Annotated in this window: 46 protein-coding genes (1 of these 46 running past the window's edge); 20 read left to right on the forward strand and 26 right to left on the reverse strand. The window is 65.1% G+C overall.

Translation table 11 applies throughout. From position 1 onward, the window contains the following. Window positions 1–141: 141 nt before the first annotated feature. From aroC to A6A05_RS13145, 4 genes are all read right to left on the reverse strand, one after another. Window positions 142–1,224, reverse strand: coding sequence for a chorismate synthase (aroC, locus tag A6A05_RS13130; RefSeq protein WP_068501861.1), 1,083 nt, complete (start codon window positions 1,222–1,224; stop codon window positions 142–144). 7 nt (window positions 1,225–1,231) lie between these two features. Then, a complete protein-coding gene (gene fabI / locus A6A05_RS13135) occupies window positions 1,232–2,050 on the reverse strand; it encodes an enoyl-ACP reductase FabI (RefSeq protein WP_068501864.1) in 819 nt (272 codons plus the stop codon). Window positions 2,051–2,140: 90 nt separating this feature from the next. Continuing rightward, on the reverse strand, window positions 2,141–3,481 hold the full coding sequence (locus A6A05_RS13140) for a hypothetical protein (protein WP_156521052.1): 1,341 nt from the start codon (window positions 3,479–3,481) through the stop codon (window positions 2,141–2,143). A gap of 191 nt (window positions 3,482–3,672) precedes the next feature. After that, complete coding sequence (locus A6A05_RS13145; protein ID WP_068501870.1) at window positions 3,673–4,707, reverse strand: HD domain-containing phosphohydrolase; 1,035 nt, start codon at window positions 4,705–4,707, stop codon at window positions 3,673–3,675. Window positions 4,708–4,850: 143 nt separating this feature from the next. On the opposite strand from A6A05_RS13145, the gene A6A05_RS13150 reads away from it, so the two are divergent. Continuing rightward, the gene (locus A6A05_RS13150; RefSeq protein WP_068501873.1) at window positions 4,851–6,002 is read left to right on the forward strand and encodes a YbfB/YjiJ family MFS transporter; all 1,152 of its coding nucleotides are present in this window, start codon (window positions 4,851–4,853) and stop codon (window positions 6,000–6,002) included. Here A6A05_RS13150 and plsY read toward each other — a convergent pair. From plsY to A6A05_RS13165, 3 genes are read right to left on the reverse strand one after another with little or no spacing between them, the layout of a single operon-like run. Further along, on the reverse strand, window positions 5,977–6,591 hold the full coding sequence (plsY, locus tag A6A05_RS13155) for a glycerol-3-phosphate 1-O-acyltransferase PlsY (RefSeq protein ID WP_068501875.1): 615 nt from the start codon (window positions 6,589–6,591) through the stop codon (window positions 5,977–5,979). The genes A6A05_RS13150 and plsY overlap by 26 nt on opposite strands. After that, a complete protein-coding gene (locus tag A6A05_RS13160) occupies window positions 6,560–7,870 on the reverse strand; it encodes a dihydroorotase (RefSeq protein ID WP_068501878.1) in 1,311 nt (436 codons plus the stop codon). Before A6A05_RS13160 ends, plsY begins: the two co-directional genes overlap by 32 nt. Continuing rightward, the gene (locus A6A05_RS13165) at window positions 7,870–8,820 is read right to left on the reverse strand and encodes an aspartate carbamoyltransferase catalytic subunit (RefSeq protein ID WP_068501882.1); all 951 of its coding nucleotides are present in this window, start codon (window positions 8,818–8,820) and stop codon (window positions 7,870–7,872) included. Before A6A05_RS13165 ends, A6A05_RS13160 begins: the two co-directional genes overlap by 1 nt. 133 nt (window positions 8,821–8,953) lie before the next feature. On the opposite strand from A6A05_RS13165, the gene A6A05_RS13170 reads away from it, so the two are divergent. Further along, the gene (locus A6A05_RS13170; protein ID WP_068501885.1) at window positions 8,954–9,832 is read left to right on the forward strand and encodes an ANTAR domain-containing protein; all 879 of its coding nucleotides are present in this window, start codon (window positions 8,954–8,956) and stop codon (window positions 9,830–9,832) included. Here A6A05_RS13170 and A6A05_RS13175 read toward each other — a convergent pair. The 3 genes from A6A05_RS13175 to dprA form a co-directional block, all read right to left on the reverse strand. Next, window positions 9,807–12,761: a PAS domain-containing protein gene (locus A6A05_RS13175; protein WP_216635799.1), complete on the reverse strand. Its 2,955-nt coding sequence runs from the start codon at window positions 12,759–12,761 to the stop codon at window positions 9,807–9,809. The genes A6A05_RS13170 and A6A05_RS13175 overlap by 26 nt on opposite strands. A gap of 107 nt (window positions 12,762–12,868) precedes the next feature. Beyond that, window positions 12,869–15,508, reverse strand: coding sequence for a type I DNA topoisomerase (gene topA / locus A6A05_RS13180; RefSeq protein ID WP_068501893.1), 2,640 nt, complete (start codon window positions 15,506–15,508; stop codon window positions 12,869–12,871). A 29-nt stretch (window positions 15,509–15,537) separates the two neighbouring features. Beyond that, window positions 15,538–16,692: a DNA-processing protein DprA gene (gene dprA / locus A6A05_RS13185; protein ID WP_245644296.1), complete on the reverse strand. Its 1,155-nt coding sequence runs from the start codon at window positions 16,690–16,692 to the stop codon at window positions 15,538–15,540. 85 nt (window positions 16,693–16,777) lie between these two features. Here dprA and A6A05_RS13190 point away from each other — a divergent pair, with 85 nt between their 5' ends. Continuing rightward, on the forward strand, window positions 16,778–17,407 hold the full coding sequence (locus tag A6A05_RS13190; RefSeq protein WP_068501899.1) for an FMN-binding negative transcriptional regulator: 630 nt from the start codon (window positions 16,778–16,780) through the stop codon (window positions 17,405–17,407). 3 nt (window positions 17,408–17,410) lie between these two features. On the opposite strand, the gene A6A05_RS13195 is transcribed toward A6A05_RS13190, so the two are convergent. The 6 genes from A6A05_RS13195 to glgB form a co-directional block, all read right to left on the reverse strand. Beyond that, window positions 17,411–19,870 carry a glycogen/starch/alpha-glucan phosphorylase gene (locus A6A05_RS13195; RefSeq protein ID WP_068501904.1) on the reverse strand — a complete coding sequence of 820 codons (2,460 nt, stop codon included), beginning with the start codon at window positions 19,868–19,870 and terminating at the stop codon, window positions 17,411–17,413. A gap of 62 nt (window positions 19,871–19,932) precedes the next feature. Further along, window positions 19,933–22,119, reverse strand: coding sequence for a 4-alpha-glucanotransferase (gene malQ / locus A6A05_RS13200; RefSeq protein ID WP_068501907.1), 2,187 nt, complete (start codon window positions 22,117–22,119; stop codon window positions 19,933–19,935). Beyond that, the gene (gene glgX, locus A6A05_RS13205) at window positions 22,116–24,239 is read right to left on the reverse strand and encodes a glycogen debranching protein GlgX (protein WP_068501910.1); all 2,124 of its coding nucleotides are present in this window, start codon (window positions 24,237–24,239) and stop codon (window positions 22,116–22,118) included. Before glgX ends, malQ begins: the two co-directional genes overlap by 4 nt. Further along, window positions 24,239–24,619, reverse strand: a complete 381-nt coding sequence (locus A6A05_RS13210; protein WP_068501912.1) for a DUF5615 family PIN-like protein — start codon at window positions 24,617–24,619, stop codon at window positions 24,239–24,241. Before A6A05_RS13210 ends, glgX begins: the two co-directional genes overlap by 1 nt. A 6-nt stretch (window positions 24,620–24,625) precedes the next feature. Next, window positions 24,626–24,871, reverse strand: coding sequence for a DUF433 domain-containing protein (locus A6A05_RS13215; protein WP_216635800.1), 246 nt, complete (start codon window positions 24,869–24,871; stop codon window positions 24,626–24,628). Between the two features lie 11 nt (window positions 24,872–24,882). Then, the gene (gene glgB / locus A6A05_RS13220; RefSeq protein ID WP_068501915.1) at window positions 24,883–27,084 is read right to left on the reverse strand and encodes a 1,4-alpha-glucan branching protein GlgB; all 2,202 of its coding nucleotides are present in this window, start codon (window positions 27,082–27,084) and stop codon (window positions 24,883–24,885) included. Between the two features lie 166 nt (window positions 27,085–27,250). On the opposite strand from glgB, the gene A6A05_RS13225 reads away from it, so the two are divergent. Beyond that, on the forward strand, window positions 27,251–27,451 hold the full coding sequence (locus A6A05_RS13225; protein ID WP_068501918.1) for a hypothetical protein: 201 nt from the start codon (window positions 27,251–27,253) through the stop codon (window positions 27,449–27,451). Between the two features lie 77 nt (window positions 27,452–27,528). On the opposite strand, the gene A6A05_RS13230 is transcribed toward A6A05_RS13225, so the two are convergent. Continuing rightward, window positions 27,529–27,981, reverse strand: coding sequence for a cytochrome c (locus tag A6A05_RS13230; protein ID WP_068501921.1), 453 nt, complete (start codon window positions 27,979–27,981; stop codon window positions 27,529–27,531). Window positions 27,982–28,283: 302 nt separating this feature from the next. On the opposite strand from A6A05_RS13230, the gene A6A05_RS13235 reads away from it, so the two are divergent. The 6 genes from A6A05_RS13235 (at window position 28,284) to A6A05_RS13255 (ending at window position 34,567) form a co-directional block, all read left to right on the forward strand. Beyond that, a complete protein-coding gene (locus A6A05_RS13235) occupies window positions 28,284–30,509 on the forward strand; it encodes an NADP-dependent isocitrate dehydrogenase (protein ID WP_068501924.1) in 2,226 nt (741 codons plus the stop codon). A 59-nt stretch (window positions 30,510–30,568) separates the two neighbouring features. Then, complete coding sequence (locus A6A05_RS13240; RefSeq protein WP_068501925.1) at window positions 30,569–31,789, forward strand: NADP-dependent isocitrate dehydrogenase; 1,221 nt, start codon at window positions 30,569–30,571, stop codon at window positions 31,787–31,789. Window positions 31,790–31,908: 119 nt separating this feature from the next. Then, the gene (locus A6A05_RS13245) at window positions 31,909–32,463 is read left to right on the forward strand and encodes a hypothetical protein (protein ID WP_156521053.1); all 555 of its coding nucleotides are present in this window, start codon (window positions 31,909–31,911) and stop codon (window positions 32,461–32,463) included. A gap of 101 nt (window positions 32,464–32,564) precedes the next feature. Then, window positions 32,565–32,726: a hypothetical protein gene (locus A6A05_RS20925; protein ID WP_156521054.1), complete on the forward strand. Its 162-nt coding sequence runs from the start codon at window positions 32,565–32,567 to the stop codon at window positions 32,724–32,726. Window positions 32,727–32,819: 93 nt separating this feature from the next. Continuing rightward, window positions 32,820–33,218: a hypothetical protein gene (locus A6A05_RS13250; RefSeq protein WP_068501932.1), complete on the forward strand. Its 399-nt coding sequence runs from the start codon at window positions 32,820–32,822 to the stop codon at window positions 33,216–33,218. A gap of 11 nt (window positions 33,219–33,229) precedes the next feature. After that, window positions 33,230–34,567, forward strand: a complete 1,338-nt coding sequence (locus A6A05_RS13255; RefSeq protein WP_068501935.1) for a dihydroorotase — start codon at window positions 33,230–33,232, stop codon at window positions 34,565–34,567. Window position 34,568: 1 nt separating this feature from the next. Here A6A05_RS13255 and A6A05_RS13260 read toward each other — a convergent pair whose 3' ends face one another. Further along, window positions 34,569–35,474, reverse strand: coding sequence for an ROK family protein (locus A6A05_RS13260; RefSeq protein ID WP_082910950.1), 906 nt, complete (start codon window positions 35,472–35,474; stop codon window positions 34,569–34,571). An 88-nt stretch (window positions 35,475–35,562) separates the two neighbouring features. On the opposite strand from A6A05_RS13260, the gene A6A05_RS13265 reads away from it, so the two are divergent. Continuing rightward, window positions 35,563–36,594 (forward strand): MBL fold metallo-hydrolase, encoded by a 1,032-nt coding sequence (locus A6A05_RS13265; RefSeq protein ID WP_068501937.1) that lies wholly within the window; start codon window positions 35,563–35,565, stop codon window positions 36,592–36,594. Here the strand turns inward: A6A05_RS13265 and A6A05_RS13270 are convergent, their stop codons facing one another. The 4 genes from A6A05_RS13270 to A6A05_RS13285 form a co-directional block, all read right to left on the reverse strand. Then, the gene (locus A6A05_RS13270; RefSeq protein ID WP_068501940.1) at window positions 36,595–36,918 is read right to left on the reverse strand and encodes an ArsR/SmtB family transcription factor; all 324 of its coding nucleotides are present in this window, start codon (window positions 36,916–36,918) and stop codon (window positions 36,595–36,597) included. It abuts the gene before it with no gap. A 196-nt stretch (window positions 36,919–37,114) separates the two neighbouring features. After that, entirely contained in the window at window positions 37,115–39,031 is a 1,917-nt protein-coding gene (gene dxs, locus A6A05_RS13275) for a 1-deoxy-D-xylulose-5-phosphate synthase (protein ID WP_068501943.1), read from the reverse strand. 11 nt (window positions 39,032–39,042) lie between these two features. Further along, window positions 39,043–39,951 carry a polyprenyl synthetase family protein gene (locus tag A6A05_RS13280; RefSeq protein WP_068501946.1) on the reverse strand — a complete coding sequence of 303 codons (909 nt, stop codon included), beginning with the start codon at window positions 39,949–39,951 and terminating at the stop codon, window positions 39,043–39,045. 8 nt (window positions 39,952–39,959) lie between these two features. Next, complete coding sequence (locus A6A05_RS13285; protein ID WP_068501950.1) at window positions 39,960–40,205, reverse strand: exodeoxyribonuclease VII small subunit; 246 nt, start codon at window positions 40,203–40,205, stop codon at window positions 39,960–39,962. Window positions 40,206–40,501: 296 nt separating this feature from the next. Here A6A05_RS13285 and A6A05_RS13290 point away from each other — a divergent pair, with 296 nt between their 5' ends. The 3 genes from A6A05_RS13290 (at window position 40,502) to A6A05_RS13300 (ending at window position 44,829) form a co-directional block, all read left to right on the forward strand. Then, on the forward strand, window positions 40,502–41,887 hold the full coding sequence (locus tag A6A05_RS13290) for a ribulose-bisphosphate carboxylase (protein WP_068501953.1): 1,386 nt from the start codon (window positions 40,502–40,504) through the stop codon (window positions 41,885–41,887). Window positions 41,888–41,934: 47 nt separating this feature from the next. Then, window positions 41,935–42,828: a phosphoribulokinase gene (locus A6A05_RS13295; protein WP_068501956.1), complete on the forward strand. Its 894-nt coding sequence runs from the start codon at window positions 41,935–41,937 to the stop codon at window positions 42,826–42,828. Window positions 42,829–43,134: 306 nt separating this feature from the next. Continuing rightward, window positions 43,135–44,829 (forward strand): methyl-accepting chemotaxis protein, encoded by a 1,695-nt coding sequence (locus A6A05_RS13300; protein ID WP_216635801.1) that lies wholly within the window; start codon window positions 43,135–43,137, stop codon window positions 44,827–44,829. Window positions 44,830–45,132: 303 nt separating this feature from the next. On the opposite strand, the gene A6A05_RS13305 is transcribed toward A6A05_RS13300, so the two are convergent. Next, window positions 45,133–46,875, reverse strand: coding sequence for a sensor histidine kinase (locus A6A05_RS13305; protein WP_068501959.1), 1,743 nt, complete (start codon window positions 46,873–46,875; stop codon window positions 45,133–45,135). Between the two features lie 263 nt (window positions 46,876–47,138). Here A6A05_RS13305 and A6A05_RS13310 point away from each other — a divergent pair, with 263 nt between their 5' ends. Beyond that, window positions 47,139–47,849, forward strand: coding sequence for a response regulator (locus A6A05_RS13310; RefSeq protein WP_245644297.1), 711 nt, complete (start codon window positions 47,139–47,141; stop codon window positions 47,847–47,849). Here A6A05_RS13310 and A6A05_RS13315 read toward each other — a convergent pair. The 3 genes from A6A05_RS13315 to A6A05_RS13325 are packed head-to-tail and all read right to left on the reverse strand — an operon-like array spanning window position 47,839 to window position 52,274. Further along, the gene (locus A6A05_RS13315) at window positions 47,839–49,749 is read right to left on the reverse strand and encodes a response regulator (protein WP_068501964.1); all 1,911 of its coding nucleotides are present in this window, start codon (window positions 49,747–49,749) and stop codon (window positions 47,839–47,841) included. The genes A6A05_RS13310 and A6A05_RS13315 overlap by 11 nt on opposite strands. Continuing rightward, entirely contained in the window at window positions 49,746–50,192 is a 447-nt protein-coding gene (locus A6A05_RS13320; protein WP_068501966.1) for a response regulator, read from the reverse strand. The genes A6A05_RS13315 and A6A05_RS13320 overlap by 4 nt, the downstream gene beginning before the upstream one ends. A gap of 39 nt (window positions 50,193–50,231) precedes the next feature. After that, window positions 50,232–52,274, reverse strand: coding sequence for a sensor histidine kinase (locus tag A6A05_RS13325; RefSeq protein WP_068501969.1), 2,043 nt, complete (start codon window positions 52,272–52,274; stop codon window positions 50,232–50,234). Between the two features lie 99 nt (window positions 52,275–52,373). Here A6A05_RS13325 and A6A05_RS13330 point away from each other — a divergent pair, with 99 nt between their 5' ends. The 5 genes from A6A05_RS13330 to A6A05_RS13350 all read left to right on the forward strand — a co-directional run. Further along, complete coding sequence (locus tag A6A05_RS13330; protein ID WP_068501972.1) at window positions 52,374–52,814, forward strand: NUDIX hydrolase; 441 nt, start codon at window positions 52,374–52,376, stop codon at window positions 52,812–52,814. 77 nt (window positions 52,815–52,891) lie between these two features. Continuing rightward, window positions 52,892–54,442, forward strand: coding sequence for a PAS domain-containing sensor histidine kinase (locus tag A6A05_RS13335; RefSeq protein WP_082910954.1), 1,551 nt, complete (start codon window positions 52,892–52,894; stop codon window positions 54,440–54,442). Between the two features lie 133 nt (window positions 54,443–54,575). Beyond that, on the forward strand, window positions 54,576–56,102 hold the full coding sequence (locus tag A6A05_RS13340; RefSeq protein WP_068501978.1) for a bifunctional aminoglycoside phosphotransferase/ATP-binding protein: 1,527 nt from the start codon (window positions 54,576–54,578) through the stop codon (window positions 56,100–56,102). A gap of 60 nt (window positions 56,103–56,162) precedes the next feature. After that, entirely contained in the window at window positions 56,163–57,416 is a 1,254-nt protein-coding gene (locus A6A05_RS13345; RefSeq protein ID WP_172822280.1) for a diguanylate cyclase, read from the forward strand. A 24-nt stretch (window positions 57,417–57,440) separates the two neighbouring features. Beyond that, window positions 57,441–57,671, forward strand: partial view of a universal stress protein gene (locus tag A6A05_RS13350; protein ID WP_068501983.1) — the 5' end (the start) only. 630 nt of this gene lie beyond the right edge of the window; 231 of the gene's 861 nt are visible here — the first part of the coding sequence; it begins with the start codon at window positions 57,441–57,443; its stop codon lies off the right edge, out of view.

The following is a 57,671-nucleotide window of genomic DNA, read 5'->3' on the forward strand; positions in this document are numbered from 1 at the left end:
AATGCTTCAACATTGAGCGCCGGCTTGGCCATGCCCAACAGAATCATGAACCCGTCAGGGATTCAATCAAATGTGAGCCGTGCGCCAAGGGGCGCCCGGACTTTTGCCCCAGTTACTTAACCGCACTGCGCCAGATTCTTTTCAGCCGCACTGCGCGCGGTGGCGCAGCAGGTGATCGGCCAGGGTGACGGCCATCATCGCCTCGGCCACCGGCACGGCGCGGATGGCGACGCAGGGGTCGTGGCGGCCCTTGGTGATCACCTCGATCTCGTTGCCGTGGCGATCGACGCTTTTGGTCGGGATCAGGATCGAACTGGTCGGCTTGACGGCGATCCGCACCACCACATCCTGCCCGGTCGAGATGCCGCCCAGGATACCGCCGGCATTGTTGGACAGGAAACGCACCCGCCCATCGGCGCCCATGCGCATCTCGTCGGCATTGTCCTGGCCCGACAGGGACGCCGCCAGGAAGCCGGCACCGATCTCGACGCCCTTGACGGCGTTGATGCTCATCATCGCCTTGGCCAGATCGGCATCCAGCTTGTCATAGACCGGAGCCCCCAACCCGGCCGGCACGCCCGAGGCCACCACCTCGACCACCCCGCCTGTGGACGAGCCCGACTTGCGCACACCGTCCAGGAAGGCCTCCCACCCCTTGGCCGCTTCGCTGTCCGGGCACCAGAACGGGTTCTCGGTCCGCTGATCCCAATCCCACTTGTCGGGGTCGATGGCGTGCGGCCCCATCTGCACCATGGCGCCGCGAATCATGATGCCCGGCGCCAGATGATCCAGGATGACCCGGGCCACCGCGCCGGCCGCCACCCGCATGGCGGTTTCGCGGGCACTGGATCGCCCGCCGCCGCGATAATCGCGCAGTCCGTATTTCTGCTCATAGACCCAGTCGGCATGGCCGGGCCGGAAGGTGTCCTTGATGTCGCCGTAATCCTTCGAGCGCTGGTCGGTATTCTCGATCAGCAGCCCGATCGAGGTGCCGGTGGTGACTCCCTCGAACACGCCGGACAGGATGCGGACCTGATCCGCTTCCTGGCGCTGGGTGGTGAAACGGTTCTGGCCGGGCTTACGGGCATCCAGCCACGGCTGGATGTCGGCTTCCGCCAAGGGCAGCCGCGGCGGCACGCCATCGATCACGCATCCGATGGCGGGGCCGTGGCTTTCCCCGAAGGTGGTAAAGCGGAAGGTGTGGCCGAAGCCGTTGCCCGACACCTTGGCCTCAATCCTTGGCGACGGTGATGTCGGGGGCGTCGACCGCCTTCATGCCGACGACGTGATAGCCGCAATCGACATGGTGGCACTCGCCCGACACGCCCGACGACAGGTCCGACAGCAGGTAAAGGCCCGAGCCGCCGATATCTTCCAGGGTGACGTTGCGCTTCAGGGGGCTGTTATACTCGTTCCACTTCAGGATGTAGCGGAAATCGCCGATGCCTGAGGCGGCCAAGGTCTTGATGGGGCCGGCCGACAGCGAGTTGACGCGAATGTTCTGCTTGCCCAGATCGACCGACAGATAGCGCACGGAAGCTTCCAGCGCCGCCTTGGCGACACCCATGACGTTGTAATGCGGCATCACCCGCTCGGCGCCGTAATAGGTCAGCGTCAGCAGCGAGCCACCATCGGGCATCATCGCCGAGGCGCGCCGCGCGACGGACGTGAACGAGAACACCGAGATATGCATGGTCTTGGTGAAGTTTTCCAAGGTGGTGTCGGCATAGCGGCCACGCAGCTGGTCCTTGTCGGAATAGCCGATGGCGTGGACGACGAAGTCCAGCTTGCCCCACTTGGCCTGCAAGGCGTCGAACACGGCGTCGATCGAGGCTTCGTCCGAGACGTCGCAGGGCAACACGATGTCGGAGCCGACCTGCTCGGCCAGCGGACGGACGCGCTTTTCCAGGGCGTCGCCCTGATAGGTGAAGGCCAGCTCGGCGCCCTGGGCCCGGGCCGCCTGGGCGATGCCCCACGCGATCGAGCGGTCGTTGGCGACGCCCATGATCAGACCCTTCTTACCTTGCATCAGGGGAGCCGGAACCGACATTCAAACCTCTCTGGAAACTGTGGATATTTCTGCGGCGGGCATCCTACACGAAGAAGTGCGAGAGGCAAAAGGGATGAGGACCCGAGGCGACTATTCCTTCTTGATCAGACCGGTGATGCCGGCGACGAACAAGGCCGACAAGGCCCAGCCGAAGGCGATGTGCAGCCAGCGCCACAGCATCATGCCCCGCCCGAACACTCGGGCTTGCCCCCGTTGGTCGGTCGGCATCCAGTAATCTTCCTGCTGCAGATCGACGAAGGGCAGGAAAACGTCCAGCGAATAGACGACCGGCTGCAGATGGGGGTATTCCGCCGGCAGCACACGATCGGCGACATAGGCCTTGTCCATATAGACCCGCTCCTTGGCCGGCACCATGTGGCCCAGATGGTCCGCTTGGGCGACCGCCAACGCCCCACCGGCAATGAAGACCGCCATCCACACCGCCGCCAGCCACGGCCGGTAGCCGTATCCGACCAATACGTCGAACAAAACGCTGAGGACCCGTTTGTGCCACTGCAGGAAGGGCCGGCGGTCGCGTTCCTTGGCGATCAGCACGGCACGGGCGTCGGCATTGTGCCCCTGCGCCTTCATCACCTTGGCCAGTTGTTCGTAAGGCTGGGGGTCGAAATAGTTAAGCTTTGGCTGCAAATGCAGCCAGCGCAGCCTGGAATCGGAGTCCAACCCACAATGGGCGGCGAGCGCGCCATAGGTGAAACCGTTGAGTTCAAGCCCGCCCTTCTGGGTCGGCCAACAATCCGGGGAATCGTTCAGTGCGCCGACATGTGCGCGATCCAGGACCAAAGCCCCATTGGCTCGAAAGCCATTCCGTAGAAAGATTGCGCCAGCAACCTTCAGCATATCTGCTCGCAGAGCTGGCTCGTCACCGCCGTCGAGGTAAGAGCCGGAGCATTCCAGGCTGCCGCCAATATCGGCGCCAATCAGGTACACCCGTCCCTTGACCGTCGAGCGGCGCAGCAACAGCGAGCGATCGACACGCAACTCTCCTGCCTCGATACCGCCAATTTTTGGGCAATCCTGGAACCCCAACACCTTGGCGCGGGCGCCGCGTAGGTTGATGCCGTCGGCGATGGTGCATTCGCTCAGCCACAACGGACGGGTCAGGGTGCGATCCTCGAAATCGAGTTCACCGATGATGGTGGCGCCGCGAATCTGCACCCCCTTGGGGTGGACAGATTCATCGCCCTCCGGCTTGCAGGCCAGTTCGACCACCAGGGCAGCCGGGATGGTCTCGCCCACATCCAACGTTACCACTTTGCCTTGGCTGGCAGCCCAGAGAACTCTCTCTTCTGGTGATTCTGCCATCACATTCTCCCGCGTTCGGCTGCCGATGATGGCAGCGGCGGCGGCAGGACGGCAAAGGGGAATGGGCGGGAATGCCGCTGGTCGATAGACAAAACGAGGCGAGACCAAGCGCCCCGCCCGGTCATTGCCAGGCCTGACCCGGCCATGACGAAGGAAAATGGAAAAGATTTAACCACAGAGGCACAGAGGCACAGAGGCACAGAGGCACAGAGGCACAGAGAAGGAAAAAATAGAAAATCTAATTTATTTTTTCTTTTTCCTCTGTGCCTCTGTGCCTCTGTGGTTACACTTTTTTACTTCTACAGCCCCGGCGGCATCGGCGGATCATCGTCGCAGAAGACCTGATTGCCGTTGGCGGCGATCACCGCGACGCAGGCCGCCACCACTTCCGGATCGTATTTAGACCCGGCGAAGCGGGTGATTTCCGCCAGCGCCGCGTCGATCCCTAAGGACGGGCGATAGGGTCGGTGGCTGCTGATGGCCTCGACCACGTCGGCGACGGCCAGGATGCGAGCCTCGGGGATGATGGCATCGCCCTTCAGCCCGGCGGGATAGCCGGTGCCGTCGATGCGTTCGTGGTGCTGGCGGATCATCTGCGCCACCGGCCAGGGGAAATCGATGCCGTCGACGATCTCGGCACCCACCTCGGCATGCGAGCGCACCACGTCGAAGGCCGCCGCCGACAAGGCACCCGGCCGGGTCAGGAAGTCCGACGGCACGTTGATCTTGCCCAGATCGTGGATCAGGGCGCCGGTGTGCAGCCCCTCGATGACATGCTCGGCCAGGCCCAGCTTCTGCCCGATCGCTACCGCCAATTGCGCCACCCGGCGCTGGTGGCCGGCGGTATAGGGATCGCGGATTTCCAGCGTCAGCGACACCGCCCGCACCGTCTGCAGCAGCACTTTCTTCATCTGCGCCGTCGCCTGCAGGCGCTCGCGCTCGATGGCCTTGCGCTCGATGGCGTAAAGGATGGTCCGCCCGATCAGTTGGGCGTCGCACGACCCCTTGATCAGGTAATCCTGGCAGCCATGCTTGACCGCCTTCATGCCGACCTCTTCGTCGTTCAGGCCGGTATTGACGATCAGCGGAACGTCGGGGGCGGCGGCGCGCATCGCATCGACGGTCGCCATGCCGGTACCGTCGGGCAAGGACAGGTCCAGCAGCACGACATCGACGCCGTTTTCCGCCAACCATGCCTTTGCCGACGCCAAGGAATTGCGCCAAGTGATCTCGAAGCCGCCATATTCGGCCAGCAGCGTTTCAATCAATCGGGCGTCGCCGGGATTGTCTTCCACCAGCAACAGCCTGATCGGAGGCGCGTGGGGGTCGCGCATGGAGGTCGCCTGCACTTAATAGGCTAATACTAAAGTGTAACACTTCAGTCGGCCGGAAGGCAAATCTGATGCGGAAGGGCAGCCATGCGGTCGGCGCAAGGGGTGTGCTATGCTGTCGGCGCAACTTTAAGGCCCGTTCGCCCGTGACCCCAAAGACACGCCTGCTGATCGGCGGATTGAGCGCCTGCGCCGTGGCCCTGGGACTGGGGCGCTTCGCCTTCACCCCGATCCTGCCCTTGATGCAGGCCGCCCACGGGCTGGACACCCAGTCGGCCGGCTGGCTGGCGGCGTCCAACAATCTGGGCTATCTGGCCGGGGCGGTGTGGGCCGGGCTGATCGCCACCGATCGCGGCCGCCATCTGGCCTTCACCGCCAGCCTGGTGGTGGTGGCGGCATCGCTGGCGGCCATGTCACTGACCTCGGCCGAATGGGTGTGGAACCTGATCCGACTGGTGGCCGGCATCGCCTCGGCGCTGGTGTTCGTGCTGGGCGCCGCCCTGGTGGTGCCGGCCCTGGCCGGCCTGGGGGCGGCACGGCTGACCGGCGTGCATTTCTCGGGCGTCGGGCTGGGCATCATCCTGTCCGGTTCGGTGATCGCCTGGGCCGGCGGATGGGGCGGCGACAATGCCGCCTGGCTGACCGCAGGCGCCTTGTGCGGCGTGCTGTCGGCGGCCTCGGCCTGGGGATTGCGCCACGTCCACGGCAGCGGCGCCGCCGGGACCAGCCATCCGGCACCGGCCCCCTTCTCGCTGGGCTGGCTGTCGGCGGCCTATTTTTGCGCCGGGCTGGCCTATATCGTCACCGGCACCTTCCTGGTGGTGGTGGTCCGCGCCACCCCGGGACTGGAATCCATCGCCAATCTGTCGTGGGTGGTGGTCGGACTGGCGGCGATGCCGTCTTCCGCCGCCTGGGCGCTGTTCGCCGCCCGTTTCGGCTTCCGCCTGGCCCTGATCTTCGCCCATCTGCTGATGGCGGCCGGGGCCGGCCTGCTGGCGGTCACCGACAGCGCCATCGGCGCCATGGTCTCGGCCTTGCTGTATGGCGGCACGTTCTTAGGCATCGCCGGCATGGCCATGGCCTTCGGCCGGGCCATCGCGCCCGCGCACCCGGCCCGGGCGATGGGAATGCTGACGGCGGCCTTTTCGGTCGGACAGATGATCGGGCCGGTCGCCGCCGCCTTCCTGGCCGATTGGGGCGGCTGGATGCCGGCGCTGCTGATGGCCGCCCTGGTCACCCTGGCCGGCGTGCCGATGCTGATGTTTGGCCGCGTCAGCCCTTCTTCTGGCCGATCCTAGGTTCGTCGCCCTTCAGCAGGCGGCGGATATTGGCGTGGTGGCGGATGAAGCCCAGCACCGCCAGACCGGCGGCCATGGCCGCATGTTCCGGCCCCGACAGGAAATAGGCCATCACCGGCGCGGCGGCCAAGGCCACCAGGGCCGACAGCGACGAAATCTTGAAGATGCGCGCGACCACCAGCCATACCAGGCAGGCGCCCAGGCCTGCGAACGGCGAGGCGGCGATCAAGGTGCCCAACGTGGTCGCCACCCCCTTGCCGCCCTTGAAGCCCAGCCAAATCGGGAAATTGTGGCCCAGCACGGCCGCGAAACCGGCCACCAGCAGGGCCTGCTCGCCGGCCAGATACAGGGCGGTCAGGGCGGCGATGGCGCCCTTGCCGCCGTCCAGCAGCAAGGTGGCCAGGGCCAGGCCCTTGCGGCCGGTGCGCAAGACGTTGGTGGCGCCGATATTGCCCGAGCCGATGGCGCGGATGTCGCCCAGCCCGGCGGCCATGGTCAGCACCAGCCCGAACGGGATCGAGCCCAGCAGATAGCCGCCCAGCGCGGCGAGGGCCAGATCAAACGTCACGGCGAAACACCGTGCGGCCATCGACGATGGTGCGGAGCACCAATCCCTGCACCGGACGGGCGTCGAACGGCGAGTTTTTCGATTTCGAGCGGAAGCGGTCGGGTTCGATCTTCCAGCCGCGCGCGGGGTCGAACAGCACCAGATCGGCGGCGGCGCCGACCTTCAGGCGGCCGCCGGCCAGGCCCAGGATGTCGGCCGGCCCCGAGGTCACCCGACGCAAGGCGTCCAGCAGGCCCAGATGGCCGTCATGCACCAGTTCCAGGGTGATCGGCAGCAGGGTTTCCAGCCCGACGCCGCCGAACTCGGCCTGGGCGAAGGGCTGGCGCTTGGAATCGGCGTCCTGCGGCGCGTGGTCCGAGGCGATGGCGTCGATGGTGCCGTCCTTCAGGCCCTCGACCACGGCGCGGCGATCGTCTTCCGAGCGCAGGGGCGGCGAAAGCTTGGCGAAGGTGCGGTAATCCTTCACCGCCAGCTCGTTCAGGGCGAAATAAGGCGGCGCGGTGTCGCAGGTGACCGGCAGGCCGGCGGCCTTGGCCTTCCTGATGATGGCGACGCCGTCGGCGGTCGAGACGTGGGCGGCGTGATAACGCCCACCGGTCATCGCCACCAGGCGCATGTCGCGTTCCAGCATGATCGCCTCGGCCGCCGCCGGGATGCCCGACAGGCCCATGCGGGTGGCCAGTTCGCCGGCATTCATCGCGCCGCCCGAGGCCAGCGACGGATCTTCCGGGTGCTGGACGATCAGGGCGCCGAAGGTGGCGGCATAGGAAAGCGCCCGGCGCATGGTCTGGGAATCGCCGATGGCCTTGACCCCGTCGGTGAAGGCCAGGGCGCCGGCTTCCATCAGGAAGCCCATCTCGGCCAGTTCCTTGCCTTCCAGCCCCTTGGTGGCGGCGGCATAGGGATAGACCTTGGCCAGGCCGATCTTGCGGGCGCGGCGGGCGACGAATTCCACCGTCGCCACCTCGTCGATGACCGGGTCGGTGTTGGGCAGGCACACCATGGCGGTCACCCCGCCGGCCACCGCCGCCTCGCCGGCCGAACGCAGGGTTTCCTTGTGTTCCTCGCCGGGCTCGCGCAATTGCACCCGCATGTCGATCAGGCCGGGCGCCAGGCAATGGCCGCCGCAATCGACCACCTCGATGCCCGCCGGCACGCCGCCCTGGAACAGGCCGGGGCCGACATCGGCGATGGTCTCGCCATTGGTCAGAAGGGCGCCGGGCCGGTCCAGGCCGGACGCGGGATCGAGCAGGCGGGCGTTGACATAGGCCACCAGGCCGGCAGGCGCAGGCTTCGACATCACACGGCCACCTGATTGGGAATGTTGCGGGTCAACAGGTCGAGGCAGGCCATGCGCACCGCCACGCCCATTTCGACCTGCTCGCGGATCAGCGAGCGCTCGACATCGTCGGCGACGTCGGAATCGATCTCGACACCGCGATTCATCGGGCCGGGATGCATGATCACCGCGTCGGGCTTGGCCATGGCCAGCTTCTCGCGGTCCAGGCCGAAGAAGTGGAAATATTCGCGGATCGACGGGATGAAGTTGCCCTTCATCCGCTCGTTCTGGATGCGCAGCATCATCACCACATCGACGCCGTCCAGCCCCTTGCGCATGTCGTGATAGACATCGACCCCCATGCGATCGACCGCCGCCGGCATCAGGGTCTTCGGCCCGATCAGACGGACCTGGGCGCCCATGGTGTTCAACAGATAGATGTTCGAACGCGCCACCCGGGAATGCACCACGTCGCCGCAGATGGCCACCGTCAGCCCGGCCAGCCGGCCCTTGTGGCGGCGGATGGTCAGCGCGTCCAGCAGCGCCTGGGTCGGGTGCTCGTGGCTGCCGTCACCGCCATTGATCACCGCGCAATTGACCTTTTCCGACAACAGCTTGACCGCGCCGGAATCAGGGTGACGGACCACCAGCGCGTCCAGATGCATGGCGTTCAGGGTCATCGCCGTGTCGATCAAGGTCTCGCCCTTGGCGACCGAGCTGGCCTGGGTCTGCATGTTGATGACGTCGGCGCCCAGGCGCTTGCCGGCCAGCTCGAAGCTGGTCCGCGTCCGGGTCGAGTTCTCGAAGAACAGATTGACCAGGGTGCGGCCGCGCAACAGGTTCTTGCGCTTGTCGACGGACCGGTTCTGATCGACATAGCCGTCGGCCAGATCCAGGATGGCGGTGATCTCCTGCGGCCCCAGGCCCTGGATGCCGAGGAGATGGCGATGCGGAAAGCGTTGGTCGGTCATGAGGCCGAACTATAGGGCGGCTCGCGTGGGGCTGCAAGCGGCCGACGTATGCCTGCCATGGCTTTTGGTCAAGTGACGTGATGTCCCCGCTTCAGGTATGTTTTGACGGAAATGAAGACTGGGCGCCCAAAGCTTGTCCCAATCCTTCGAGAATGTCCGACTGGTCCTGGCGGAGCCCAATCCCAACATCCGCATCGGCCTGCGCGCGGCGCTGACGGCGGCGGGGTTTCGTGCCATCACCGAAACCGCAAGCTACATCAGGGTCCATGATCTGCTGGCCCATGACAGCGTCGATCTTCTGATCTCGGCGGCCGAATTGGAAGGCAACGACGTCGGATTCCTGATCTCGGAAAACCGCAATCAGCGCCTGGGTCCCAATCCGTTCCCGCTGGCCATCACGCTGCTGGGCAACCGGGCCCCGGCCCGCGTGCGCCAGGTCATCGTTTCCGGCACCGACGACCAGTTGCTGGCGCGCATTCGCAGACTGTATCACCGCCGCAAGCCGTTCGTGGTCACCCACGATTATACCGGCCCCGACCGCCGCAACCAGGCGCGCGCCTTCGGGACCCACCAGGCCCCGATGATCGAGGTCCCCAACCCGTTGCGCCTGCGCGCCGAGAACGGAATCGACGGCACGCGGATGGAATTGCTGATCCGCGAGCAGGCGGCCTTGTTGAACCGCATCAAGATCGAGCGCCATGCGGTGCAGATCAACTGGCTGGCCGACCACGTCCACGCCACCATTCGCGACGGCATCTCCAGTAACGCGGTCAACCTGATGCCGTTCACCAACAAGTTGCTGTCGGTGGCCGAGGATCTGATCCGGCGCATGAAGAACAGTCCGGCCGAGGCCCATGTCGCCCCGGTGGCCGAGCTGCGCGAGTTGGCCCACCGCCTGGACGGCGCGCCCGATTCCATCCCCTATAGCGAGCTCGAGCGGCTGAACGGCCTGGCCAAGGCGATCGGCCGCACCCTGCTGTCGGTGGTCAGCCCGCCTGCTCAGGTGGCCTGACCGTCGCGGCGGGCAGCGTGAACAGGAAGGTGCTGCCCTGGCCGGGCGTCGATTCGATCCAGATCCTGCCGCCATGGTGCTGGACGATCTTGCGGCAGACCGCCAGCCCAATGCCGGTTCCCTCGACGGTGTCGTTTTGCACCAGACGCTGGAAGATCCAAAACGCCCGCTCGCGGTCTTCGGCGGCAATGCCCATGCCGTTATCGGCGACACTGACCTGCCAGAAGCCGTCGCCGACCTCTTCCCACGCCACATCGATGACCGGCGCCCGATCGGGTGAGCGATACTTGATGGCGTTGCCGATCAGGTTCTGGAACAGCCGCGTCAGCTCGATATGGTCGCCAGCCACTTCGGCAGGCCGATCGGGGAGCGCGATCCGCGCCTGGCCTTCGTTGATGGCCGGCGCCAGATTTTCCATGGCGTCGGCCAAGGGCGCGGCCAGACTGATCGGCTGGAGCTTGCCGTCGCCACGCCCGACGCGGGAATATTCCAACAGGGCCAGGATCAGCGCATCCATTCGCTTGGCGCCGCCGACGGCGAAATTCAGGAAATCCCTGATGTCGGCCGGCAGGTCGGGGCCCAACTTGCGTTCGACCAGGGCCAGATAGCTGCTGATCATCCGCAAGGGCTGGCGCAAATCGTGGCTGGCGACATAGGCGAATTGTTCAAGCTCGGCATTGGACCGGGCTAGATCGTCCATGGCCTTCTCGATGGCGCGGGCGGCCGAGCGTTGTTCGGTGATATCGCGGGAAAACACGGCGACCTGACGCACCTTGCCACGATCGTCGGCGACCGGATGGATCCGATTGTCGAAGATTCTTCCCTGCCGCTCGTCAATGACGTGCTGCGGCTGGCCGCTGGTCCACACCTGGTCCAGAAGCTGCCGACGCGAATCCGCCAGGGATTGCGGCAACAGCGCGAAGAAGTTGGTTCCGATCAGGTCCTTTGGGGCCTTGCCGAATCTGGCGGCCAGGGATTCGTTGACCGCCAGCAGGTTGCCGTCGCGGTCGAACAGCATGGCTGCGTCGATGGTGGCGTTCATCAATGCCTTGGCCAGGGCCTCGCTTTCCTGCAAGGTCTGCTCGGCCCGCTTGCGCATGATAATACCGGCCAGGGTGTCGGCGAACATCTCGAGGAAGCGCTGTTCCTTGGCGTCTTGGCGATGTCCAGGGGCGACATAGGTGTTCAACACCCCCAGCACCCTGCCTTCGGCTTGAATCGGCACGCAATAATGGCCGTGATCGTCCATGCCGTCGAAACCGAAGGTGTGCCGATGGTCGACGTGATCGGCGAACACCACAGATCCGGTCGCCGCCGTGCCGCACAGGCATTGGCCGATGGCGACGCGTTGGCAACCTTGGCAGATTTGATCGGGCAGATTGCGTTGGGCGACCATCGTCAACCATCCGCCGTCACGGACGAACACCGCGCCGCGCGCCTCGAGCGACAGCCAGGGCAAATCCAGCAACTCGGCCAACGCCGCATCCAGCACCTCGGCCAAGGACCGCCCGCCCAGGGAATGGCGCAAGCAATTGGCCAGCGCTTCGGTGGTGGCAAGGTTCCATTCCATCATCGCCTGGGCGGCGCGGCGTTCGCTGATGTCGCGGAAAATGTTGACCGCGCCGACGATTCGGCCCCGCTCGATCAACGGCGCGGTGGAATATTCGACGGGAAAATTACTGCCGTCGGCGCGCCAATAGACCTCGTCCTCGACGCGCAGCACCAGACTGCCGCTCTTGTGGTCCATCACCTGTCGGATGGGACAATCCTCGATCAGGTAAGGGGTGCCGTCGGCGTGGTGATGGTGGGTCTGCTCGTGCAGGACTTGGCCGATCCCGAAATCGTCGGCCCAGCCCAGCATCCGCCGGGCGCCGGCGTTGATGAAGGTGACCTTGCCGTCCAGGTCGATGCCGCAAATGCCGTCGCCCACCGAGGCCAGTACCAGGTCGCTGCGACGCCGGGCTTCATCGGCGTCGATCCGCGAACGCACCAGCTCCATCATGGTGCGCTGGATGACCAGGCTGGCCCCCACCGACGCCACCAGGAAGACGATCGCCAGACCGACCAGATAGTTGGCCTCGCGGCGCCAGCCGGCCAGATAGTCCTTGGACGAAACGCCGACGACCAGGTGAAGCGGCCAATGGGCCACTTTGCGGTAGAAGAAGATGCGCGTCAGGCCATCGACCCCCGACACCGTCTCGTAATATTGCGGCGGGGCGTTGGTCGCGACCAGATCACGCAGGGCCTGAGACGGCGTGTTGATCCCGCTGGTCGGCCCGCTCAGCGGCGAGTGTCGCGCCACCAACGTCAAGCGATCGTTCCACAGCCCGACACTGCCATTCTCGCCGATGTCGATCGACGCGAACATCCGCGCAAGCGATTCGACGGTCAAAGCGACGTGGACGGTGCCGGCGAACTTGCCGTTCACCGGCAGTCGTGGGCGGGCCAGGATGATCATCGGCGCCGAGACCAGCCGCCCGACGATGGGCGACGAAATGTAAAGGCCTTGTTCCGGATGGTCGCGGGGGGTGATGAAATGCTCGCGGTCGGCGATGCTGATGCGGGGGTTGGGGCCGGCATTGGTCACCGCATGGACGACGATGCCGTTGGAATCGATGACCCTAAGGCCCAAAGCCTCGGGCAGGCGGGCATCGTGACGGGCGAGAAAGTGGTCGAGCGCGGCGCGGTCGATGCCACCGGCCACTTCCTGGCGGTGAATCTCGTCGATCACCGCCAGCAAGGTCAGATCGACCTTTTCGATGAACCGGGCCATGTTCTCTTCGAGAACCCGGCCGTAATTGTCGGCGATCAGAATCGCCTTGGTGCGTTCATGCTGGTGGTTCCAGCTCAGAACCATGCCGACCAGGCCGAACACCAGCAGATTGAGCAGCACGACGACGCCAAGAAGCCGGGCAAACCCTGGCAACACGCCATTCCTGTCCATTGACACGACCATTCGCGCCCCTGTGAGCTAGGCTGGCCCCGACACCCTTTGGTATAATAGACCAAGGTATCGGGACCGACAAGACACTCGGGCTAGACCTTGGCGGACTTCTTGGCCGGGGTCTTCTTGGCGGCGGCTTTCTTGGCCGGGGCCTTCTTGGCTGGGGCCTTCTTCGCCGGGGCGGTCTCGGCCTTGGGCGCGGCGGCCTTGGCCTTGCGGCCTGTCTTCTTGGCCGGCGCCTTGGCCGCCTTGGCGGCGATCAACGGCAATGCCGCTTCCAGCGTCACCGTCAGCGGATCGGTTCCCTTGGGCAAGGTGGCGTGGATGCCGTCGCGGCTGACATAGGGGCCATAGCGCCCTTCATGCACCGTCACCGGCTTGCCGTCATGCTCGCCCAGGGTGCGCAACGGGCCGGCGGCCTTGCCGCGCGCCTGGGACAACAGTTCCATGGCGCGGTTCATGCCGATTGTCAGCACGTCGTCGTCCTTGGTCAGCGACTTGTAGACGCCGTCATGCAGCAGATAGGGACCGAAACGGCCGACACCGGCGGCGATAGCCTTGCCGGTCTCGGGGTGGGTGCCGACCGGACGCGGCAGATCCAGAAGCTTCAGGCCGATCTCCAGGCCGACATCGGCCGGTTCCAGCCCCTTATAGAGCGACACCCGCTTGGGCTTGGCTCCGTCGCCGCGCTGGGCGTACCAGCCATAAGGACCCTTGCGCAGGGTGATGATCTCGCCGGTGGCCGGGTCGGTACCCAGTTCGCGGGTGGTGTCGCCGCCCTCGGGCGCGCCGTCGCCGTCGGTGCCCACGGTCAGCGGTCGGGTGAAGCGGCATTCGGGATAGCTGGAACAGCCGATGAAGGCGCCGAACTTGCCCAGCTTCAACGACAGCCGACCGGAATTGCAGCCCGGGCACAGGCGCGGATCGTGGCCGCCCGGCTGTTCGGGGAAGAAGTGCGGCCCCAATTCGCGGTCCAGCGTCTCGATGACTTCCGAGACGCGCAGTTCCTTGGTGCCCTCGACGGCGCCCAGGAAGTCGCGCCAGAACGCCTCGAGCACCTTGCGCCAGTCGATCTTGCCGTCGGACACCTCGTCCAACTGATTTTCCAGATCGGCGGTGAAATTATATTCGACATAGCGGCCGAAATAGCTTTCCAGGAAGGCGGTGACCAGGCGGCCGCGATCTTCCGGGATGAACCGACGCTGGTCCAGACGGACGTAATTGCGTTCCTGCAGCACCGTCAGGATCGAGGCATAGGTCGAGGGCCGACCGATGCCCAGCTCCTCCAGGCGCTTGACCAGGCTGGCTTCGGAATAGCGCGGCGGCGGCTGGGTGAAATGCTGTTCGGGAGTGACCTTCTGGCGGCTCATCGCCTCGCCTTCGGACACGTCGGGCAGCAGCCGCTCGGACTCGTCCTCGTCGGGGCTGGCGGGCGCGTCGTCGCGATCCTCGCGGTAGACCTTCAAGAAGCCCTCGAACACCACCACCGATCCGGTGGCGCGAAGCACGGTCTTCTTGCCCTCGCCGGCGATGTCCACCGCCACCTGATCCAGCTCGGCCGCGGCCATCTGGCTGGCGACGGTGCGCTTCCAGATCAGTTCGTACAGGCGCAGCTGGTCACGGTCGAGATACTTCGCCACCTGATCGGGCCGGCGGAACATGTCGGTCGGACGGATACATTCGTGCGCTTCCTGGGCGTTCTTGGCCTTGGCCTTGTAAAGCCGGGGCGAGGCCGGCACATAGGCCTTGCCGAAATCCTTGCCGATCAGGTCGCGGGCCGCCGCGATCGCCTCGGCGGCCATCTGCACGCCGTCGGTACGCATATAGGTGATCAGACCGACGGTCTCGCCGCCGATATCGACGCCTTCATACAGGCGCTGGGCCAATTGCATGGTGCGGCTGGCGCCCAAATGCAGCTTGCGGCTGGCTTCCTGCTGCAGGGTCGAGGTGGTGAAGGGCGCATAGGGGTTGCGCTTGGCCTTCTTGCGCTCGACCTTGTCGATCTGGAAACGGTCGGACTCGATGGCCAGCTTGGCCGACTGGGCCGCCGCCTCGTCGCCCAGCGAGAACTTGTCGAGCTTGGCCCCGTTCAGATGGGTCAGGTTGGCGGTCAGGGCCTGGCCCTTGGCGGTCAGGAAATCCACCGCCACCGACCAATATTCCTGGGTCTTGAAGCGCTCGATCTCGGTCTCGCGCTCGCAGATCAGCCTGAGCGCCACCGACTGCACGCGGCCGGCCGAACGCGAGCCCGGCAGCTTGCGCCACAGAACCGGCGACAAGGTGAAGCCGACCAGATAATCCAGGGCGCGGCGCGCCAGATAGGCATCGACCAGATCCTGGTGGATGTCCCTGGGATTCTTCATGGCGTCCAGGACGGCGGTCTTGGTGATCTCGTTGAACACCACGCGCTTGACGTCCTTGCCCTTCAGGGCGCCCTTTTCTTCCAGCACCTGGCGGACATGCCACGAAATCGCCTCGCCCTCGCGATCCGGGTCGGTGGCCAGAAACAGTTTGTCGGCCTTCTTGACGGCGGCGGCGATTTCCTTGATCTGGCGTTCCGACTTGCCGTCGGCCACCCAATCCATGGCGAAGCCGTCATCGGGGCGCACGCTGCCGTCCTTGGCCGGCAGATCGCGGATATGGCCGTAAGAAGCCAGGACCTGGAAATCAGGGCCGAGATACTTGTTGATGGTCTTGGCCTTGGCAGGCGATTCGACGACGACGACCTTCATCCGGCCCCGATCAGGTACGAGAAAATGCTTCAGATGCCAGCCAGCAGCGCCACCTGATTTCCAGGCAGGCGCTCCAGGCGACCGGCCAGCTCGAGTTCGAGCAGGACCAGGGACACCACGGAAGCAGACAATTGGCACTCGCGGATCAGCAAGTCAACCGTCACCGGAGAAGGACCCAAGCTTTCCAGCAAAAGATTCCGGGCGTGCGCCAGCTCGGATTCGTCGGGAATCGCCGAGGGAATGGCGGCGAACGACACCTTGCGACCCTCGGCCAGCGGCCGGCGCAGCATGTCGTTCAAGACCGCCAGCACGTCGGCGGTCCCTTCGGTCAGGGTGGCGCCATGGCGGATCAGGTCGTTGGGACCCTGGGCGCGCGGGTCCATGGGATGCCCCGGAACGGCGAACACCTCGCGGCCCTGGTCGGCGGCCATGCGCGCCGTGATCAGCGACCCCGATTTCAACGAGGCCTCGACCACCACCACGCCTAAGGACAGGCCCGAGACGATGCGGTTGCGCCGGGGAAAATGGCTGGCCTGGGGCTGGGTGCCGGGCGGCATTTCCGACACCGCGCAGCCCATGGCGACGATGTCGTCGTAAAGCCGGGCGTTTTCCGGCGGATAGACCACGTCGATGCCGCCGGCCATCACCGCCACGGTGCCGCCCGACAGCGCGCCTTCGTGGGCGGCGGTGTCGATGCCGCGCGCCAGCCCCGACGCCACCACCAGCCCGTCGCCGGCCAGTTCGGCCGCCATGCGCCGGGTCAAGCTGCGGCCGTTGACCGAGGCGTTGCGGGCGCCGACCATCGCCACCATCGGCCGGGTCAGAAGCGAGGCGTTGCCCCGGGCATAAAGGATCGGCGGACCATCGTCGATGGCGGCCAGATAGCGCGGATAGCCGGGTTCGCAGGCGGCCAGCACGGTGCAGCCCAGGGCCAGGGCGGCCTCCATCTCGCGCTCGGCGACATCCTTGGGGCAGATGATGATGGGTCGGGCCCGGCCGCCGCGCTTGGCCAGTTCGGGCAGGGCCGCCAGCGCGGCCGAAGCCGAGCCGAACCGTTCCAGCAGGCGGATGAAGGTGCGCGGCCCGACATTCTCGCTGCGGATCAGGCGCAGCCAGTCAAGACGCTCTTGCGGCGAAAGGGTTCGTGTCGCCTCGCTCATGGCGCGCAGAGTGGGCCATTGCATGCAAGGCGTCAATGGGGTTGGGGTTGGGCTTGATCGCGACGCCACCGGTGAGGCAATGTCGAGACGCAGTCAAGAAGGCCAAGCCATGTACACCCCCGCCCCGTTCCGCCAGGACGACCTGACCGTTCAACACGATTTCATCCGACGGTCGCGACTGGCCGTCATCGTGGTCTCGGATGGCGACACCCTGGATGCCAACCACGTTCCGGTGCTTCTGGATGCCGAGGACGGCCCTTATGGGACCCTTGTCGGGCATCTCGCCCGCGCCAATCCGCAAGCCCGTCCACGGACCGAGGCGATCCGGGCATTGGCGGTGTTCAGCGGGCCGGATGCCTATGTCTCGCCCGGCTGGTATCCCAGCAAGCAGGCCACCGGCAAGGCGGTGCCGACCTGGAACTATGTCGCCGTGCACGCCCACGGCCGGCTGGAACTGATCGAGGATGCCGCCGCCAAGCGCGCCATCGTCGCCCGGCTGTCCGAGCTCCACGAGGCCGGGCGGCCCACCCCGTGGCGGATCGAGGACGCGCCGCCGGATTTCATCGACGCGCAATTGGCGGCCATCGTCGGCTTTCGCCTGCGGATCGAACGGCTGGAAGGCAAATGGAAGCTTAGCCAGAACCGCCCGCCCGAGGACCGGGCCGGCGTGACCGCCGCCCTGGCCGACGGCGGCGCGGCCGAAAGGGCGGTGGCAGAGTTGATGGCCGGGACCGACTGAACCCTACTCGACCTTTACGTTCCAGATCTCGCGGGCATATTCGGCCACGGTGCGGTCCGACGAGAACTTGCCCATGCGGGCGACGTTCAAGATCGCCCGGCGGTTCCATTCGTCGGTGTCGCGGTACAGTTGGTCGACCCGCTCCTGCGCCGCCAGATAAAGCGGGAAGTCGGCGGTCAGCAGGTAATGGTCGCCATGGGTCAGCACATCGACGATCCCCTGGAACCGGTCGGGCTGGTCGGGCGAGAAATAGCCCGACGAAATCAGCTCGATGGCCTTCTTCAGGCATTCATTGGCATTGATCGCCGGGACCGGGTCATAGCCATCGATGCGAATACGGGCCACTTCCTGGGCGGTCAGGCCGAACAGGAACATGTTTTCCTCGCCCACTTCCTCGCATATCTCGACATTGGCACCGTCCCAGGTGCCGATGGTCAGGGCGCCGTTCATGCTCATCTTCATGTTGCCGGTGCCCGAGGCCTCGGTGCCGGCGGTCGAGATCTGTTCCGACAATTCCGCCGCCGGCATCACCAGCTCGGCGGTCGAGACGTTGTAATTGGGAACGAACACCACCTTCAGCTTGTCGCCGACCAGAGGGTCGTTGTTGACCACGTCGGCGACGTCGTTCACCAGCTTGATGATCAGCTTGGCCAGGGCATAGCCCGGCGCCGCCTTGCCGCCGATGATGATGGTGCGCGGCACCAGATCGATCATCGGGTTCGAGCGGATGCGGTTGTAACGGCTGATGACGTGCAACAGGTTCAGCAGTTGGCGCTTGTATTCGTGGATACGCTTGATCTGCACGTCGAACAGCGAATCGGCGGTCAGGTCGATGCCCAGACGCTGGCCGATGACGTCGGTCAGATGTTCCTTGTTGGCGCGCTTGACGGCGGCGAACTCGGCCCTGAACCCCTTGTCGGCGGCGAAGGGTTCCAGCTTCTTCAGCTCGTGCAGATGGGTGACCCAGTTGTCGCCGATGGCGCCGGTGATCAGCTTGGCCAGGCTGGGATTGGCCCCCAGCAGCCAGCGCCTGGGGGTGACGCCGTTGGTCTTGTTGGTGATCTTGCCCGGGCTGAGATGGTCGAAGTCGGAAAAGATCGTGCTTTTCATCAGGCCGGTATGGATGGCGGCGACGCCGTTGACCTTGTGGCTTCCGACCACCGCCAGATGGGCCATGCGGATGCGGCGCTCGTCACCCTCGGCCACCACCGAGACGCGGCGCAGCAGCTCGGAATCGCCCGGATGGCGATGGCGGACTTCCTGCAGGAATTCGTGATTGATCTGATAGACGATTTCCAGGTGCCGGGGCAGGATGCGGCCGAACAGATCGACCGGCCAGGTCTCCAAGGCTTCCGACATGAGCGTGTGATTAGTATAGGCGCAGCAACGCCGGGTCAGGCTCCAGGCGCGGTGCCAATCCAGCTGGTGTTCGTCGACCAGCACGCGCTGCAGTTCGGCCACCACCATGGCCGGATGGGTGTCGTTCAATTGGATGGCGACCCGCTCGGGCAGCATGTCCCAATTGTCGTGCGACTTGCGGAAACGGGCCAGGATGTCCTGGATCGAGGCGGCGACGAAGAAATATTCCTGCTTGAAGCGCAGTTCCTTGCCCCGCTCGGTCATGTCGGACGGGTAGAGCACCTTGGACAGGGTCTCGGACTCGTTCTTGTCGCGCACCGCCTCGATGTAATTGCCGGCGTTGAAATATTTCAGATCGAACTCGCGGGTCGACTTGGCCGACCACAGGCGCAGATTGTTGACGGTCCGCCCGCCATGGCCAGGGATCGGCACGTCATAGGCCATGGCCATGACCTCTTCGGCGTCCATCCATTGGGCGCGGGTATGGCCCATCACGTCCTTGTAATGGATGACCCGGCCGCCGAAACGGACCGGATAGATCACGCCGGGCCGGGCGAATTCCCATGGATTGCCGTAGCGCAGCCAGTTTTCCGGGCTTTCCACCTGCCAGCCATGTTCGACATGCTGGGTGAACATGCCGTAATCGTAGCGGATGCCATAGCCGAAGCCGGCGATGTTGAGGGCCGCCATCGAATCCAGCAGGCAGGCGGCCAGACGGCCCAGGCCGCCATTGCCCAGCGCCGCTTCCACTTCCCAGCCGACCACTTCGTCGAAATCCAGGCCCAATTGGCCGATGGCTTCCTTGACCTGATCGTAGATGCCCAGACTGATCATGGCGTTGGTCAGCGTGCGGCCGATCAGGAATTCCATGCTCATGTAATAGACGCGCTTCTGATCCTGCTCGTAATAGCGGTTCAGTGTCGGCATCCAGCGTTCGGTGACGCGGTCGCGTACGGCATAGGCGGCCGCCATGAACCAATCGCGCGCGGTGGCGTTGATCGGCTCCTTGCCCACCGAATACAGCAGGTGGCTGGCGAGCGAGTATTTGATGCTCTCGACGTCGTCGTCGAGGAGCTTGACGACCGGTGGCCCAATACGGCGCATGATCTGCCCTTCCCGCCTAAAGCAATCCCAAAGAAATGGAGTGGCCTGCCCCTACCCTGCTGTCAAGGAACTTTCGGTGATGGCCGCAAATTCCCGAGGGCTTTCATCCGGGCGTCACCGTCCAAACCGGCGACGTCCAGGGCGAAGCGCCGGCGCCAGTTGGGATGCTGATCGACGGTACCCGGCAGGTTCATCTGGCTGTCCTCGGCCAGGACGTCCTCGATCTGGACCATCATCAGGGCGGCGCTGGACCGGGCCAGATAATGGTGGCCGGCGGCGGTCAGGGCCTGTCCCTGGGCGGCATCCAGCGGACCGGAGGTGGGAAAGTCGGGCGGCAGCAGGCCTTGCCCCGCCAGGGCCTCGACCATCAGGCGGCGGTCGGCTGCGCGGGCATCTTGTTCCTCGGCCGCCATGCCGTCGCGGGGATAGAGGTTCAGGCGGGCGCGGGCCTTGATGTCGGCCTCGTTCCACCAGCCCAGGATGCTGGGCAGGTCGTGGGTGGCGAAAATCGCCAGGGCCTGGGGCGAGAACTCGTCGGGACGCTTGAAGCGGCCGTCGGTCTTCTCGAACACCATCACCCGATAGGCGAACAGCGAGGCCGCATCCATGCGTTCGCGGAAACCGTCGGGCACGGTGCCCAGATCCTCGCCGATCACCAGGCAGCGGTTGCGCGCCGATTCCAGGGCCACCAGCCGGAACAGGTCATCGACCGGATAGCGGACATAGGCGCCCTGGTCGGCATCCACCCCCGGCGGCACCCAGTAAAGTCTCTGCAGCAGCATGGCGTGATCCAGCCGCAACGCGCCTGCATGGCGCATGTTGGCGGCCAGGATTTCGGCGAAGGGCCGATAGGCGGCTTCCCTCAGTGCGATGGGATTGAACGGCAGCAACCCCCAATCCTGCCCTTTCAGCGCCAGCGGGTCGGGCGGCGCGCCGACCGACAGGCCCAGCGCCAACAAATCCTGGTCGCCCCACGAATCGGCGCCGTCACCGGCGATGCCGACGCCCAGATCGCGATAAAGCCCGATGGTCGCCCCGGCGTCGCGCGCCGCCTGGTGGGCGGCGCCCAGCTGGCGGTCGGCCTCGAATTGCAGCCAGGCATAGAACTGGACGCGTTCGCTATTGTCGGCGGCGAAGCGGGCGACGGCCGGATTGGCGGGGTGGCGGAATTCCTCGGGCCAGTGGCGCCACCAGCCGTTTCCGTCCTTCAGGAAGCGCTCGTGCAGGGCCTCGAAGGTGGCGAACTGGGCAAGGGCCGCGCCGCCTGTCTGCTGGAAGGCGCGAAAGGCTTGGGCACGCTCGTCGTTCTCTGCCAGATGTTCCGAGCAGAACCAGGCGTAAAGCGCTTCGAGCACCGGGCGCTGGACCCGGGCGACCTCGGCATAATCGACCAGCGGATAGCCCTTGACCCGGGCCAGCGTCGCCTGGAACCCCGGCGAGGCGAAGGTGCGCTTGGCCTCGCGACAATGGCGGAATTCCGGGATGGCCTCGATGTCGAGATAGGTGACGTTGAGAAAACGCCGCGACGACGGCGCATAGGGGCTGTAGCGCTCGGCGCAATTGGGGAACAAGGCGTGCAAGGGGTTGACACCGATGGTCTTGGCCCCCAGCCGGCCGGCCATTTGCCCCAGTTCGGCCAGGGCGCCGTAATGGCCGACACCCCAGTCGCTGCCGGTGCGAAGCGCATAGATCTGCGTCGCCAGGCCCCAGGCCCGCGCGCCCCCGGCCACCTCGGGCGGCACATGGCCCTTGGCCGGGGCGACGATCACCGCCATCTCGGCCGTCTCGGTGCCGATCTCGACGCTCAGGCGGTGATAGCCGGGCGGCGGCAATTCCGGCAGGCGCAGCTTCCAGCGCTTGACCAGTTCGCCATCCACCCACCGTTCATCGATCCATTCCTGGGTGTCGATGGTGACGAAGGCCGAATGGCCCACCCCCATTTCCTCGGTCAAGGTCCAGCCCGCCGTCACCTTGTCCAGGTCGGCCGGCACGGTCAGCGTCACGAACGGATCGGCCTGGCCCGCGGTGAACAGGGCCACCGGCTCCAGCCAGCGGCGCCACGGACGGTCCTCGAGCTGGGCCAAGGTGGCCGCCGCCTGGGATTCGTCGGCGGCGTCCAGCCCCATGGCGGCCAGGAAGGCCCGCTTGGTCGAGGCCGGCACCACCCGCCACTGGCCGTAGAAATCCCACCAGCCGTCCTCGATCCCGGCGAATCTGGCCAACCGGTCCAGCATTTCGGTCTCGCTCATGGCGTTCCCCCTTCCCGACGCCGCAGAACGGCCAGCGAATGCGGTTTGACCGGGAACCGGCTGCCACCTTGGCACACTTCTTCCGGCCCAACCCGCCCGGGCCGCGCGGTATCCATCAACACTTCCCAGCTGTCGCCCATCTGCGGCGGCAAGGTGTAGAACAGGATTTCGGTATAGGCGTTCATCAGCACCATGTAGGTCTCGTCTGCATCCAACCGGCCGGCCCGCGAATCGACAACGCAGGATTCGCCGCCCAGCACGAAACCCAGCGAACGGGCGAACGGCGCCGTCCAGTCGGCATTGGTCATCTCGGTCCCTTCGGGGGTGACCCAGGTGATGTCCTTGAGCTTGCCGCCCGCCACCCGGTCGCCCTTGAAGAAATGCGGCCGCCGGAACACCGGATGCTCGCGCCGGAGCTTCATCAGCCCCTGGACGAAGGCCAGCAAGTCCTCGTCCACCTTGCCCCAATCGACCCAGCCGACATCGTTGTCCTGGCAATAGGCGTTGTTGTTGCCGCCCTGGCTGCGGCCGAACTCGTCACCGGCCAGCAGCATCGGCACCCCTTGCGACAGCAGCAGCGTCGCCAGCATGTTGCGGATCTGGCGCGCCCGCAGCGAATTGATCGCCGGGCTGTCGGTCGGGCCCTCGGCGCCGCAGTTCCAGGAATAATTGGCGTCGGTGCCGTCGCGGTTGTCCTCGCCGTTGGCGACGTTCTGCTTCTTCTCATAGGTCACCAGGTCGGCCATGGTGAAGCCGTCGTGGCAGGTGACGAAGTTCAACGACGCCCACGGTCGGCGCCCGCCCCAGCCGAACATGTCGGACGAGCCGGTCAGCCTTGATGCCATGTCGCCGATGATGCCGCCGTCGCCGCGCCAGAACCGGCGCACGGTGTCGCGGTAGCGGCCGTTCCATTCCGACCAGCCCGGCGGGAAGCCGCCCAGGCGATAGCCGTCGCCGCCGATGTCCCATGGCTCGGCGATCAGTTTGACCCGCGACAGCACCGGGTCCTGGCGCACCGCGTCCAGAAAACCCGAGCCGCCGTCGAAGCCCGATTTCTCGCGCGCCAGCGAGGCGGCCAGGTCGAAGCGGAAGCCATCGACATGCATTTCCTCGACCCAATAGCGCAAGGAATCCATCACCATCTGCAGCACGCGCGGATGGGACAACTGCAGGGTGTTGCCGCAGCCGGAATAATTCTCGTACCACCGCTCGGCACCGGGAACCAGCCGGTAGTAGCTGGCATTGTCGATGCCCTTGTAGGACAGGGTCGGCCCCAGATGGTTGCCCTCGGCGGTGTGGTTGTAGACGACGTCCAGGATCACCTCGATGCCGGCCTCGTGCAGGCGGCCGATCATCGTCTTGAAGTCGCCGTGCGGATTGGCACCGTAATAGCGCGGCTCGGCGGCGAAATAGGTGATGGGGTTGTAGCCCCAGTAATTGCGCAGGCCCTTTTCCACCAGGTGGCGTTCATCCACGCCGGCCTGGACCGGCAGCAACTCCACCGCCGTCACCCCCAGCTTGACCAGATGGTCGATCACCGCCGGGTGGGCCATCCCCAGGAAGGTGCCGCGCACCGCCGGCGGCACCTGCGGATGCTTCATGGTGAAGCCGCGCACATGCAACTCGTAGACCACGCTGTCGGACCAGGCGGTGTCGGGCCGGCGGTCGGCGCCCCAGGTGAAGGCGGTGTCGAGCACCTTGCATTTGGGCATGAAACGCGCATTGTCGCGCCGGTCCATGGCTAGGTCCAGCTTGCTCGAGCCCAGGCGGAAGGCGAAATGGGTGTCCGACCAGATCAGCGAGCCGGTCAGCGCCTTGGCGTAAGGGTCGATCAGCAGCTTGTCGGCGTTGAAGCGGTGGCCGCGATGGGGATCATAGGGGCCATGCACCCGGTAGCCGTACAACAGGCCCGGCCGGGCGTCGGGCAGATAGCCGTGCCACACCTCGTCGGTATATTCGGGCAGGGTGATCCGCTCGACCTCGCGGCCGTGCGCGTCGAACAGGCACAGATCGACCTTGGTGGCATTGGCCGAGAACAGCGCGAAATTGACGCCGTTGCCGTCCCAGGTGGCTCCCAGCGGATAGGGCGATCCAGCCCAGATGCGGCGGCGGTGGGGCATTAGCGGAGCTCGTCAGGAGGCAGGTTCGACAGGCGGATGTCGGTGGCCGAATGGACCTCGACCACCCGGTTGATGGTGTGGTCTAAACCGCCGACAAAGTCCAGGGCCGCCTCGAACAAAACGATCTGTTCGGCCAGGCGGGTCTGCGGCAGGATGATCACCAGCCCGTCATGCCATTCGACCTCGGCGAACAATTTCAGGAAATCGCGGGCATTGTTGGTGACGAAGCAATATTCGCCGGCCAAAATAATGTCGATCAGATTGTAATCCTGATAGCCCGCCTTCCCCAGAAACCGCACATGGGTCGCATCGACACCGCGCGCCTGGGCGCGGGCGACCAGCGTCGGACTGAGGCATTCGTCGAGCAGCAGACGAAGCATGGCGGCTTATAAGGCCGCCTCGGGATGAGACCGGGCGTAATCCAACGCCGCGTTGACGTCACCCAGCGTCAGATAGGGATAGGTTTCCAGAATCTCCAGCGCGCTTGCCCCTTGCGCCGCCAGCCGCCCGATCAGATGCGCCGGCACGCGGGTCCCGCGAATCACCGGAATTCCGCCCATGACGTTGGGATCGACGATCACTTCCGATGCTCGGCGCCGGGCCATCGGCTTCTCCTTGGTCTGACGCAGCATAGTCTACACCATCACCGCGCCCGTTTGAACACCGCCACCGCCAAGGGCGGCAAGGTCAGGGCCAGGGAATAGGCCTGGCCGTGCCAGGGCTGCGGCTCGGCCTGGCGGCCGCCGTCATTGTGAACGTCCGAGCCGCCATACCAGTGCGAATCGGAATTGAAGATCTCGTGCCAGAAGCCGTCGGCCGGCACGCCGATGCGGTAGCCGTGGCGCACCAAGGGCGTCAGGTTGGCCACCACCAGGCAGATATCGTCGGAATCGATACCCTTGCGGACGAAGGACAGAACCGAATTGTCGCGGTCGTTGCAATCGATCCAGGCGAAGCCGGCCGCCTCGCAATCCAATTGGTGCAGGGCGGGCTCGACCCGGTACAGCCGGTTCAGGTCCTTGACCATGCGGCGCACGCCATCATGCTGGTGGTCGTCCAGCAGATGCCAGTCCAGCGAGCCCTCGCAATCCCATTCGCGTTCCTGGCCGAATTCCTGGCCCATGAACAGCAGCTTCTTGCCCGGATGGGTCCACATGAAGGCGTAATAGGCGCGCAGATTGGCGAACTTCTGCCAGCGATCGCCCGGCATGCGGGCCAGGATCGAGCCCTTGCCGTGCACGACCTCGTCATGGGACAGCGGCAGCACGAAATTTTCGTGGAAGGCGTACAGCAGGCCGAAGGTCAGATCGTCGTGGTGATAGCGGCGGTGGATCGGGTCCTTCGAGAAATAGCGCAACGTGTCGTGCATCCAGCCCATGTTCCACTTGAAACCAAAGCCCAGGCCGCCCAGCCAGGTCGGGCGCGACACCGCCGGCCAGGCGGTGGATTCCTCGGCGATGGTCATGGCGCCGGGATGTTCGGCGTAGACCACCTCGTTCATGTGGCGCAGGAAGCCGATGGCCTCCAGATTCTCGTTGCCGCCATGTTCGTTGGCGATCCACTCGCCCGGCTGGCGCGAATAATCCAGGTACAGCATCGAGGCCACCGCATCGACCCTGAGCCCGTCGACATGGTACTGCTCCATCCAATAGAGCGCGTTCGAATACAGGAAGTTGCGGACCTCGGTGCGGCCGTAATTGTAGATATGGGTGTCCCAGTCCTTGTGCAGGCCCTTCCGGGGGTCCTCGTGCTCATAAAGGTGGGTGCCGTCGAAACGGTGCAGCCCGTGCGCGTCGCGCGGGAAATGGCCGGCCACCCAATCGACGATCACCCCGATGCCGGCCTGGTGCAGCGCCTCGATCAGCGCGCGGAAATCCTCGGGCGTTCCATGGCGTGAGGTGGGCGCGAACAGGCCGACCGGCTGATAGCCCCACGATCCAGAAAACGGATGTTCGTGCACCGGCAACAGCTCGACATGGGTGAAGCCCATGTCGCGGACATAATCGACCAGTTGCTCGGCCATCTCGACATAGCTTAGCGGGCGGTTGCCGTCTTCCGGCACGCGCCGCCACGAGCCCAGATGGACTTCCAGGATGCTGATGGGGGCATGGCGGTCGTTGCGGGCCGCCTGGCCCTGCATCCAGGCGCCGTCGGACCATTCGCGCGGCGCCAGGTCCCACACCACCGAGGCGGTCTTGGGCGGCACCTCGGCGTAATGGCCGTAAGGGTCGGCCTTCAGGGGCAGCAGGGCGCCGCCCGCATCGACCAGTTCGAACTTGTAAATGGTGCCGGCAGCCAGGCCGGGGATGAACAGCTCCCACACCCCGGCGCCGTGGCGCAACCGCATCGGATGGCGCCTGCCGTCCCAATGATTGAAGTCGCCCACCACCGAAACCCGGCTGGCATTGGGCGCCCACAGGGCGAAGTGCACGCCGTCGCTTCCCTCGTGACAAACCAAGTGCGCGCCCAGCTTCTCGAAGGTGCGCAGATGGCGCCCCTCGACCAGCAGATGGATGTCCAACTCGCCCAGCACCGGGCCGAACCGATAGGGGTCGTCGATGATCTGCCCGCCGCCGTCGGGGAACTCCAGCCGCAGGCGATAGGCCGGCTTGTCGGCCGTGGCGACACGGGCCGCGAACGCTCCGTCGGCATGGACCTTATCCATCGCGGTCTCGGCGCCATCGACCACCAGCCAGGCCTTGGCCGCCTGCGGGGCCAAGGCGCGGACCACCCAGCCCGACTTGGCGGGATGGGCTCCCAGGACCGCGAAGGGATCGCCATGCCGGCCGGCCAGCAAGGCCTGGACGTCGGAAGTTGGGAACAGGTCGGTACCAGCGCGGGCCATGGGGTGATCTCTTCGAATGCTTCGAACGTTCTTGGTAGCAGGGTTTGCCTCGACCCGCTACCGGCAACGATTAGCCTTTCCGATTATCCCCAAATCTGGTAGAGGTTTGCGCCGAGGGGACCGGCTGATTCCTAAGCCGGTATTGTTGTCTTAAGGAGCGTGTCCAATGAGCGTCCTTCCCAAGGTTCTGGGTCTGGTTGTCGCCGGCGTCCTGGTGATTGCCCTTTATTTGGCGGTTCCGGTGCTGGGCGCCCTGCTGGGTCCGGCTAGCCCGACCGGCTATGCGATCTATCTGGGCCTGCTGCTCACCGCCGTGTTCACGTCGGGTGTGATGTATCTGGCCTCGACCGGCGGCGGCGAAGAGTAATCTTTCCCGCTTGTTCGGCAGACAAGGATTTCGCCCGGCCCCCAATCAGGGGCCGGGCGATGTCATTTCAGGGTCGTTTATTCCTTGCGGAAGTTGTCGTGGCAGCCCTTGCAGGCCTTGCCGACATCAGCCGCCGCCATCTTGGTGGCGTCGGCGTTGCCCGACGCGGCCGCAGCCTGCAGCTTGACGGCGGCCTCGCCCATCATGGCCCAGCCCTTGGCGAAATCGGCCGAGCCGAAGGCTTCCGGCTTGGTGTTGGCGCCCGACAGGGATTCGGTGCCCTTGGCCCAGGCCATCGGCGCCATCTTGGCGATGGCGGCGACGTTCTCGGCCTTGGCTGCGGCGTCGGCCGGCAGATCGCCCTTGCCCTGCAGCCACGCCCCGATGGGGCCGAAATTCATCCGCACCGCCTGCATCAGACCCTGACGCATCTTCAGGGCTTCTTCCGGCTTCTGCTGGGCCGCGGCCGGCTGGGCGGCGGCGATGGCCAGGGTGGCGATGATCACGCTCGAACCAATGAAATAACGCATGGAAATTCCTCCGTTCCGGGGTCGAATGAACCGTCTTTTATAAGGGTGTCTCGCAACTAAGGTCGGTGATCATGTCACGAATCGCGCTGCGGTTGCCCCCTGATTCCCGTTACCATATTGGGAGTTAGAAAAAATTTGTGAAGTCCCTGCCCGTTTCCCATCCCATCGAGTAGCTTTCCGGCTTGCGTTCCACGGCTCGTTTGCTATCGTCCCCGGCTGACCGGCCGCACCACGAAAAAGCGCCACCAATCGGCGCGTCGGCCGGCGGACATCCATCGATTGGCAGCTACGGGAATCGAACCATGAGCGACGCGAAAATCATCTGGACCCAGGTCGACGAGGCCCCGGCGCTGGCCACCTATTCCCTGTTGCCGATCGTCCAGGCCTTCACCAAGGCCGCCGGCGTGGCGGTCGAGACCCGCGACATCTCGCTGGCCGGCCGCGTCATCGCCACCTTCCCCGAGGTCCTGAAGCCCGAGCAGCGCATCGGCGACGAACTGGCCGAGCTGGGCGAACTGACGCTCAAGCCGGAAGCCAACATCATCAAGCTGCCCAACGTGTCGGCCTCGGTGCCGCAGTTGAAGGCGGTGATCAAGGAATTGCAGTCCCAGGGCTATGCCCTGCCCGACTTCCCCGAGGACCCCAAGACCGATTCCGAAAAGGACATCAAGGCCCGCTACGGCAAGGTGCTGGGCTCGGCGGTCAATCCGGTCCTGCGCGAGGGTAATTCCGACCGCCGCGCCGCCGGCGCCGTCAAGCAATATGCCCGCAACAACCCGCATAAGATGGGCGCCTGGGCGGCCTCGTCGCAGTCGCACGTCGCCCACATGCAGGCCGGCGATTTCTACGGCAGCGAGAAGTCGGTGACCGTGGCCGAACCGACCAACGTGCGCATCGAACTGGTGGCCAAGGACGGCGCCGTCACCGTGCTGAAGGAAATGACCGCGCTGAAGGCCGGCGAGGTGATCGATTCGGCGGTGATGAGCGTGAAGGCCCTGCGGTCCTTCTTCGCCGAGCAGATCGCGGACGCCAAGTCGCAGCCCGGCTTGCTGCTGTCCTTGCACCTCAAGGCGACCATGATGAAGGTGTCCGACCCCATCATGTTCGGCCATGCCGTCACCGTCTTCTTCAAGGACGTGTTCGAGAAGCATGCCGACGCCATCAAGGAAATCGGCGTCAACGTCAATAACGGCTTCGGCGACCTTCTGGCCAAGCTGGACAAGCTGCCAGCCGAAAGCAAGGCCGCCATCGAGGCCGACATCCAAGCCGCCTACCAGGCCGGCCCGCCGCTGGCGATGGTCAATTCCGACAAGGGCATCACCAACCTGCATGTGCCGAGCGACGTCATCGTCGATGCCTCGATGCCGGCGATGATCCGCGATTCGGGCCGCATGTGGGGCACCGACGGCAAGCTGCACGACACCAAGGCGATGATCCCCGATCGCTGCTATGCCGGCATCTATCAGGTGGTCATCGACGATTGCAAGAAGCACGGCGCCTTCGATCCCAAGACCATGGGCAGCGTGCCGAATGTCGGCCTGATGGCCCAGAAGGCCGAGGAATACGGCAGCCACGACAAGACCTTCGAAGTCGCCGCCGACGGCGTGGTCCGCGTCGTCGACGGGGCCGGCACGGTGCTGATGGAGCAGAAGGTCGAAAAGGGCGACATCTTCCGCGCCTGCCAGACCAAGGACGCGCCGATCCAGGATTGGGTCAAGCTGGCGGTCACCCGCTCGCGTCTGTCCAACACGCCGGCGGTGTTCTGGCTGGATGCCAAGCGCGCCCACGACGCCCAGATCATCGCCAAGGTCCAGAAGTACCTCAAGGATCACGACACCTCGGGTCTGGACATCCGCATCCTCAGCCCGGAAGAGGCCTGCCAGTTCTCGCTGGAGCGCATCCGCAAGGGCCAGGACACCATTTCCGTCACCGGCAACGTGCTGCGCGACTATCTGACCGACCTGTTCCCGATCCTGGAACTGGGCACCAGCGCCAAGATGCTGTCGATCGTGCCGTTGATGGCCGGCGGCGGCCTGTTCGAGACCGGTGCCGGCGGCTCGGCCCCCAAGCACGTCCAGCAATTCCAGGAAGAAGGCTATCTGCGCTGGGACAGCCTGGGCGAGTTCCTGGCGCTGGCGGTCTCGCTGGAGCATCTGGCCCAGACCTTCAAGAACGCCAAGGCCCAGGTCCTGGCCGACACCCTGGATGCCGCCAACGGCAAGATCCTGGAAAACAACCGCTCGCCGGCCCGCAAGGTGGGCGAACTGGACAATCGCGGCAGCCACTTCTATCTGGCGCTTTATTGGGCCCAGGCCCTGGCCGCCCAGGACAAGGATGCCGAGTTGAAGGCCCGTTTCGCCCCCCTGGCCCAGGCCTTGGCCGAGAACGAGGCGAAGATCAACGCCGAGTTGATCGCCGCCCAAGGCAAGCCGGTCGATATGGGCGGCTATTACCATCCCGATTTCGACAAGACGTCGAAGGCCATGCGCCCCAGCGCCACCCTGAACCAGGCGTTGGCGGCCATCTGACCCGAATATGACGGCGGAAGCTTCGGCTTCCGCCACTTTTTTGAATAAGGATGCCAACAATGAACAAGATCAAGGTCGCCAATCCGGTCGTCGAACTCGATGGCGACGAAATGACTCGGATCATCTGGAAGTTCATCAAGGACAAGCTGATCCTGCCCTATCTCGACATCGACCTGAAGTACTACGACCTCGGCGTCGAGCACCGCGACGCCACCAACGACCAGGTCACCGTCGATTCGGCCGAAGCGATCAAGAAGTACGGCGTCGGCGTCAAGTGCGCCACCATCACCCCGGACGAGGCGCGGGTGAAGGAGTTCAACCTCAAGAAGATGTGGAAGTCGCCCAACGGCACCATCCGCAACATCCTTGACGGCACCGTCTTCCGCGAGCCGATCATCTGCAAGAACGTGCCGCGCCTGGTGCCGGGCTGGACCAAGCCGATCGTCATCGGCCGCCATGCCTTCGGCGACCAGTACAAGGCCACCGACTTCAAGGTGCCAGGTGCCGGCAAGCTGACCATCAAGTTCGAGGGTGTCGACGGCCAGGTCATCGAGCACGAAGTGTTCGAGTTCCCCGGCGCCGGCGTGGCCATGGGCATGTACAACCTGGACGAATCCATCGCCGGCTTCGCCCGGGCCTGCTTCAATTACGGCCTGATGAAGAAGTGGCCGGTCTATCTGTCGACCAAGAACACGATCCTCAAGGCCTATGACGGGCGCTTCAAGGACATCTTCCAGGAAATCTACGACCGCGAGTTCAAGGCCGCCTTCGACAAGGAAGGCATGACCTACGAACACCGCCTGATCGACGACATGGTCGCTTCGGCGCTGAAGTGGTCGGGCGAGTTCGTGTGGGCCTGTAAGAACTATGACGGCGACGTCCAGTCCGACACCGTGGCTCAGGGCTTCGGCTCGCTGGGTCTGATGACGTCGGTGCTGATGAGCCCCGACGGCAAGACCGTCGAGGCCGAGGCGGCCCACGGCACGGTGACGCGCCATTACCGCGAGCACCAGAAGGGCAAGGAGACCTCGACCAACCCAATCGCCTCGATCTTCGCCTGGACGCGCGGCCTGTTCTACCGCGCCCAGTTCGACGGCACCCCGGCGGTGGCCGACTTCGCCCTGGCCCTGGAACAGGTCTGCGTCGAGACGGTGGAATCGGGCTTCATGACCAAGGACCTGGCCATCCTGATCGGCCCCGGCCAGTCGTGGCTGACCACCCAGCAGTTCCTGGCCAAGCTGGACGAGAATTTGAAGATCAAGATGGGCATCGCCGCCTGATCTTTTCTTCGATCCGACAACCCCCCGCCGGAGCGATCCGGCGGGGGTTTTGTTTTGGGATCACGTGATACCGGTACCGTGGTTTGGGTTGGGAAGGCGCCTTTCCAACCGAGAGCGAGTTGTCAAAGCACCTTGGGGCTGCGAAAATTCTGGCGAATTACCGCGACGAGGGTGCAATGGCGTTTTACTGCGATATCAACGATGACTTCATCGAAGTCGATCAATTTCATAGCGATGGGCGCTCGCATGCCATGTTCTCTCGCATCGGGCACCAACCGAGCCGAACGACAACCTATTTCGCCTATGTCGGGTTCGACATCATGCCCGGCGGGACAGATCACGAATTCTATTTCTTCGTTCTTGCCCTTAACGATGCCACCGGCGAGGAACACCGCTATTTCAGCGGCGTAGACACCCGACGGCTCATTTCTTCACCCGAAGATCGCTCCCGCGTACTGCGGGCGATCTGCGAGATGACATTCCGTCTGCTGCATATGGTCAGGCCGAACCGTGTGTTCTGGTATACCTACGACGATTATCCGCCTGGCAAGGCGTTGGACAAGTACGACCAGATCGTCAGCGTGTTTCAGGCCTGCGCCTATGTCGTCACGAGGAACGACAGCTACGAACGTAAACGTGAATGGTGGGCCGACAAATACGAAGATCGGTCATGACCGATTTACTGTTGTAGGTTCGCGCCTACGTGCGATAAGGTTACCGACAGTAAGCGCCGCTTACTATTTTGGTTGTCGTTACGGAATGAACGGTGGGTAGCATGATGGACCGTGACCAGCAGATCGAGCGCATCAAGGGCGCCGAGGCGCGTGCTCAGGGCTATCTCGATCGCTGGATGGCCAATCCCGAGTTTCGGGCGGCCTTGTTGCGCCATCTTCCGCCGCAGCAGCCGCCGGCCAAGGCGGCCCCGTCCAACGGCTGACCCCAGGCCCCGCTTCGGCGGGGCTTTCGTTTTCTTGACCCGCCGCGTCCCACGACGCATCTTGGCGCTTTGCAACGCCGGGAACGCACGCTTATGGGCACCATCTATGTCGCCGCCAGCAAGGCCAACCAGGAATGGGGGGCCGATGTCGGCTTGGGCAAGAACCTCTTTAAGGTGGGCGTCACCGACGATTCCCCCGAGACGATCCTGGAAGGCTTCGCCGGCCAAACCGACTGGAAGGTGTTGAAGTCGGCGCCGTGCGAGATATCTGAAGAAGAGGCCCTGGCCCAACTGAGTCGCAAGGAAAAGGCGGTCGATCCGCTTTATTACCCCAAGCTCAGGGGCGCGGTCGGCCTGTTCAAGGTCACCATCGCCAGCGTCGAGAATTCCATGCTGGTGGCCCTGGCCCTGGATGGCCGCGAGCCGCCGAAGAACTTCAAGGTCAAGCCGGCCGATATCGGCCAGTACCTGATCAACAACGCGGTCAAGTAGGAAGCTGCCTCATGAGCGAGACCTTCGATCTGATCATCCGGGGCGGCGCCATCGTCACCCCCAATGGCACCGCGCAGGCCGACATCGGCGTCGCAGGCGGGCGCATCACCGCCATCGGCGACCTTGCCCAGGCCGAGGCGGCCAATGCCTTCGACGCTTCCGGCCTGACCGTGCTGCCGGGCGTGATCGACACCCAGGTCCACTTCCGCGAGCCGGGGCTGGAGCATAAGGAAGATTTGTCCACCGGCACCGCCGCGGCGGCCATGGGCGGCGTGGTGGCGATCTTCGAGATGCCCAACACCAAGCCCGGCACCACCACCGAGACCGAGCTGAAGGACAAGCTGAAGCGTGCGCAAGGCCGGGCCTGGACCGACCACGCCTTCTTCCTGGGCGCCGCCGGCGACAATGTCGATCATCTGGCCCAGTGGGAACGCATTCCCGGCTGCGCCGGCATCAAGGTGTTCATGGGATCAAGCACCGGCAACCTGTTGGTGGCCGACGATGCCACCCTGGCCCGGGTGCTGGCGCAAGGCACGCGGCGCGTCGCCGTCCATTGCGAGGACGAGGAACGCCTGATCGAGCGTAAGGGCCTGGCCGAGGCGGCCGCCCATCCGCGCGCCCACCACATCTGGCGCGACGAGGAAACCGCCCTGAAGGCCACCACCCGGCTGATCCGGCTGGCCGAGAAGGCCCGGCGCCGCGTCCATGTCCTGCACGTCACCACCGCCGAGGAAATGGCCTATCTGGCCGGGCACAAGGATCTGGCCACCGTCGAGACCACGCCGCAGCACCTGACCCTTGCCGCGCCGGAATGCTATGAGCAGCTGGGCACCCTGGCCCAGATGAACCCGCCGATCCGCGAGGCCCGCCACCGCGACGCCCTGTGGGCGGCCATCAATGACGGCACCGTCGATGTGCTGGGGTCCGACCACGCGCCGCACACCCTGGAGGAAAAGGGCCAGCCCTATCCGAAAAGCCCGTCGGGCATGACCGGGGTGCAGACCCTGGTGCCGATCATGCTGGACCATGTCCATCATGGCCGGCTTAGCCTGGAACGCTTCGTCGATCTGACCTCGGCGGGACCGTCGCGCATCTACAATCTGGCCGGCAAGGGCCGCATCGCGCTGGGCTACGACGCCGACTTCACCATCGTCGATCTGAAGGCCAAGCGCACCATCACCAACCGGTGGATCGTCAGCCGTTGCGGCTGGACCCCGTTCGACGGCAAGAAGGTCACCGGCTGGCCGCTGGCCACCATCATCCGCGGCCATATCGTCATGCGCGAAGACAGCCTGATCGGCGATCCAATGGGCGCCCCGGTGCGTTTCCAGGAAGCCTATCCGGAATAGGCTAATCCCACAGCCACGCCGCCCCGCGCACGCCGGACGAATCGCCGTGCACGGGCGGCAGCAGGCGGGTGACGACGCTGTCGGAAAAGACGTATCGGCCCCAACGGGCCGGTACGTTGCGATAAAGCCGGGCCAGATTGCCGACACCGCCACCCAGCGCGATAACGTGCGGATCAAGGATGTTGATCACCACCGCCAGCGCCCGGGCCAGCCGGTCCTCGTAGCGTTCCAGGGCCGCTTCGGCCAAACCGTCGCCGGCTTGGGCCAATCGCTCGATCTCGGGCACCCGCAAGCCCTGGCCGTGGTCGCGTTCAAGGCCTGGTCCCGACAGGAAGGTCTCGACGCAGCCGGAGCGGCCGCAATAGCAGGCCGTCCCCGGCCGCTCGTCATCGGCGGGCCATGGCAGCGGATTGTGCCCCCATTCGCCGGCCACCGCGTTGGGACCTGTGACCAGCTTTCCCTGCACCACCAGCCCGCCACCGACGCCGGTGCCTAAGATCACCCCGAACATGGTGGCAGCCCCGGCCCCGGCGCCGTCGGTCGCTTCCGAAAGCGCGAAGCAATCGGCGTCGTTGGCCAGCCGCACCGGCCGGCCCAGCGCGTCTTGCAGGTCGCGGTCGAACGGCTGGCCGATCAGCCAGGTGGAATTGGCGTTCTTGACCAGCCCGGTGGCTGGCGAAATGGTGCCGGGAATGCCGATGCCGACGCTGGCCCGTCCGCCCAGCTGGGCCTCGAGCCCTTCGACCAGATCGCGGATGGTGCGGATGGTACCGTCATACGAGCCGCGCTCGGTGGCGACGCGCCGACGTGCCAGTTCGACGCCGCTGGTCCGATCCAGAGCGATGGCTTCGGTCTTAGTGCCGCCCAGGTCGATGCCGATGCGAAGCGCTTCCATGCCTTCGGTCATGCCATAAACGACGCGGCTTGCACACCCGCCGTAAATCGGCAAGCATATGCCGGTTTAGAGCGGGGCGTGATCTAACGGAGGACCCATCGTGAGCCAGGCTGCCCTTGACTTCCCCTTCCCCACCCCGCCCGAAGCCGGCGCGGTCACGGAGGTCGCCCTGGGCATCTGGTGGATTCGCATGAAGCTGCCCTTCGCCCTGGACCACATCAATCTTTGGGCGCTGGACGATGGCGACGGCTGGGTGCTGGTCGATACCGGGGTCGGCAATGACGAGACCTGGGACACCTGGCAGGCGCTGTTCGCCGGACCGCTGGCCGCCAAGCCGGTGACCGGCCTGATCTGCACCCACTTCCACCCCGACCATATGGGCCTGGCCGGCCCGCTGACCGAAAAGTGGGGCGTGCGCATGCAGGCCACGGTCGGCGAATGGACCTTCGGCCGCATGCTGATGCTGGACCAGGGGCCGGACTATGTGGAAAACCAGGTCGAGCATTATCGCCGCTGCGCTTATGACGACGACATGCTGGCCGGCATCCGCGAGCGGGCCGGGACCTATCGTTCCCGCATCCGTCCGCTGCCCACCGCTATCACCGCCATTCGACACGGATCGGAACTGACCATCGGCGGCCGGACCTGGCGGGTGCTGGAAGGCGGAGGCCATTCGCCCGAACATGCCTGCCTGTGGTGCGAGGACGCCAACGTGCTGATCTCGGGCGACCAGATCCTGCCCAAGATTAGCCCGATCATCGGCGTGTGGCCGCAAGAACCCGACGCCACACCGCTAGGCGACTTCCTGGCCGCCCTTGAGCGCCTGAAGCAATTACCGGCCGACGCCCTGGTGCTGCCGTCGCACAACCTGCCCTTCACCGGACTGCATGCCCGCGCCGACCAATTGCAGGCCCACCATCAAGATCGCCTGGACCTGACGCTCGAGGCCTGCTCGGCCCAGGGCGTCACCGCCCGCGATGTTTTGAAGGTGTTGTTCAAGCGGCCGCTGGACGCCCAGCAGACCAGCTTCGCCATCGGCGAAAGCCTGTCGCACCTGCACCATTTGATGGAGCAAGGCGCGATCAGGCGAAACGACAGAGGCGATGGAGTGTGGATCTACGCCAAGGCGTGATCAGGCCGCAGCGCAGCCGCCGCCCACTTCCTTGGCGCAATAAAGACCATACAGGGTGTTGATCACCGCGCTCGCCTCGTGACCGGCCAGGGAATAGTGGATGGTCTGGGCCTGGCGGCGGGTCTGCACCAGATTGTCGCGACGCAGACGGGCCAGATGCTGCGACAGGGCGGATTGGGACAGCCCAATCAGGCGCTCGAGCTCGCCCACCGACTTTTCTCCGTGGAGAAGCTGACACAGAATCATCAGCCGATGTTCGTTGCTCATGGCCTTCAGCAACGTGCTCGCGCGTCGAGCACTATCCTGAAGCTTTTCTAATTCCATATCCACAGATTCGGCTCCGACTACAAACCCGGAATATACTATACCACTGATTTTCGATACTTCAAGATTGCATGACAAAAATTCCGGAGTTTCCATTGTCTTTGCCCACTTGAATAACAACATTATCATGTTAATTAGTCTGACACATGATGGCTTCCGCCAGGTAGTATCTATTGCTTATTTATGATGTTCTAAATTAGGCAATCGCCGCATTGACCCGCTGACCCAGCGCGTCCAGCACCGTGGCAACGATCTGCGGGGCGTTCAGGCCGGCCTGGTCATACTGGACCGTCGGCGCATCATGCTCGATGAAGCGGTCGGGCAGCGCCATCGGCCGCACCTTCAAGCCCTTGTCCAGCGCGCCCGACAAGGCCAGTAGATTAAGAACATGGCTGCCGAAGCCGCCGATCGAGCCTTCCTCGATGGTGATCAGCACTTCGTGCTCGCGGGCCAGGCGCAGGATCAGCTCCTCGTCCAGCGGCTTCATAAAGCGGGCGTCGGCGACGGTGGTCGAAAGACCGCGCGCCGCCAGATCGTCGGCGGCGGCCAGCGCCTCACCCAGGCGGGTTCCCAGCGACAACAGCGCCACCCGGTTGCCCTGGCGCAGCACCCTGCCCTTGCCGATGGGCAGCACCGAGCCGCGTTCAGGCAGATCGACGCCGACACCCTCGCCGCGCGGATAGCGGAAGAAGGACGGACGATCATCGATGGCGGCGGCGGTGGCCACCGCATGCATCAGCTCGGCCTCGTCTGACGGGCACATGAAGACATGGTCGGGCAGGCAGCCCAGGAAGGCCAGGTCGAACGAGCCGGCATGGGTCGCCCCGTCGGCGCCGACCAATCCGGCGCGGTCGATGGCGAAACGCACCGGCAGGCCCTGCAACACCACGTCGTGGACCACCTGGTCGTAGCCACGCTGCAGGAACGACGAATAAAGCGCGCAGAACGGCTTGAAGCCCTCGCAGGCCAGGCCGGCGGCGAAGGTCACCGCATGCTGTTCGGCGATGCCGACATCGAAGCAGCGTTCGGGATGCTTGTCCGCGAACTTGTCCAGTCCAGTCCCGGCCGGCATGGCCGCCGTGATGGCGACAATGCGGTCATCGTGGGCGGCCTCGGCCAGCAGGCCGCGGGCGAACACCGAGGTATAGCTGGGCGCGTTGGCCTTGGGCTTGGCCAGCTTGCCGGTCACCACGTCGAAGCGGCCGACGCCATGATACTTGTCGGCGGCTTCCTCGGCCGGCGGATAGCCCCGGCCCTTCTTGGTCACCACATGGATCAAAACCGGCTTGGTTTCGGCCGAATCGCGAACGTTCTTCAAGACCGGCAGCAGGTGATCGAAATTGTGGCCGTCAATCGGGCCGACGTAATAGAAGCCCAGCTCCTCGAACAAGGTGCCGCCGCCCGAGACCATGCCGCGGGCATATTCCTCGGCCCGGCGCGCCGCGCGCTCGAGGGGCGGCGGCAGCATGGCGGCGATGTCCTTGGCGAAATGGCGAATCGACAGATAGGGCCTGGACGACAACAGGCGCGACAGATAGGCGCTCATGGCGCCAACCGGCGGGGCGATCGACATGTCGTTGTCGTTCAGCACCACCACCAGGCGGCTGTCCATCGAGCCGGCATTGTTCATCGCCTCATAGACCATGCCGGCGCTCATGGCGCCGTCGCCGATCACCGCGACGACGTTGAAATTCTCGCCCTTGAGGTCGCGGCCCACCGCCATGCCCAACCCGGCCGAGATCGAGGTCGAGGAATGACCGGCCCCGAAGGGGTCGTACTCGCTCTCGCTTCGCTTGGTGAATCCCGACAGGCCGCCGCCTTGACGAAGCGTGCGCATGCGGTCGCGCCGGCCGGTCAGAATCTTGTGCGGATAGGCCTGATGGCCGACGTCCCAGATCAGCTTGTCGGCCGGGGTCTGAAAGACGTGGTGCAGCGCCACCGTCAGTTCCACCACGCCAAGGCCCGCCCCCAAATGGCCGCCGGTGATCGACACCGATTCGATCATCTCCTGACGAACCTCGTCGGACAGTTGGCGCAGCTGCTCGACAGAAAAGTCGCGCATGTCGGCCGGAACGTGGACCTGGTCCAGCAGGCGGGTGGACGAGTTGGTCATAATGATCTTCCTTAGGTCCGCCGCTCGACGATATAGAGCGCGGTCGAGCGTAGCAGGTCGGCCTTGTCGCCGAAGGGTTCAAGGTGACGGCAGGCCTGGTCGGCCAGCATTTTGGCCTGGGCGCGGGCCCGGTCGATGCCCAGAAGCGAAACGAAGGTGGCCTTGCCGGCCTCGGCATCCTTGCGCAGCGCCTTGCCGACCTGCTTCGCGTCGCCCTCGACATCCAAGATGTCGTCGGCGATCTGGAAGGCCAGACCGATCTCACGCGCGTAATTCTTCAAGGCCAGCCGCAGGGACGATGCCGCCTTGCCCAGGATCGCCCCGGCCTCGCAGCCGTAGCTGATCAGGCGACCGGTCTTCATCTGCTGCAGGCGGGTGATGTCGTTGACGTCCATGTCCAGGCTGGCCGCCTGCAGATCGACCATTTGACCGCCGACCATGCCCTGGCCGCCGGCGGCGTGGGCCAACTCGCCCACCAGCTGGCAGCGGACGGCCGGGTCGCAATGGGTGGCCTCGCCGGCCAGAACTTCGAAGGCCCGGGTCAGCAGGCCGTCGCCCGCCAACAGCGCCGTGGCCTCGTCGAACTTCTTGTGGCAGGTCGGACGTCCACGGCGCAAATCGTCATCGTCCATGCACGGCAAATCGTCATGGACCAGCGAATAGCAATGGACCATTTCAAGGGCGGCCGCCACCCGGAGCGCCGACGAAGGCGAAACGTTGAACAGCGACGCCGACTGCATCACCAGGAACGGCCGCAAACGCTTGCCGCCATCCAGGGTGGCATAGCGCATGGCGTCATGGACACGCCGTTCCGGGCACTCGCCGGCCTGCAGCAGCAGATCGAGCTCGGCGTTGACTTGGGCGGCGGCGGCGGCCAGCGCCTCGGACAAGCGGCGGGATTGCGGGGACATACGGGGCATGACGATCCCTATTCCACTGCCGCCGGGGCCACCGAGACCGCCCCATCCGGCCCCAGCACGATCCGTTCGACCCGGGCCTGGGCTTCCTTCAGACGGGCCTCGCAATGGGCGCGCAGCTTGGCGCCCCGCTCATAGGCGGCGATGGCATCGTCCAGGCGGGTCGCGCCGGTCTCCAGCCGTTTGACGATCCCTTCGAGTTCGGCCAAGGCCTCCTCGAAGCTGAGCGCGGCGATATCGGGCGGAAGATCGGCCATCGGCGTGAAAACTCGCGGTGGAATGTGAAGCGAAGGGCGGGAGTTTACGGATCACGCCACCGGAAGGCAAGCCTCGCGCCATTCAGGGTGGGCACGCCCCACCCACCGCATTTCACACTCGACAGAAACCGCCCGTTCGCCACACTTTCGGGGGGTTTTTCTGCCACCCATGTAATTGAGCGAGCCACCCCGCCTGGGTGTTTCGGGTGGCTTCGGTCTTTGGCAATGTAGCGACAGTTGAAGCCAAACCATATCACATGGGCAGCAAGACCCAACCCGGACGAGGAAAAGAGACGATGGATCAGTCCAAGCGCTACTGCAATTTCGCCCTCAAGGAAGACGAGTTGATCGCCGCAGGCCGGCATGTGCTGTGCGCCTACATCATCAAGCCCAAGGCCGGTTACGAGCCGATTTCCACCGCCGCCCACTTCGCCGCCGAATCCTCGACCGGCACCAATGTCGAAGTCTGCACCACCGACGACTTCACCCGCGGCGTCGATGCCCTGGTCTATGAAGTGACCGAGCAGACCGGCGGCGAGTATCTGATGAAGATCGCCTATCCCAACGAGTTGTTCGACAGGAACGTCATCGACGGCCGCGCCATGATCGTGTCGTTCCTGACCCTGACCATCGGCAACAACCAGGGCATGAGCGACGTCGATTACGCCAAGATGCATGATTTCCACGTGCCGCGCGAAATGATGATGCTGTTCGACGGCCCGGCCATGAACATCACCGACATGTGGCGGGTGCTGGGCCGGCCGCAGGTCAATGGCGGCATGGTGGTCGGCACCATCATCAAGCCGAAGCTGGGCCTGCGCCCCAAGCCGTTCGCCGACGCCTGCCACCAGTTCTGGCTGGGCGGCGACTTCATCAAGAACGACGAACCCCAGGGCAATCAGGTGTTCGCACCCTTGAAGGACACCATCACCCTGGTGGCCGACGCCATGGAGCGCGCCCAGCAGGAAACCGGCGAGGCCAAGATCTTCTCGGCCAACATCACCGCCGACGACCCCTTCGAGATGATCCGCCGTGGCGAACTGATCCTCGAGATCTTCGGCAAGAATGCCAGCCATGTCGCCTTCCTGGTCGATGGATATGTCGGCGGCCCGAGCGCCATCACCACCTGCCGCCGCTACTTCCCCGGCCAGTTCCTGCACTACCACCGTGCCGGTCACGGCGCCGTGACCTCGAAGCAGTCCAAGCGCGGCTACAATGTGCTGACCCACATGAAGATGGCCCGCCTGCAGGGTGCCTCGGGCATCCACACCGGCACCATGGGCTATGGCAAGATGGAAGGTGACAAGAACGAGAAGATGGTCGCCTACATGCTGGAACGCGACGAGGCCGACGGCGTCTATTACCGCCAGGATTGGCACGGCATGAAGGCCACCACGCCCATCATCTCGGGCGGCATGAACGCGCTGCGCCTGCCCGGCTTCTTCGACAATCTGGGCCATTCCAACGTCATCCAGACCTCGGGCGGCGGCGCCTTCGGCCACAAGGACGGCGGTACGGTCGGCGCCAAGTCGCTGCGCCTGGCCCACGAGGCCTGGCTGCGCGGAGTCAATCTGGTTGACTTCGCCCTGGAACACCCTGAACTCAAGGGAGCTTTCGAAAGCTTCCAGGCCGACGCCGACAATATCTATCCTGGCTGGCGCGAAAAGCTGAAGGTGCGCTGAACGTTTTCCAACGAAAAACGATAACGCCGACCAAAGAGAGGCAGGCCGTGTCCAGGAAACACCCCATCATCGCCGTCACCGGCTCGTCCGGCGCCGGCACCAGCACCGTCAAGGAAGCCTTCGAGCATATGTTCCGGCGCGAAGGCACCAAGCCGGCCATCGTCGAGGGCGACAGCTTCCATCGCTACAATCGCGTCGATATGAAGAAGGCGATGGGCGAGGCTGAAAAGCAGGGCAACCGCCATTTCAGCCACTTCGGAGCCGACGCCAACCTGTTCGGCGACCTGGAGGAGCTGTTCCAGCGTTATGGGGAAACCGGACGCGGCCGCCGCCGCTTCTATATTCATAATGACGAGGAAGCCGCTCGCTTCGCCGACCTGGGCGTCAAGTCCGGCGAGTTCACGCCCTGGGAAGAACTGAACGACGGGACCGACCTGTTGTTCTACGAGGGCCTGCACGGCTGCGTCGTCACCAAGGACTGCAATGTCGCCCAGCATGTCGATCTGAAGATCGGCGTGGTCCCCGTGCTGAACCTTGAATGGATCCAGAAGATCCATCGCGACACCAAGATGCGCGGCTATTCGGAAGAAGCGGTGATGGATACCATCCTGCGCCGCATGCACGATTACGTGCATTACATCGTGCCGCAATTCAAGCTGACCGACATCAACTTCCAGCGGGTGCCGATCGTCGATACCTCGGACCCGATCATCGCCCGCGACATCCCCACCGCCGATGAAAGCCTGGTGGTGATCCGCTTCAGAAAGCCCGACCGCTTCCGCGTCGACTTCCCGTTCCTTCTGCAGATGATCAAGGATTCGTGGATGAGCCGGCGCAACACCATCGTCGTGCCGGGCGGCAAGATGGGCCTGGCGATGGAACTGATTCTGACCCCGATCCTTCGTCGGATCATGGAAGACCGCAAGTCTCTCATGGGATGACGGGGGAGTCACACTAGGCCGGCATCCGTTCCGCGGATGCCGGCCTTTTCTTTGGTTGATTGCCTACTTCCTTTGCAGCAACGCACAGCCCCTTCGATTGTGCTACGATCCCCGTAGGTGTCCGAGGCGCCCCGTCAAGAAGGCCGCAGCCGGCTCACCGACCGGAGAGGCTGATGTCCATTTACACGAAACCGACGGGACCGGACCGAACGCGCTTGGCCGCCGCCGGGGAGACGAATATTCGCTGAACAGCCTTAGCCGGTCTGCCACCAAACGGGCGCGCTTCGCCCTTAAGGGATGGGAGACATGCCAATGATGGGCTTCCTGCGTATCCAATCGATCATGGTCCGCCTGTTCGGCCTGGTCGCCCTGGCCGCTGTCGGTCTGGTCGCCCTGGCCACCTTCGCCGCCTTCCAGATTCGCGACCAGATGATGGAGGCGGCGATATCCAAGACCCGCATCCTGTCCGAGGCCACCCGCGATATCGCCAAGGCCTTCGATGCCCGCGCCAAGGCCGGCGAGTACGACCAGGCCACCGCCCAGAAACTGGCCAAGGACGCCATCCGCGCGTTGCGCTATGCCGGCGACGAATATTTCTTCGTCTACGATTATGACGGCATCAACCTGGTGCACGGCTCGAAGCCCGACCGCGAGGGCAAGAACTTCATCGATTCGAAGGACACCAACGGCTACGTCTATATTCCCGACATGATCAAGCTGGCCAAAGCCGGCGGCGGCCACCTGTTTTATTGGTTCCCCAAGGCCGGCAGCACCGAGCCGTCCCGCAAGGTTTCGTCGGTGGCGGGGTTCGCGCCCTGGAACTGGCTGGTCGGCACCGGGCTTTATCTCGACGATGTCGATGCCGCGTTCATGTCGGCCCTGAAGAAGTTCAGTCTGATCGGGCTTTCCATCCTGGTGGCGGTGTCGGGCATCGCGTATCTGCTATCGCGCTCGGTGGCGTCGCCGCTGGGGCTTCTGGCCGACGCCACCGAACGCATCCGCACCGGCGATTTCGCCGCCGAGGTCCCGGTCACCGCCCGCGCCGACGAGATCGGCACCCTGGCCCGGGCCATCCTGGCCTTGCGCGACGAGGCGGCCGAAGCGGAAAGGATGCGCCACCAGCAAGAGCAGGCCAAGCTTGAGGCCGAGCAGGATCGCCACCGCGCCATGCTGGCAATGGCCGACAATTTCGAAAACAGCGTCCAAGGCATGGTCGACCGGATGATCGGCGCCATCAACGGTAACGACAACGCCGCGCAGGAAATGAACGGCGCCGCCCTGGAAGCGCGCACCGACGCAACCCAGGTCGCCACCGCCGCCGAGCAGGTCAACGCCAACATCCAGACCGTGGCCACCGCCACCGAGGAATTGTCGGCCTCGATCCACGAGATCAGCGGGCAGGTCCAGAACTCGACCAGGATATCCCACCAGGCGGTGGATCTGGCCGCCGCCACCACCGGAACCATCAACGGCCTGAACCTTGCCGCCCAGCGAATCGGCGAGGTGGTCAAGCTGATCAATGCCATCGCCAGCCAGACCAATCTTCTGGCCTTGAACGCCACGATCGAAGCAGCACGGGCCGGCGAAGCGGGCCGCGGCTTCGCGGTGGTGGCGGGCGAGGTGAAGAATCTGGCCAACCAGACCTCGCAGGCCACCGGCGACATCGGCGCCCAGATCGACGGCGTCCAGGCCGCCACCCGCGAGGCGGTGGAAGCGGTGAAGGAGATCACCCGGGTCATCGGCTCGATGAACGAGGTGACCGCCACCATCGCCGCGGCGGTCGAGGAACAATCGGCGGCGACCAAGGAAATCAGCCGCAACATCAACGAGGCGGCCGGCGGCGCCCACCAGGTGGCGGAATATGTCGAGAAGCTGGTCGAGGTCACCACCGGTGTCGGCGATTCGGCCAGCGTGGTGTCGCGCTCGAGTTCCGAACTCAGCGCCCAGTCGCAGACCCTGCGAACGGAAATCGAAGGCTTCCTGTCCCGTGTGCGGGCGTGATCGGGCCTAAAATGTAAAAGGGGGACGCCGTTGGGGCGGCGTCCCCCTTCATATTCCGCCCCGGGATCTGGGGTTCGGGGATTGATCCCGCGGCGGAAAGGTACGAGGGAGAGCGTTTTGGGGACCACTCTCCCTCTGGACTGACCAGCGATGCTGGGGTTCGGGGACGTACCGCCGATCAGTCCATTCCTATTCGGTTGAACGAGAGGGACCCCGTTGGGGGACGAGATCCCTCTCTATCGACCCTTGCGCGGCACTGGGGTTCGGGGACGGCCGCGCCAGGGGCGATTCGAAGTCGAAAACTCACGCGGCCTGCGCGTCCCGTCCCTCCTGCTTGCACCGAACGGTCATCGGCAAGGTGAACAAGAACGTGCTGCCTTCACCCGGGACCGATTCGACCCAGATGTGCCCGCCCAGGTGCTCGACGATCCGCCGCGCCGTAGCCAGGCCGATTCCGGTACCGTCTTGACCGTCAAGGCCGCGCAGGCGATGGAAAATCTCGAACAGACGGATGCGGGCCGATTCCTCGATGCCGATGCCGTTGTCGCGCACCGCGAAGGTGGCGACCCGGCCGTCATCCTTGGCCGAGACCTCGATCATCGCCGGCCGACCGGGACAGCTGTAGCGCACCGCGTTGTCCAGCAATTGCGTGAAGATTTCCGTCAGGCTGCGGTCGTCGGCGGCCACGTCGGGCAGGCGGCCGACCTTGACCATGGCGGACTTCTCCCGCAGCGGCTCGGCCAAGCGCTCGGTCGCGGCGGTGACGGCGCCTCCGGCCGACGTCAGGGCATCGACCTCGGGCAGATGGTCCACCGCGACATAGGCTTCCAGGTCGCTGACCAGCTTGCGCATGCGTTGGGCGCCGGCGACCACTTGGGCGACATAGTCACGCCCTTCGGCGTCGAGCGCGTTCTCGGCATGCTTGGCCAACAGCTGGGTATAGGCGACCACCCGACGCAGCGGCTCTTGCAGGTCGTGGGCGGCGACCTCGGCGATGCGTTCCAGGTCGGCGACATAACGCTTCAGGCGCTCGCGACTGGCGACCAGTTCGGCCTTCTTGCTGGCCAGGGCGCGGGTGGTCAGTTCCTGGCGGTGCACCAGCCGGTAAAGCAGCGCCAAGGCCGCCCCCATGGCGACGGTCAGCAACATTCCCGAAACGATGTCGTCGAACAAGGTGTCGGCATGGGATGCCAAGACGTCGTCGATCGAGCGCCCCACCACCACCGCCATCGGCTGCTCGGTCAGCGTCCGGTAGCCGAGCAGACGCACCGTCTCGCCCAGGAAGCCCGGAGCCCGGATCGATCCGACCCGGCTGTCGAATATCTGCTCGATCAAGGCCTGGTCGGCGACGCGACCGCCGATCTGCGGCTTGCCGGACGAGATGGCCGCCCGGATCACCCCGTCACGCCCGACCAGCGCCACCGCGCCGTTCGGCCCGACATCGATCGAGCGATAGATTTCGGTCAGATAGGACGGGTCCAGCGACACCACCAGCACCCCGGCCAGGCCGCCATCGGGGCGGTCGAGACGCCGGGTCAGCTGGATCGACCACTTGCCCGAGGTCCGCCCCTGGACCGGCTTGCTGATGAACAGCGTCGAATTGGGCACCAGATGGACCTGGAAATGTTCGCGATCGGCCAGGTTGACCGGGGCAAATCCCGGTGTGGTCGAATCCTTGAGCATGCCACGGGCGTCGAGCAGCGATATCTGCAAGGCGATTCCACGGGCGGCGGCCACGTAGCCGACGGCGGCATTCAGGCTGAATTTGTCGGGATCACGCTGGTACTCGGCCTTCAGCACCAAGAGCGTCTGGTCCAGGCCGGCAATGGTCCGCTGCAGATGGGCGTCCAGCACCTGCGCCAGGTTGGACACGCCGGTCGCGGCATCGACCAGAACCCTGGTCCGCTCGCGCCCGATATGCCAGGCGATGCAGCCCCACAGAACCGCGATCACCGCCAAGCCGAAGACGATGACCGAACGGCCGGCGTCGAAACTGAACGCGCGGCTCAGGTTAGGCAGCGATGACGGGGGCTGTGGCGCGATCACGACAAGAGCCAGTAAGTGGAGGCCGCCGCCCTGTGTCCGGCCCTGTCGGCACGACACTGCGCCCATCCCAAAGCGGCGGCGGCCAACTCGGAATTATCGATCGACTGAGACACAACCGGTGAGAGGACCGAAGCCAACACTTGCAAACTCTCCTGTATTGGGATTGTTTATACTTCTTGGTGATCAATGGAGTTACGGCTCTAGGTGAAACTTCCACAAACCCACATTGAATGAATTGTAAACAGCCGACGGGAGTCCCCTTAGTGCCCGGTCCCAATAAAGCCCACATCCTGATCGTCGAGGACGAACCGGTCACCCGGACCAAGCTGGCCGCCCAGTTGGTCGCCGAGGGTTTCCAGGTCTCGGAAGCGGCCGATGCCCGCGACATGCGCGCGATCGTGTCACGCACGGTTCCCGACGTGGTGTTGCTGGATATCAATCTGCCCGACGAAAGCGGCTTGATCCTGGCCCGCGACCTGCGGTCGAAATCGTCGGTGGGGATCATCCTGGTCACCGCGCGCCAGGACGAGACCGACCGCATCGTCGGCCTGGAACTGGGCGCCGACGACTACATCACCAAGCCGTTCAATCCGCGGGAATTGGCGGTCAGGGTGCGCAACCTGATCCGGCGGGTCGCGCCCAGCATGGCTGCCGAGCGCCAGGCCACCGGCATCTTCACCTTCGCCGGCTGGAAGCTGGATTGTGACGCCCGGCAATTGCTGTCGCCCACCAACGAATCGGTGCGGCTGACCCGGGGCGAGTTCGACGTGCTGACCGCGCTGGCCCGCAATGCCGGCCGGGCGCTCAGCCGCGACCAATTGCTCGACCTGACCCAGCATGACGGCGAAGCGGTGATCGACCGCACCATCGACGTGCTGGTCGGACGGTTACGGCGCAAGATCGAGGCCGACCCCAAGCGGCCGGCGATCATCGTCACCGTTCACGGCATCGGCTATCGCCTGATCAACGGATGATTTCGTCCAGCGCCTGCAGCGATCGCTCCCACAAGCCGGCCAGTTCCCCGACCTGATCCAGCACGACGGCATCGTCGGCGCGGGCGGCATTTTCCAGGGCTCGGCATCGCTGCGCCAGCGCCCCCATGTGCAGACTGGAGGCGGCCGACGCCATCCGGTGGATCAATTGCCCGACCTGGGCCAACTGGCCCGCTTCGGCAAGGCGGGTGATTTCCGCTAGATCCTTGCCCGACGACGACCGGAACAGATCGACCAGCGAACGCATGCGGTCGGCCCCCAGATCCTTCTGGTCGGCCAGGAAATCCGGCAGATTGACCAAGGCGGTAGCGGCGCCGCGCTCGCCGGTCTGGCGACGGTGCGTCGCCCCCTCGACCAGCACGGCGGCGATCTCCTCGACCCGGAACGGCTTGGACAAGCAGCCATCGATACCGGCGTCGCGCCACAGGCGGCTGTCTTGCTCTAGGGGATTGGCGGTCAACAGCCAGATCGGCACCTGCTGGCCGGCTTCGCCTTCCGCCCGAATGCCGCGCGCGGTCTCAAGGCCGTCCATCTCGGGCATGTGCATGTCCAGCAAGATCAGGTCCCAGGCGACACCATGGAAGCCCTGGACCGCCGACCAGCCGTCGGGGAAGGCGGTCACGGTGTGGCCGTGACGCTCCAGCAGCCCGACGGCGACCTCGCGGTTCACCGGATTGTCATCGACTAGCATGATGCGGCGCGGATCGACCTGGACCATCGCGACCTGCGAGTCCCGGCGACGGTGGTGTTCGTCGCTGGCCGGCTTCAACGGCACGGTGAACCAGAAGGTCGCCCCGGCACCTTCGGTGCTGTCGAAGCCGATCTCGCCGCCCATCAGCGTCACCAGCTTCTTGCAGATGGCCAGGCCCAGCCCGGCGCCGCCGAAGCGCCGGGTGTAGGAGCTGTCGGCCTGGGTGAATTCGACGAACAGGTCGGAATGGGCCGCCTGGGCGATGCCCATACCGGTGTCGATGACCGACATCCTGAGCCATCGCAAGCCGTCGGGCCGGGCCATTTCCGAGTTGACGGCGATGATGACGCTGCCCCGCTCGGTGAACTTGATGGCGTTGCCGACCAGATTGAGCAACACCTGTCGCAGCCGAAGCGGGTCGCCGACCAACAGCGGCGGCAGGCCGGCCGGAATGCGACACCCCAAGGTCAACCCCTTCTCGGCCGCGCGCGGCGCCATCATCAGGCGCAGTTCCTCGACCATGTCGCTAACGTCGAAGGGCAGTTCCTCGAGGGTCAGCCCGTCGGCCTCGAGCCGCGAGAAGTCCAAGATGTCGTTGACCAGGCCCAGCAGCAGCTCGGCCGAGGATTCGATGGTCTCGGCGAAGGTGCGCTGGCGCTGGTCGGCGACATTGTCCAGCAACAGCCGGGTCATCCCCAGGATGCCGTTCAGCGGCGTGCGGATCTCGTGGCCGATGGTGGCCAGGAACAGCGACTTGGCCCGGACCGCCGCCTCGGCCTTGTCCAGCGCGTCCTTCAACGCCCGCTCGGTCGCCTTGCGCTCGATGGCGTAACGCACCACCCGGGTCAGGATGGCGCCGTCGCTGGTGCCCTTGACCAGATAATCCTGGGCGCCGTATTTCAGCGCCTCGATGGCTTGGCTGTCGTCGTCATTGCCGGTCAGCACCACCACCGGCAGGTCGGGCGCCGCCTGGGTCAAGGCGGTCAGCGTGCCCAGCCCGGCCGAATCGGGCAGCGACAAATCGGCCAGAACCACGACGATGCCGCCCTGGGCGATACGGCCCAGCGCGCCGGCCAGACGGTCGGTGGTCTCGACCACGAAGGGCTCGCCCGGGGCCAGGCGCAGCATCCGTTCCACCAGGCGGGCGTCGGCCGGATCGTCTTCGATCAGCAGCACCCGGATCTGGGTCATGACCCCACCGGCAACTGCGCGACAGTGAACCAGAAGGTTTCGATGGCGTGGATGGCGCGCGAGAATTCGTCGGCATCCATCGGCTTGGTAACGAAGGTGTTGGCCCCCAGGGCATAGGCCTTCAGCACGTCGCGCTCGGCCTCCGAGGTCGACAGCACCACCACCGGGATGGCGTGCAACTCGGAATCGGCCTTGATCTCTTCCAGGATCTCGTGGCCCGAGCGCCCGGGCAAATTCAGGTCCAGCAAGATCAGGTCGGGCCGGCGGGCATCTTCGAAGGCCGGGCCGATGCGGCGCAGGAACGCCATCGCCTCTACCGAATCCTTGACGTGGTGAAGCTGGACGGTGAACGGCCCCCGCCGAAGGGCGATACGAACCAGGCCGGCGTCGCCCAGATCGTCCTCGATCAACAAGATGTCGTAAAGTGTCTTCGGTGTCCGCATGCCGTCAGGGGATCATGGACCGGCCGGTCAGGGCAAGAGCTAATCCTTATCCGTGTCCTGCCGGCGCAGCTTGGGCCAGGTGAAGCGGAATTCGGCGCCTTGGCCTTCGATCTGGGCCGCCCAGATGCGGCCGCCTTGGCGCTCGACGATCTTGCGGCAGATAGCCAGACCGATGCCGGTGCCCTCGTATTCGTGGCGGGCATGCAGACGCTGGAAGATGCCGAAGATGCGTTCGGCATGTTCCTCGGGGATGCCGATGCCGTTGTCGCGAATGAAGAATTCCCATTCGCCGGGGCGCTCGGCGCAGCCGATCGTCACCATCGGCCGGCGATCGGCGGCCCGGTACTTGACGGCGTTGCCCACCAGATTCTGGAACAAGCGGGTCATCTCGCCGGCCTCGCCGCTGACCACCGGCAAGCGGTCGGGAACCAAGATGTGGGCGTTGGCCTCGTCGATTTGCGATTGAAGGTCAAGAAGGGCCAGATCGACGGCGCGGCCGGTATCAACCGGGCCATCCTTGCCGATCCGGCCGACGCGGGAATAGGCCAACAGATCGGTGATCAACGAATCCATGCGCTTGACGCCGTCACGGATGAAATCCATGAACTCGCGGGTCTCGCCGTCCAGGCGGTCTTCCAGGCTTTCCTCGATCAGGCTGATATAGCTGCGCACCGTGCGCAGCGGCTGGCGCAAATCGTGGCTGGCGACATAGGCGAACTGCTCCAGTTCCTCGTTCGAGCGCTTCAACTCGCCGACCAGGCCGTCCAGGCGGCCCTCCAGCCGCTTGCGTTCCGAGATGTCCTGGATGGTGACATCGATGCGCAGCGGCACCCCGTCGGGGCCGCGGGCCAGTTCCGCGCGCAACTGGGCAATCCGCTCGACACCGTCGGGCCGGATCAGGCGGAAGTCCTCGACCACCCGGCCCGTCTCGTCGCCCAAGGCCGCCACCAAACGGTCGCGATCGTCGGGATGAACACGGGAGAAGAAGGCCGACCGGCACGCTTCCTTCTCGGCCGGATCAAGCCCCAGGACGGCGTAGAACTGATCCGACCACACCTGCTGCTCGCCCTCGGGGGACCAGGTGGCGCTGCCGATCTGGGCGACGCGCTCAGTGTTGGACAACAGCGCGCGGCCGCGCGCTTCCATGTCGCGGTAGGCGCGGTCCAGCCGTTCGACCGTTCCTGCGAAGGCCTTGCCCAAGCGGGCGATTTCGTCGTCGCCGCCGGTCTCGAATACCGAACGGTCGGTGCTGACGCTGCCGAAACCGGCGGCGGCATCGACCAGGCGGCTGAGCCGGCGGGTCAGCCGGCGGCCGACCACCATCGCCAGGACGATCACCACCAGCGGCGTCACCCCCGCCATGGCCAGGAAGAACGCCGTCAGGCGATCTTGCGGATCGCTCAGCAAGGCCGGTTCGGGCGCCAGTTCCAGCACCAGGCCGACATCGGCGAACAGGCCGGGCAGGGCTAGGCGGTCAGACACCACCATCGACCGGTCCTCGACCGCGCCGTGTTCGGCGGTGCGGTAAAGGCCCGCCCGATCCGTCACCGTGATCCGGACCTTGTCGTCACGCTGCCCCAGATGGTCGACCAAGCCTTGCAGCGGCAGCCGCAGCAGGACGCCCCAGCCGCCCCCCTCACCCGGCATCACGGCGTCCAGAACCGGCCCATCGGCATCGTCGCCCAGGCGGATGGCGGGAAGGTTGCGGGCAATGGCGTCGGCGACCCAGGGTGCCGACACCGTCGCCCCGTGATGACGGGACCCACGGTGCACCGCTCCGGAGCCATCGACCACCGCCAGCCTGGCCGGGATTCCGGCGATCTCGACGGTATTGGCCGCCAGTTCGGCACCGCCTTGCGATCGCGCCTGAAGGATCAGCAGGTCCGACGCCGACATGGCCACCAGCGCCGCGCGCTCCTTGGCCAGGTTCAACTGGCCGCGCAACAGCACCGACACCTGCGACCGCAGCAATTCGGTGGTGACCAGCCAGGCGCCGAAACCGACCAGCACCACGAAAAGCAGCGCCATTCCCGACACGGCCAGGGCAATACGGGTGGCGAGACGATCGCTATAACCGGCCATGAACGATGCCTTGCTGGCGGCAGGAAGGAAGAACGGATCGGCGAACCATAGTGCGGCGCCCCATCACCGGCAAGCCCGGACATCTGTTACACTGCCCCGATGAGCCGAGAATACCCGACCCATCCCCTGCCCGCCGTTCTGGTCGCCCTGGTCCGCGACAACCGCCTGCTGCTGGTTCAGCGGGCCAAGGAAGACATCCCGCGCAAATGGGGCCTGCCCGGCGGTCTGATCGAGCTGGGCGAGAGCCCGGCCCAAGCCGCCCAACGCGAATTGTTCGAGGAAACCGGGGTGACCGCCCGTGCCGGCCGGCTGATCGATCAGTTCGACGTGATCGAGGCCGACGACCAGGGCCGCATCCGCCTGCACTACTTGGCCCTGGTGGTCGCGTGCGCATGGATCGAAGGCGACCCGGTGGCGGCCAGCGACGCCGCCGCCGCCGGCTGGTTCGACGCCGCCCAGATCGCCTCGCTGCACAGCCACCCCAACCTTGCGCGCCTGGCCGGCCTGGTTCTGGGCACCTCTCTGGTCCCAAAGGGATGAGACCTACTCCGATTGCATCATTGCCGCCGGAAATTAACCTGGGATAATCGGAGCGTTCGGGGAGTAAGGACGCCGGCATGAGTGCTGCGACCAATGTCGTGATCGACCCTATGATTGAAGGTGCTTGGCGCGCGCTTCCCAGCGCGGTCTGCCTGTTGGCCCCCGACGACCACATCGTCTTTTGCAATGATCCGGCAAGGGCGATCCTGGCCGGCGCCGACGACTTTCGCCACTTCCCGCAGACCCGGAACTGGCGACGAATCGACGGCAGCCCCGGGCAGGTCGCCGACCCGATCGCTGCGGTCCGCGCCACGGGCGCCCCCCAGCCCCCCAGAATCATGGAGTTCCTGCGCGGAGATGCCTCGCCGCAATGGCTGGAAATCACCGCCGCCCCCTTTGCCGCCGCGCCTGGCTGCGTGGTGCTGACCGTCACCGACGTCTCTGCCCTGATGTCGGTCCATGACCGCATGGTCGAACAGCAGCGGCGCTTCCGCGCCATCTTCAACCAGACCTTCGAATTCATCGGCGTGCTGACCCCCGACGGTCGGCTGATCGAAGCCAACGCCACCGCGCTTCACTATGCCGACAAGACGATGGACGAACTGTACGGCCTGCATTTCGCCGACACGCCGTGGTGGGCGCATTCGCCGGAAAGCCAGGACCGCCTGCGCCGGGCCATCGTCGATGCCGCCAGCGGCCACTTCGTCCGCTTCGAGACCACCCATGTCGATCCGGGCGGCGACGAGATCTTCATCGATTTCTCGCTGCGCCCCGCCTTCGACGAAGATGGCAACGTCATCTTCCTGATCCCCGAGGGCCGCGACATGACGGCCCGCAAGATGACCGAGATCGCCTTGATCCAGGCCAAGGTCGAGGCGGAAGCGGCCAATCGGGCCAAGTCGCAGTTCCTGGCCACCATGAGCCACGAACTGCGCACGCCCTTGAACGCGGTGATCGGCTTTTCCGACACCATCCAGAACGAAGTGTTCGGGCCGCTGGGCAATGCCCGTTACCGCGAATATGTCGGCATGATTCACTCGGCCGGCAGCCATCTGCTCGAGCTGATCGAGGACATCTTGGACATTTCGCGCATCGACATGGGCAAGACCGAGTTGTTCGAGGAGGAAATCACCCCCGGCCCGTTGCTGGATTCGGTGATCACCTTGTTGCGCCCAAAGGCGCAGGACGGGCGCATCACCCTCAAGACCACCATCGCCGCCGGCGACATGCCCAGATTGTGGGCGGATTCCCTTCGGCTGCGCCAGATCGCCTTCAACCTGGTGTCCAATGCCATCAAGTACACCCCGACGGGCGGCAAAGTGACATTGAACGCCAAGTCCGACGACGATGGCTTTCATCTGGTCGTCGCCGACAACGGCATCGGCATTCCCGCCGATCGCATGGAGCAGGTGTGGAGCCCGTTCGGCCAGGCCGATCCGCTGTTGGCCCGCACCGTCGGCGGCACCGGGCTGGGCCTGCCGATCGTGCGCCATTACGTCCAGGCGCACGGCGGCACCATCACCTTGAAAAGCGAACCGGGCAAGGGCACCGTCGCCCATGTGGTGCTGCCGCCGTCGCGGCTGCGCCCGGCGGCCAGCCTGCCCGGTGGACAAGCCGTCACCGCCTAGTGTCCTGCCCCCGAAATTCGCATGGCGAATTACGGGGATAAGCAGGCCACCAACTTTTTGAATTGTGTGGTGATTCCGATGCCCGCATTCTGATGCGAACTTCGGAACCACCACACAAGGCCATCCTGGCCGAATGCAGCACGCGACCCAAACCGAGATCGAAGCCTTCCTGGCCGACCCTGCCACCCATGGCGGCGTCAAGCCGCGCCGCTTCGACACCCACATCTCGACAATCTTCCTGGCCGGGACGTTGGCGTGGAAGATGAAGAAGGCGGTCACGCTGCCGTTTCTGGATTTTTCGACCCTCGAGGCGCGACAGGCGGCCTGCGAAGCCGAGCAGGCGGTCAACCACCGCGCCGCGCCTACTTTGTATCAGGGCGTCGTCCCCGTCACCCGCGATTCGGGCGGCAATCTGCGGCTGGGCGGCGACGGGCAGCCCCTCGAGTGGCTGGTCAAGATGCGCCGCTTCGACCAGAAAAGCCTGTTCAGCCGCCAGGCCGCGACCGGCCGTCTGGACCGCACCGCCATCCACGGCCTGACCGAGGCGGTGTGGGCCTTCCACCGCGAAGCGCCCAAACGCCCCGACCGTGGTGGGGCCAAGGGATTGGCCTGGACTATCGACACCAACGACACCTGCTTCGCCGGCCTGATGGCGGAACTGGAGCGCGAGCGCACCATCGCCCTGACCCAGGCCAGCCGCGATTGGCTGGCCCGGCTGACCCCCCGTCTCGAACAGCGCCGCGCCGCCGGCCTGGTGCGGGCCTGCCACGGCGACCTGCATCTGGGCAATATCTGCGTGTTCGAGGGGCGCCCGACCTTGTTCGACGCCATCGAATTCTCGGATGACATCGCCAGCATCGACGTCTTCTACGACCTGGCCTTCCTGTTGATGGACCTGGAGCGCCGGGCCGGCCGGACACTGGCCAGCTACGCCCTGAACCATTACCTCGACCTGTCGGGCGATTATGGCGGGGTGGGAATGCTACCGCTGCTGCTGTCGTTGCGCGCCGCCATCCGCGCCCATGTCAGCGCCACCATCGCGCGCGGCCACCGCCACCCCAGGCGCCGCGCCCTGGTGGCCGAGGCCAACGCCTATCTCGACCAGGCCTTGGCCTATCTGTCGCCCATGCCGCCTCGCCTGCTGGCGGTCGGCGGCCTGTCGGGCAGCGGCAAGTCGCGCATGGGACGCGAACTGGCGCCGTCCCTGGCGGTGCCGGGCGCAGCGGTAGTGCGCTCGGACAGCCTGCGCAAGCAGATCATGGGGGTCGGCCTGCTCGACCGCCTGGGACCCGAGGGCTATGGCCCCGAAATGACCGAACGCACCTACCAGGCGCTATACGACACCTGCGCCGCCATCTTGAAGGACGGCCACGCGGTGGTGGCCGACGCGGTGTTCGCCAAGCCCGAGCAGCGCGAGCGCATCGAAGCGGTGGCCCGGGCCGCCGGGGTGCGCTTCGACGGCTTGTGGCTGCAGGCCGACCCGGCGGTGACGGTCGAACGCATCGCCACCCGCAAGGTCAATGTTTCCGACGCCACGCCCGAGGTTTTTCAACGTCAGCGCGATTACGACCTGGGCGACATTCGCTGGAAGGTCATCGACACCTCGGGGTCCAAGGAAGCGGCTCTTGGGGCAGGTCTAAATTGCGCTTTGGCGGGTTGAATTCCTGCCAAATTGGAGGATGATGGCTTTGCCCCCCCCGAAGCGAGGATGATGGGTGCCGTGAGCTTCCGCATTCTTCTTGTTGAAGATTCAGCGTTTTTCGCCGCCGCCGTGCGCCGCCAGCTCGAGACCATCGAGGGGGTGACGGTCGATCAGGCCGGCACACTGGCCGAGACCAAGGTGCTGATCGAGGCCAATCACGGCCGCTATTCGCTGGCGGTCCTTGACGTCATCTTGCCCGATTCCACCGACGCCGAGACGGTGGAACTGTGCGCCAAGCTGAAAATCCCCTCGCTGGTCTTCACCAGCATCGTGTCCGAGGATTTCCGCGAGCGACTGATGTCGATGAACGTCATCGACTACATCATCAAGGACAACCCGGCCAGCCTGTCGATCCTGGCCCAGGTCATCGGCCGCATCCTCAAGAACCGCAACACCAAGGCGATGATCGTCGATGATTCCTCGACGGCGCGCCATTATGTCGGCGACCTGTTGGCCCACTACCAGTTCCAGGTCTTCAAGGCCGCCAGCGGCAAGGACGCCCTGGACATCCTGGGCGAACATCCCGACATCCGCCTGGTGGTCACCGACTTCCACATGCCCAACATGAACGGCGTCGAGATGATCCGCGCCATTCGCCAGAACCACCCGCGCGAGGAATTGTCGATCGTCGGCATCTCGTCGGGCGGCGGCAGCGCCACGGCGGCGATGTTCATCAAGCACGGCGCCAACGACTACATCACCAAGCCGTTCCTGCGCGAGGAATTCTTCTTCCGCATCAACCAGAACATGGACACGCTGGACCTGTTGGGGGCCTACAAGAAGGCGGCCAACCACGACTTCCTGACCGGGCTTTACAACCGCCGCCATCTGACCGAGATCGGCAACAAGCTGTATGCCAGCCAACGGCGCGGCAAGCTGACCCTGGCGTCGATCCTTTTGGACCTCGATTTCTTCAAGGCGGTCAACGACGAGTACGGCCACGATCTGGGCGACGCCGTTCTGGTGGCGGTGGCCGACAAACTGCGCCAGACCACCCGCGAGACCGACATCGTCGCCCGCATGGGTGGCGAGGAATTCGGCATCCTGGCGGTCAACCTGGCGCCCGATCACGAGGAAGCCTATTTCGATCGCCTGCGCCAGGCGGTGGCCGAACTGGCGATCCCGGCCGACGGCAAGATCATCACCATCACCGCCAGCCTAGGCGTGTGCACCAAGCCGTTCGACGCCCTGAAGGACATGCTGCACGCCGCCGACAAGGCGCTTTACCAAGCCAAGGCGCGCGGACGCAACTGCGTCGTCCGCGCCGACTGACCCCGCCAATCCGAGGAGGAAGCCATGACCGCCTTCAAGACCATTCTGGTCCCCTTGGACGAGCCGTCATCCGCACCGGCCCCGCTGGAAGCGGCGTTCCTGTTGGCGGCCCGCTTCAACGCCCACGTCACCGCGCTGCACGTCCGCCCCGATCCCACCTTGATGGTCCCCCTGGTCGGCGAGGGCATGTCGGGCGCGATGGTCGAGGAGATGCTGGGCATGGCCGAGCGCCAGGCCGGCGAGCGGGCCGGCGAG

The organism is Magnetospirillum moscoviense, from assembly GCF_001650635.1.
Classification (GTDB): domain Bacteria; phylum Pseudomonadota; class Alphaproteobacteria; order Rhodospirillales; family Magnetospirillaceae; genus Magnetospirillum; species Magnetospirillum moscoviense.

Excerpts from the sequence above, each read along its gene's own strand:
- plsY (WP_068501875.1), bottom strand. The coding sequence starts at position 6,591 with ATGGCCGCACGGTGTTTCGCCGTGACGTTTGATCTGGCCCTCGCCGCG.
- glgB (WP_068501915.1), bottom strand. The coding sequence starts at position 27,084 with ATGGCCCGCGCTGGTACCGACCTGTTCCCAACTTCCGACGTCCAGGCC.
- A6A05_RS13215 (WP_216635800.1), bottom strand. The coding sequence starts at position 24,871 with ATGCTGCGTCAGACCAAGGAGAAGCCGATGGCCCGGCGCCGAGCATCG.
- A6A05_RS13165 (WP_068501882.1), bottom strand. The coding sequence starts at position 8,820 with ATGACCGACCAACGCTTTCCGCATCGCCATCTCCTCGGCATCCAGGGC.
- dxs (WP_068501943.1), bottom strand. The coding sequence starts at position 39,031 with ATGACCAACTCGTCCACCCGCCTGCTGGACCAGGTCCACGTTCCGGCC.
- topA (WP_068501893.1), bottom strand. The coding sequence starts at position 15,508 with ATGAAGGTCGTCGTCGTCGAATCGCCTGCCAAGGCCAAGACCATCAAC.
- A6A05_RS13260 (WP_082910950.1), bottom strand. The coding sequence starts at position 35,474 with ATGACCGAAGGCATGGAAGCGCTTCGCATCGGCATCGACCTGGGCGGC.
- A6A05_RS13335 (WP_082910954.1), top strand. The coding sequence starts at position 52,892 with ATGAGTGCTGCGACCAATGTCGTGATCGACCCTATGATTGAAGGTGCT.
- dprA (WP_245644296.1), bottom strand. The coding sequence starts at position 16,692 with ATGCAATGGCCCACTCTGCGCGCCATGAGCGAGGCGACACGAACCCTT.
- A6A05_RS13300 (WP_216635801.1), top strand. The coding sequence starts at position 43,135 with ATGCCAATGATGGGCTTCCTGCGTATCCAATCGATCATGGTCCGCCTG.
- A6A05_RS13330 (WP_068501972.1), top strand. The coding sequence starts at position 52,374 with ATGAGCCGAGAATACCCGACCCATCCCCTGCCCGCCGTTCTGGTCGCC.
- glgX (WP_068501910.1), bottom strand. The coding sequence starts at position 24,239 with ATGCCCCACCGCCGCCGCATCTGGGCTGGATCGCCCTATCCGCTGGGA.
- A6A05_RS13195 (WP_068501904.1), bottom strand. The coding sequence starts at position 19,870 with ATGCGCCGTATTGGGCCACCGGTCGTCAAGCTCCTCGACGACGACGTC.
- A6A05_RS13280 (WP_068501946.1), bottom strand. The coding sequence starts at position 39,951 with ATGCCCCGTATGTCCCCGCAATCCCGCCGCTTGTCCGAGGCGCTGGCC.
- A6A05_RS13240 (WP_068501925.1), top strand. The coding sequence starts at position 30,569 with ATGAACAAGATCAAGGTCGCCAATCCGGTCGTCGAACTCGATGGCGAC.
- A6A05_RS20925 (WP_156521054.1), top strand. The coding sequence starts at position 32,565 with ATGATGGACCGTGACCAGCAGATCGAGCGCATCAAGGGCGCCGAGGCG.
- A6A05_RS13225 (WP_068501918.1), top strand. The coding sequence starts at position 27,251 with ATGAGCGTCCTTCCCAAGGTTCTGGGTCTGGTTGTCGCCGGCGTCCTG.
- A6A05_RS13320 (WP_068501966.1), bottom strand. The coding sequence starts at position 50,192 with ATGCGGACACCGAAGACACTTTACGACATCTTGTTGATCGAGGACGAT.
- A6A05_RS13270 (WP_068501940.1), bottom strand. The coding sequence starts at position 36,918 with ATGGAATTAGAAAAGCTTCAGGATAGTGCTCGACGCGCGAGCACGTTG.
- A6A05_RS13230 (WP_068501921.1), bottom strand. The coding sequence starts at position 27,981 with ATGCGTTATTTCATTGGTTCGAGCGTGATCATCGCCACCCTGGCCATC.
- A6A05_RS13285 (WP_068501950.1), bottom strand. The coding sequence starts at position 40,205 with ATGGCCGATCTTCCGCCCGATATCGCCGCGCTCAGCTTCGAGGAGGCC.
- A6A05_RS13210 (WP_068501912.1), bottom strand. The coding sequence starts at position 24,619 with ATGCTTCGTCTGCTGCTCGACGAATGCCTCAGTCCGACGCTGGTCGCC.
- fabI (WP_068501864.1), bottom strand. The coding sequence starts at position 2,050 with ATGTCGGTTCCGGCTCCCCTGATGCAAGGTAAGAAGGGTCTGATCATG.
- A6A05_RS13290 (WP_068501953.1), top strand. The coding sequence starts at position 40,502 with ATGGATCAGTCCAAGCGCTACTGCAATTTCGCCCTCAAGGAAGACGAG.
- A6A05_RS13255 (WP_068501935.1), top strand. The coding sequence starts at position 33,230 with ATGAGCGAGACCTTCGATCTGATCATCCGGGGCGGCGCCATCGTCACC.
- A6A05_RS13160 (WP_068501878.1), bottom strand. The coding sequence starts at position 7,870 with ATGTCGAAGCCTGCGCCTGCCGGCCTGGTGGCCTATGTCAACGCCCGC.
- A6A05_RS13235 (WP_068501924.1), top strand. The coding sequence starts at position 28,284 with ATGAGCGACGCGAAAATCATCTGGACCCAGGTCGACGAGGCCCCGGCG.
- A6A05_RS13325 (WP_068501969.1), bottom strand. The coding sequence starts at position 52,274 with ATGGCCGGTTATAGCGATCGTCTCGCCACCCGTATTGCCCTGGCCGTG.
- A6A05_RS13190 (WP_068501899.1), top strand. The coding sequence starts at position 16,778 with ATGTACACCCCCGCCCCGTTCCGCCAGGACGACCTGACCGTTCAACAC.
- A6A05_RS13145 (WP_068501870.1), bottom strand. The coding sequence starts at position 4,707 with ATGCGCGACCCCCACGCGCCTCCGATCAGGCTGTTGCTGGTGGAAGAC.
- A6A05_RS13340 (WP_068501978.1), top strand. The coding sequence starts at position 54,576 with ATGCAGCACGCGACCCAAACCGAGATCGAAGCCTTCCTGGCCGACCCT.
- malQ (WP_068501907.1), bottom strand. The coding sequence starts at position 22,119 with ATGAGCGAGACCGAAATGCTGGACCGGTTGGCCAGATTCGCCGGGATC.
- A6A05_RS13250 (WP_068501932.1), top strand. The coding sequence starts at position 32,820 with ATGGGCACCATCTATGTCGCCGCCAGCAAGGCCAACCAGGAATGGGGG.
- A6A05_RS13315 (WP_068501964.1), bottom strand. The coding sequence starts at position 49,749 with ATGACCCAGATCCGGGTGCTGCTGATCGAAGACGATCCGGCCGACGCC.